52 protein-coding genes and 1 pseudogene are annotated in these 51,163 nt (G+C 39.0%); 48 read left to right on the top strand and 5 right to left on the bottom strand.

Features of this window, described 5'->3' with window-relative positions; genetic code table 11:
• Positions 1-62: 62 nt before the first annotated feature.
• Positions 63-383, bottom strand: a pseudogene (locus CD33_RS02600) (IS30 family transposase); the annotation flags it as partial.
• Positions 384-766: 383 nt separating this feature from the next.
• Here CD33_RS02600 and CD33_RS02595 point away from each other — a divergent pair.
• From CD33_RS02595 to rsmI, 10 genes are all read left to right on the top strand, one after another.
• Positions 767-2,188 carry an aminotransferase class I/II-fold pyridoxal phosphate-dependent enzyme gene (locus CD33_RS02595; RefSeq protein ID WP_036197898.1) on the top strand — a complete coding sequence of 474 codons (1,422 nt, stop codon included), beginning with the start codon at positions 767-769 and terminating at the stop codon, positions 2,186-2,188.
• A gap of 19 nt (positions 2,189-2,207) precedes the next feature.
• A complete protein-coding gene (tmk, locus tag CD33_RS02590) occupies positions 2,208-2,843 on the top strand; it encodes a dTMP kinase (protein ID WP_036197897.1) in 636 nt (211 codons plus the stop codon).
• Positions 2,844-2,907: 64 nt separating this feature from the next.
• Positions 2,908-3,237 carry a cyclic di-AMP receptor DarA gene (gene darA / locus CD33_RS02585; protein ID WP_036197895.1) on the top strand — a complete coding sequence of 110 codons (330 nt, stop codon included), beginning with the start codon at positions 2,908-2,910 and terminating at the stop codon, positions 3,235-3,237.
• 167 nt (positions 3,238-3,404) lie between these two features.
• Entirely contained in the window at positions 3,405-3,845 is a 441-nt protein-coding gene (locus CD33_RS02580) for a YaaR family protein (protein WP_036197892.1), read from the top strand.
• Between the two features lie 115 nt (positions 3,846-3,960).
• Positions 3,961-4,965: a DNA polymerase III subunit delta' gene (gene holB, locus CD33_RS02575; protein ID WP_036197904.1), complete on the top strand. Its 1,005-nt coding sequence runs from the start codon at positions 3,961-3,963 to the stop codon at positions 4,963-4,965.
• Positions 4,958-5,773 (top strand): PSP1 domain-containing protein, encoded by an 816-nt coding sequence (locus CD33_RS02570; RefSeq protein WP_036197890.1) that lies wholly within the window; start codon positions 4,958-4,960, stop codon positions 5,771-5,773. The genes holB and CD33_RS02570 overlap by 8 nt, the downstream gene beginning before the upstream one ends.
• A 23-nt stretch (positions 5,774-5,796) precedes the next feature.
• On the top strand, positions 5,797-6,153 hold the full coding sequence (gene yabA / locus CD33_RS02565; protein WP_036197889.1) for a DNA replication initiation control protein YabA: 357 nt from the start codon (positions 5,797-5,799) through the stop codon (positions 6,151-6,153).
• A gap of 225 nt (positions 6,154-6,378) precedes the next feature.
• Positions 6,379-7,128: a tRNA1(Val) (adenine(37)-N6)-methyltransferase gene (locus CD33_RS02560; RefSeq protein WP_036197887.1), complete on the top strand. Its 750-nt coding sequence runs from the start codon at positions 6,379-6,381 to the stop codon at positions 7,126-7,128.
• Entirely contained in the window at positions 7,112-7,390 is a 279-nt protein-coding gene (locus CD33_RS02555) for a GIY-YIG nuclease family protein (protein WP_036197885.1), read from the top strand. Before CD33_RS02560 ends, CD33_RS02555 begins: the two co-directional genes overlap by 17 nt.
• On the top strand, positions 7,371-8,243 hold the full coding sequence (gene rsmI / locus CD33_RS02550; RefSeq protein WP_036197883.1) for a 16S rRNA (cytidine(1402)-2'-O)-methyltransferase: 873 nt from the start codon (positions 7,371-7,373) through the stop codon (positions 8,241-8,243). Before CD33_RS02555 ends, rsmI begins: the two co-directional genes overlap by 20 nt.
• A gap of 174 nt (positions 8,244-8,417) precedes the next feature.
• Here rsmI and abrB read toward each other — a convergent pair whose 3' ends face one another.
• A complete protein-coding gene (gene abrB / locus CD33_RS02545; protein ID WP_036197882.1) occupies positions 8,418-8,696 on the bottom strand; it encodes a transition state genes transcriptional regulator AbrB in 279 nt (92 codons plus the stop codon).
• A 368-nt stretch (positions 8,697-9,064) separates the two neighbouring features.
• On the opposite strand from abrB, the gene metG reads away from it, so the two are divergent.
• The 25 genes from metG to CD33_RS02420 all read left to right on the top strand — a co-directional run bounded on the left by metG (position 9,065) and on the right by CD33_RS02420 (position 33,284).
• On the top strand, positions 9,065-11,029 hold the full coding sequence (gene metG / locus CD33_RS02540; RefSeq protein WP_036197880.1) for a methionine--tRNA ligase: 1,965 nt from the start codon (positions 9,065-9,067) through the stop codon (positions 11,027-11,029).
• 250 nt (positions 11,030-11,279) lie between these two features.
• The gene (locus tag CD33_RS02535) at positions 11,280-12,050 is read left to right on the top strand and encodes a TatD family hydrolase (RefSeq protein ID WP_036197878.1); all 771 of its coding nucleotides are present in this window, start codon (positions 11,280-11,282) and stop codon (positions 12,048-12,050) included.
• Between the two features lie 135 nt (positions 12,051-12,185).
• Positions 12,186-13,388 (top strand): G5 and 3D domain-containing protein, encoded by a 1,203-nt coding sequence (locus tag CD33_RS02530; protein WP_036197876.1) that lies wholly within the window; start codon positions 12,186-12,188, stop codon positions 13,386-13,388.
• Positions 13,389-13,598: 210 nt separating this feature from the next.
• Positions 13,599-14,165, top strand: a complete 567-nt coding sequence (gene rnmV / locus CD33_RS02525; RefSeq protein WP_036197875.1) for a ribonuclease M5 — start codon at positions 13,599-13,601, stop codon at positions 14,163-14,165.
• Positions 14,158-15,045, top strand: coding sequence for a 16S rRNA (adenine(1518)-N(6)/adenine(1519)-N(6))-dimethyltransferase RsmA (gene rsmA, locus CD33_RS02520; RefSeq protein ID WP_036197873.1), 888 nt, complete (start codon positions 14,158-14,160; stop codon positions 15,043-15,045). The genes rnmV and rsmA overlap by 8 nt, the downstream gene beginning before the upstream one ends.
• Positions 15,046-15,193: 148 nt before the next feature.
• On the top strand, positions 15,194-15,454 hold the full coding sequence (gene veg / locus CD33_RS02515) for a biofilm formation stimulator Veg (protein WP_036197871.1): 261 nt from the start codon (positions 15,194-15,196) through the stop codon (positions 15,452-15,454).
• Positions 15,455-15,557: 103 nt separating this feature from the next.
• The gene (locus tag CD33_RS02510; RefSeq protein ID WP_036197869.1) at positions 15,558-15,752 is read left to right on the top strand and encodes a small, acid-soluble spore protein, alpha/beta type; all 195 of its coding nucleotides are present in this window, start codon (positions 15,558-15,560) and stop codon (positions 15,750-15,752) included.
• A 200-nt stretch (positions 15,753-15,952) separates the two neighbouring features.
• Complete coding sequence (gene ispE, locus CD33_RS02505) at positions 15,953-16,819, top strand: 4-(cytidine 5'-diphospho)-2-C-methyl-D-erythritol kinase (protein WP_036197867.1); 867 nt, start codon at positions 15,953-15,955, stop codon at positions 16,817-16,819.
• A gap of 136 nt (positions 16,820-16,955) precedes the next feature.
• A complete protein-coding gene (gene purR / locus CD33_RS02500) occupies positions 16,956-17,783 on the top strand; it encodes a pur operon repressor (protein WP_036197866.1) in 828 nt (275 codons plus the stop codon).
• Position 17,784: 1 nt separating this feature from the next.
• On the top strand, positions 17,785-18,159 hold the full coding sequence (locus CD33_RS02495; RefSeq protein WP_036197865.1) for a RidA family protein: 375 nt from the start codon (positions 17,785-17,787) through the stop codon (positions 18,157-18,159).
• Between the two features lie 155 nt (positions 18,160-18,314).
• Positions 18,315-18,605 (top strand): septation regulator SpoVG, encoded by a 291-nt coding sequence (gene spoVG, locus CD33_RS02490; RefSeq protein WP_036197863.1) that lies wholly within the window; start codon positions 18,315-18,317, stop codon positions 18,603-18,605.
• 166 nt (positions 18,606-18,771) lie between these two features.
• Positions 18,772-20,136, top strand: a complete 1,365-nt coding sequence (glmU, locus tag CD33_RS02485; protein WP_036197860.1) for a bifunctional UDP-N-acetylglucosamine diphosphorylase/glucosamine-1-phosphate N-acetyltransferase GlmU — start codon at positions 18,772-18,774, stop codon at positions 20,134-20,136.
• Positions 20,137-20,162: 26 nt separating this feature from the next.
• Positions 20,163-21,122, top strand: coding sequence for a ribose-phosphate diphosphokinase (locus CD33_RS02480; protein ID WP_036197858.1), 960 nt, complete (start codon positions 20,163-20,165; stop codon positions 21,120-21,122).
• Between the two features lie 238 nt (positions 21,123-21,360).
• The gene (locus CD33_RS02475) at positions 21,361-21,990 is read left to right on the top strand and encodes a 50S ribosomal protein L25/general stress protein Ctc (RefSeq protein ID WP_036197856.1); all 630 of its coding nucleotides are present in this window, start codon (positions 21,361-21,363) and stop codon (positions 21,988-21,990) included.
• Between the two features lie 253 nt (positions 21,991-22,243).
• Positions 22,244-22,816 (top strand): aminoacyl-tRNA hydrolase, encoded by a 573-nt coding sequence (gene pth / locus CD33_RS02470; RefSeq protein WP_036197854.1) that lies wholly within the window; start codon positions 22,244-22,246, stop codon positions 22,814-22,816.
• Positions 22,817-22,980: 164 nt separating this feature from the next.
• The gene (locus CD33_RS02465; RefSeq protein ID WP_036197852.1) at positions 22,981-23,208 is read left to right on the top strand and encodes an anti-sigma-F factor Fin; all 228 of its coding nucleotides are present in this window, start codon (positions 22,981-22,983) and stop codon (positions 23,206-23,208) included.
• Between the two features lie 206 nt (positions 23,209-23,414).
• A complete protein-coding gene (mfd, locus tag CD33_RS02460) occupies positions 23,415-26,927 on the top strand; it encodes a transcription-repair coupling factor (protein WP_036197851.1) in 3,513 nt (1,170 codons plus the stop codon).
• Between the two features lie 175 nt (positions 26,928-27,102).
• Entirely contained in the window at positions 27,103-27,639 is a 537-nt protein-coding gene (gene spoVT, locus CD33_RS02455; protein WP_036197849.1) for a stage V sporulation protein T, read from the top strand.
• Between the two features lie 232 nt (positions 27,640-27,871).
• A complete protein-coding gene (locus CD33_RS02450) occupies positions 27,872-29,476 on the top strand; it encodes a putative polysaccharide biosynthesis protein (RefSeq protein ID WP_036197848.1) in 1,605 nt (534 codons plus the stop codon).
• Between the two features lie 8 nt (positions 29,477-29,484).
• Positions 29,485-30,954: a bifunctional methyltransferase/pyrophosphohydrolase YabN gene (gene yabN, locus CD33_RS02445; protein WP_036197845.1), complete on the top strand. Its 1,470-nt coding sequence runs from the start codon at positions 29,485-29,487 to the stop codon at positions 30,952-30,954.
• Positions 30,955-31,245, top strand: a complete 291-nt coding sequence (locus tag CD33_RS02440) for an RNA-binding S4 domain-containing protein (RefSeq protein ID WP_036197843.1) — start codon at positions 30,955-30,957, stop codon at positions 31,243-31,245. It begins immediately after the preceding gene.
• A 141-nt stretch (positions 31,246-31,386) separates the two neighbouring features.
• Positions 31,387-31,686 (top strand): sporulation protein YabP, encoded by a 300-nt coding sequence (gene yabP, locus CD33_RS02435; protein ID WP_036197841.1) that lies wholly within the window; start codon positions 31,387-31,389, stop codon positions 31,684-31,686.
• Positions 31,683-32,180, top strand: a complete 498-nt coding sequence (gene yabQ / locus CD33_RS02430) for a spore cortex biosynthesis protein YabQ (RefSeq protein ID WP_140422982.1) — start codon at positions 31,683-31,685, stop codon at positions 32,178-32,180. The genes yabP and yabQ overlap by 4 nt, the downstream gene beginning before the upstream one ends.
• 44 nt (positions 32,181-32,224) lie before the next feature.
• Positions 32,225-32,641 (top strand): FtsB family cell division protein, encoded by a 417-nt coding sequence (locus CD33_RS02425; RefSeq protein ID WP_036197840.1) that lies wholly within the window; start codon positions 32,225-32,227, stop codon positions 32,639-32,641.
• 199 nt (positions 32,642-32,840) lie between these two features.
• A complete protein-coding gene (locus tag CD33_RS02420; RefSeq protein WP_036197838.1) occupies positions 32,841-33,284 on the top strand; it encodes a S1 domain-containing RNA-binding protein in 444 nt (147 codons plus the stop codon).
• Positions 33,285-33,464: 180 nt separating this feature from the next.
• On the opposite strand, the gene CD33_RS02415 is transcribed toward CD33_RS02420, so the two are convergent.
• On the bottom strand, positions 33,465-33,647 hold the full coding sequence (locus CD33_RS02415; RefSeq protein ID WP_036197835.1) for a hypothetical protein: 183 nt from the start codon (positions 33,645-33,647) through the stop codon (positions 33,465-33,467).
• Positions 33,648-33,884: 237 nt separating this feature from the next.
• Between CD33_RS02415 and CD33_RS02410 the strand changes: the two genes are divergently transcribed.
• The 8 genes from CD33_RS02410 (at position 33,885) to cysK (ending at position 44,669) form a co-directional block, all read left to right on the top strand.
• Positions 33,885-36,278 carry a SpoIIE family protein phosphatase gene (locus CD33_RS02410; RefSeq protein ID WP_036197834.1) on the top strand — a complete coding sequence of 798 codons (2,394 nt, stop codon included), beginning with the start codon at positions 33,885-33,887 and terminating at the stop codon, positions 36,276-36,278.
• A 39-nt stretch (positions 36,279-36,317) separates the two neighbouring features.
• Positions 36,318-37,745: a tRNA lysidine(34) synthetase TilS gene (gene tilS / locus CD33_RS02405; protein ID WP_235863410.1), complete on the top strand. Its 1,428-nt coding sequence runs from the start codon at positions 36,318-36,320 to the stop codon at positions 37,743-37,745.
• 187 nt (positions 37,746-37,932) lie between these two features.
• The gene (gene hpt / locus CD33_RS02400; RefSeq protein ID WP_036197832.1) at positions 37,933-38,475 is read left to right on the top strand and encodes a hypoxanthine phosphoribosyltransferase; all 543 of its coding nucleotides are present in this window, start codon (positions 37,933-37,935) and stop codon (positions 38,473-38,475) included.
• A gap of 136 nt (positions 38,476-38,611) precedes the next feature.
• Entirely contained in the window at positions 38,612-40,666 is a 2,055-nt protein-coding gene (gene ftsH / locus CD33_RS02395; protein WP_036197830.1) for an ATP-dependent zinc metalloprotease FtsH, read from the top strand.
• A gap of 339 nt (positions 40,667-41,005) precedes the next feature.
• Entirely contained in the window at positions 41,006-41,776 is a 771-nt protein-coding gene (locus tag CD33_RS02390; protein WP_036197828.1) for a type III pantothenate kinase, read from the top strand.
• A gap of 18 nt (positions 41,777-41,794) precedes the next feature.
• A complete protein-coding gene (gene hslO / locus CD33_RS02385; RefSeq protein ID WP_036197826.1) occupies positions 41,795-42,679 on the top strand; it encodes an Hsp33 family molecular chaperone HslO in 885 nt (294 codons plus the stop codon).
• The gene (locus CD33_RS02380; protein WP_036197824.1) at positions 42,660-43,613 is read left to right on the top strand and encodes a peptidyl-prolyl cis-trans isomerase; all 954 of its coding nucleotides are present in this window, start codon (positions 42,660-42,662) and stop codon (positions 43,611-43,613) included. The genes hslO and CD33_RS02380 overlap by 20 nt, the downstream gene beginning before the upstream one ends.
• A gap of 126 nt (positions 43,614-43,739) precedes the next feature.
• Positions 43,740-44,669, top strand: coding sequence for a cysteine synthase A (cysK, locus tag CD33_RS02375; protein ID WP_036197822.1), 930 nt, complete (start codon positions 43,740-43,742; stop codon positions 44,667-44,669).
• Between the two features lie 149 nt (positions 44,670-44,818).
• Here cysK and CD33_RS02370 read toward each other — a convergent pair whose 3' ends face one another.
• Positions 44,819-45,094: a hypothetical protein gene (locus CD33_RS02370; RefSeq protein WP_036197819.1), complete on the bottom strand. Its 276-nt coding sequence runs from the start codon at positions 45,092-45,094 to the stop codon at positions 44,819-44,821.
• 243 nt (positions 45,095-45,337) lie between these two features.
• Here CD33_RS02370 and folP point away from each other — a divergent pair, with 243 nt between their 5' ends.
• The 4 genes from folP to dusB all read left to right on the top strand — a co-directional run bounded on the left by folP (position 45,338) and on the right by dusB (position 48,188).
• Positions 45,338-46,201, top strand: a complete 864-nt coding sequence (gene folP, locus CD33_RS02365) for a dihydropteroate synthase (RefSeq protein ID WP_036197817.1) — start codon at positions 45,338-45,340, stop codon at positions 46,199-46,201.
• Between the two features lie 22 nt (positions 46,202-46,223).
• A complete protein-coding gene (gene folB / locus CD33_RS02360; protein WP_036197815.1) occupies positions 46,224-46,595 on the top strand; it encodes a dihydroneopterin aldolase in 372 nt (123 codons plus the stop codon).
• Entirely contained in the window at positions 46,588-47,100 is a 513-nt protein-coding gene (gene folK / locus CD33_RS02355) for a 2-amino-4-hydroxy-6-hydroxymethyldihydropteridine diphosphokinase (protein WP_036197813.1), read from the top strand. The genes folB and folK overlap by 8 nt, the downstream gene beginning before the upstream one ends.
• Before the next feature lie 77 nt (positions 47,101-47,177).
• Positions 47,178-48,188: a tRNA dihydrouridine synthase DusB gene (gene dusB / locus CD33_RS02350; protein ID WP_235863408.1), complete on the top strand. Its 1,011-nt coding sequence runs from the start codon at positions 47,178-47,180 to the stop codon at positions 48,186-48,188.
• Between the two features lie 49 nt (positions 48,189-48,237).
• Here the strand turns inward: dusB and CD33_RS02345 are convergent, their stop codons facing one another.
• A complete protein-coding gene (locus CD33_RS02345; RefSeq protein WP_036197809.1) occupies positions 48,238-48,717 on the bottom strand; it encodes a DinB family protein in 480 nt (159 codons plus the stop codon).
• 337 nt (positions 48,718-49,054) lie between these two features.
• On the opposite strand from CD33_RS02345, the gene lysS reads away from it, so the two are divergent.
• Positions 49,055-50,554: a lysine--tRNA ligase gene (gene lysS, locus CD33_RS02340; RefSeq protein WP_176400138.1), complete on the top strand. Its 1,500-nt coding sequence runs from the start codon at positions 49,055-49,057 to the stop codon at positions 50,552-50,554.
• Positions 50,555-51,163 lie beyond the last annotated feature (609 nt).

Here is a 51,163-nt window from a genome sequence, read left to right as displayed (position 1 = left end):
GGACGTCGCTAGGCATATAGAAACCACTGAGTAGTCAGTGGTTTTTTATTGTTGTTAATTTGTCAAATTAAGTGCAACAGTTCTTCCTGAAACGTCTCGTGTGCAGTTTTCCATCGAAGGCATTTCCTTGGGCGATGGTTGATTAAGTTTAGTGCTTGTTCCAATTCATCAGTTGTTACATGATCAAAATTAGTTTTCTTAGGAAAGAACTCCCGTAATAAACCATTTCCATTTTCGTTACTACCACGTTGCCAAGAAGAATATGCATCTGCGAAATATACTTGGATATTTAAATCCTTTTCAAGATCCTTGTAACAACTGAATTCTTTTCCTCGATCTGTTGTAGCGGATTGGATGGCACCTTTCGGCAACTCTTCGTATAACGCGATTTTTCTAATTGAATATCCTAATTGAAGTGGAGTTTCTATTTTCGCACGTTCCAATATGGTAAGATGTTTATAGCTCATAACGATTTCCTCCGTTTAAATGTTTGTGTGGTAACTACATTTTACACGAGGTCGTTATGGGCTTCTTTTTATTTATCTTAGGTGTTGCACTTAATATTACAATTCGTCATTGTAAAAAAGCCGAAAACTAAATAGGAATCGATGGGCAGCTCCTGTCGCTTAATAAAGGAAGATCAAAAATCCCAGTGTCTTTAATTGGAAAAGGATGAAATAGATATTGAATCATTTCTGAAAGGGTCCTTACCCCATTCACTAATGTTTTCGCTATAATAGAGATAATAAATGAACGGAGTGAGAAGATGAAAAGGGAAAGACCGATTGTTTCAGCTCTGCAAAAGTTTACTGGGCAAAAACCTATGAGTTGGCATGTTCCGGGACATAAAAGTGGTCTATTATCAAACTTACCAAGTACAATCAAGGAAGCACTTACATATGATTTAACAGAATTAACGGGGTTGGATGATTATCATCACCCTGAGGAGGCTATTGCGCAGGCTGAAACACTTTTAGCTGGGACATACCAAACGAGCAGGAGTTTTTTCTTAGTAAATGGCTCTACGGTGGGAAACCTGGCAATGATTTATGCAACTTGTAAACGAAATGAAAAGGTTATTGTGCAAAGAAATGCACATAAATCTATTTTCCATGCCTTGGAATTGGTTGGTGCAAAGGCAATATATGTTTCACCGCTCTGGGATGAGGCGACAAAAACTGCAGGTGCTGTTCCAACTACTACATTGGAGGAAGCATTACTGCTACATCCTGATGCGAAAGCAGTTGTTATAACTTATCCAACATACTATGGGGTAGCAAGCAAAGAACTGGAGCATCAAATTCAATTGTGTCATGAACTGAAGATACCTGTGCTTGTTGACGAGGCGCATGGAGCCCACTTTATTGCAAGTAATGCTTTTCCACCATCGGCCGTACAATTAGGAGCAGATGTCGTTGTTCAATCTGCACATAAAACACTTCCTGCCATGACCATGTCCTCGTTTCTCCATGTCAACTCAGAATTGATTCATGAAGAAAATATCAATCATTATTTAAGAATGCTACAATCAAGCAGTCCATCATACTTGCTTCTTGCTTCTTTAGATGATGCACGGGACTATATAGATAGTTATTTGGAAAGTGATGCAAACTATTTCAAAGAAAAACGATACCAGTGGGTTGAAGCATTGCGTTCAATAGAACCTTTACAAGTCATAGAAGTAGAGGACCCATTGAAGCTATTATTGCGCTTCCCAGGTTATACAGGGTTTCAGCTGAAGGAAGCGCTTGAACAACAAGGGCTATTTGTTGAACTTGCTGATTCATACCAAGTACTCTTTGTTTTGCCCCTATTAAAACATGGACAAACTTATCCATTTGCGGAAGCGCGCATAAGAATAAAAGAGGCCATTATTAACTTAAGGAAAAAAGGGGTAACTACTATACATACGGTTGCATCGCCAAATGAATATACAACCGTTTCAATACCAGAGTACTCTTATGATGAGTTGGACCAACTTGAAAAGGAATGGATACCGTATATGCGGGCAATTGGCCGGGTAGCTGCAAATATGCTTATTCCATACCCACCTGGAATACCTTTATTCTTGCCAGGTGAAAAAATTACAGTGGCAAAATTAAGCCAACTAGAGGAGTTGCTTGCACTAGGTGCTGCTTTTCAGGGGCAACATCGCCTGGATGAAAAGCTCATTCGTGTCATAAAGTAACAATCGGAGGAATATAGAAATGAAAAGCAACTTATTTATTACATTTGAAGGACCAGAAGGAGCCGGAAAAACGACAGTTTTAAACCGGGTCGCTGAACGGCTACGTGAGCAAGAGATTGATGTTTTAGCAACCCGCGAACCAGGTGGAATTGAAATTGCGGAGAAAATTCGAGAAGTGATTTTAAACCCCGCAAATACAGCGATGGATGAGCGAACAGAAGCATTATTGTATGCAGCTGCCAGAAGCCAGCATTTTTTTGAAAAAGTGGAGCCCGCTATGAAACAAGGCAAGCTGGTATTGTGTGATCGTTTTATTGACTCATCATTAGCCTATCAAGGTTATGCTCGTGGAATTGGTATGGACGAGGTATTATCCATAAATGAATTCGCTATTGGGAAACATATGCCGAATTTAACGATATTATTTGATTTAAACCCGGCAGTTGGACTAGCCCGCATTCATGCACACAATGAGCGGGAGTTGAATAGACTTGATGTTGAGAGCTTATCATTTCATGAAAAGGTAAGGGAAGGTTATCATGAAGTAGTAAAACGTTATCCCGATAGAATTAAAGTAGTAAATGCCGATCAGTCTGTGGAGAGAGTAGTAGAAGATGTTTGGCAACTTGTAAGTAAGTCACTAGAAGAAAAGTAAATGAAGTAGGTTATTATGTATGCTATAATATAAACACCAATTCAATATATGGGAGTGAGTGCGGATGAAGTTAGTAGTTGCAGTCGTTCAGGACCAAGATAGTAATAGGTTGTCTAGCGCGTTAACTAAAAATAATTTTCGTGCAACAAAATTAGCAAGTACGGGTGGTTTTTTACGTTCAGGAAATACAACATTTATCGTTGGGACAGAGGATGCATTAATTCCTCAATTGCTTGATATAATTCGAGATAATTGCCGTTCCCGCGAACAAATGGTGTCGCCTGTTTCTCCTTTAGGCGGCAATGCAGACTCTTATATCCCGTACCCCATTGAAGTTGAAGTTGGGGGAGCAACAGTATTTGTATTACCAATCGAACAATTCCACCATTTCTAACCTTAATAAGCAATAATTACTTTATAGTTCAGCCATTAAAGTATTGTAGAATTTATATAGTATGATTTTTAACAGGTAAAAAAGTTTTGCCATAGCGCTTGTGCTAAATGATATAAACTTTAGGCACTTACGCTACTAGGTTTTGCGATAGGTGGAGGCGAAAGGTATTGAAGATAAATCAAGATTTGCGTGTAGGTTTAAAAACGAATCATCATGATGTCAAACAGCCGAACCAATCCGGAAATCGCTTTAGTGAAGTGCTTGTCAAACAAGGATCAAAGCTGCAAACTGAGCAGTTAACCAGGTTAATGGGCGATATCTCAGCAGCGGGAGACCGCGTAGCAAGATCTCGTAACTTGAGGGAATTGACTCGATTTAAAATGCTGATTAAACGTTTTCTGCAGGAAGCTGTTGAATATGGCCTTGATATGAAGCAAACCCATACATGGAATCGCTTCGGGGAAGGACGTCGCCTAAAGATTGTTGAAACGATTGATGAGCGATTGGTAGAACTTGCACAAGATATTTTAAGTGAAGAGAAAAGCTCCATCGATTTGCTTGATAAAATTGGTGAAATTAAAGGATTGTTAGTTAATTTATATATGTAAAACCCGTGTCTACTTACTTTCCTGTGTGGGACACGGGGTTTTTTCTAAGAAAAAGTTATATTGGGGAAACTTGATTTCATTCATAAATGTACTGTAAGAGAAAAAGGTGAAAAAAGTGGTAGAAAATGTGGAAGAGCTAAAGGTTTTACAGCCAGTAGTAATGAAGCAATTACAAACGATTTTTGAAAAGAATAGAACCGGACATGCGTACATATTTGATGGTGAAAAAGGGACGGGTAAAAAGGAAATCGCACTGTTCTTCATAAAACTACTTTTATGTCTGAACCCGTCGAAAAATGTTCCATGTGAAACATGTCGAAACTGCAAACGGATTGAAACCGGGAATCACCCAAATGTAAAACAAATAGAGCCTGACGGGCAATTTATCAAAATCGACCAAATTCGAGACCTTATCTCTGGAATGACAAAGACAAGCATGGAAGCGGGACGTAAAATTTATGTTCTCCATCATGCAGATCGTATGAATACTTCTTCCGCCAATACATTGCTTAAATTTTTAGAAGAGCCTGAGGGAAGTGTGACAGCCATTTTGCTGACGGAAAGCTATCAGTCAATCTTGCCGACGATACAGTCGCGTTGCCAGCATATAAAATTTGCCGCAATTCCGCGAGAGTTTTTATTAAAGCAACTTCAAGAACAAGGTATTACTTTTTCGATGGCATCTACGGTGAGTATGTTGACAAATAATTTGGAAACAGCAATTTCATTGGCACATGATGAGCAGTTTGCACATGCAAGAAAAACAGTGTTAAAATTAGTAGAGACAGTCAGGAAAAATGTCCATGAGGCATTATTGGTTGTCTATGAAGATTGGCTGCTTTCCTTTAAAGAAAAAGAGGAGATAGAACGAGCCTTAGACTTACTACTTTTCGCATATCGTGATATTGTAGCTATAAAGGCGAATCCTCAAAGCTCTTGTACATATCCAGACATGGTACAAAGTTGGAAGGAGATTGCGTTACACACAACGTATGATCGTTTGTCGGACCAATTGCAAGCAATTTTGCAAGCAAGACAAAATTTGCAACGCAATATGAATCGGTCGCTTTTGATGGAGCAGCTAATGCTGAATCTGCAGGAGGGGTATACATTTGTATAATGTAGTAGGAGTCCGTTTTAAAAAAGCGGGTAAAATATATTATTTTGACCCCGGTGAATTTCTACTGGAAATTGGACAGTATGTCATAGTAGAAACAGCAAGAGGGGTCGAATATGGAAAGATAGTCGTTCCAATGAAGCAGGTTGGGGAAAATGATGTTGTTTTGCCGCTAAAACAAGTATTACGTCCAGCAGATGAACGAGATCAAATCCAAGTTGATGAAAATAGGCAAGAATCACAGCGAGCTTTTGAACTAGCCAACACTAAAATTAGTGAACATAAGTTGGAGATGAAGCTAGTTGATGTCGAATATACATTTGATCGCAATAAAATTATCTTTTACTTCACGGCAGAAGGAAGAGTGGACTTTAGGGAATTGGTAAAAGACCTTGCTTCCATTTTCCGCACACGTATCGAACTGCGTCAAATTGGCGTGCGGGATGAAGCGAAACTGCTTGGCGGTATTGGTCCTTGTGGTAGAATGCTTTGCTGTTCAACTTTTTTAGGTGATTTTGATCCAGTCTCCATTAAAATGGCGAAGGATCAAAACTTATCATTAAACCCGACGAAAATTTCTGGACTTTGTGGTCGTCTCATGTGTTGTCTTAAGTATGAAAATGACGATTATGAAAATGCAAAGGAAGGGATGCCTGACATCGGGGATTCGACAATGACACCAGATGGACCGGGTAAAGTTGTAGGCATTAATGTATTGGAGCGATTGATTCAAGTCTTCTTAGAAGAGCAGGTACGCACTGTTGAATATACATTGGAAGAAATTATTGAATGTGAGAAGAATTTGATTTAGATAAACAATGGGGTGGCTTTCTAGTGAAGGACCGTAATTTCTTAGATACTGTTATGGAATTCGAACAACAGCTCGAATTGCTACAGCAACAATACAACGATTTAAAAAAATATGTTGCACATATGGTGGAAGATCATCAAGCAATCCAAACGGAAAACCTTCACCTACGTAGACGTCTAGAAGAGCTTTTATCTACAGATTCTACTGAAGAGAGTAGCAACGAAGAGAAAGTAAGCTTACTAGATATTGGCGAGGGCTATGATAATTTAGCGCGTCTATACCAGGAAGGTTTCCATGTTTGCCATGTACATTTTGGCGGTTCTCGAAAAGGTGAAGATTGTTTATTTTGCCTATCGTTTCTAAATAAACAAAATGCATAAATTCTCTCTTTAAGTAGGCTGATACCATTTAATGTGGTGTCAGCCTTTTCTTTTGTTTAATTTTTATTAATTCCTTTTTGATAGTACAATAATAATAAAAGCAAAAAATTCAGGTAAAAAACATTGTTACTGACAAAGTATCAAAATACATGTGGATAGACGAATACATAGCACTTTTAAAGTGGGCATCATCAAGCTATAAGATGATTAATGAGGAGGTTTTTTATGGAGCATTGGTTAAAAGAAGATGAACGATTGGACTATTTATTGGCAGAGGATCTTCGGATCATTCAAAGCCCTTCTGTATTTTCATTTTCATTGGATGCGGTGTTACTATCGAGGTTTGTCAATGTACCATTAAACAAAGGGAAGATTGTCGACCTTTGTTCGGGGAATGGTGTTATTCCACTGTTTCTGAGTGCCAGAACAAAAGCTGAGATTATTGGTGTTGAATTGCAAGAACGTCTATTTGATATGGCAGAACGCAGTATAAAATACAATGGGTTAGAAAAGCAGATTCAAATGGTTCATGGAGATGTAAAAGTCGTACCATCCCAGCTGGGAATAGAGAAATACGACGTTGTGACATGCAATCCCCCGTATTTTTTATCTCATGAACTGAGTGAGAAGAATGTCAGTGAACATTATGCCATCGCACGCCATGAACTATATCTTACATTAGAAGAAGCGGTGGAGTCGGCAAGCAAATTACTGAAACAGGGGGGAAAGGCTGCATTTGTTCACCGACCAGGTAGACTTCTTGATATCGTAACAGCGATGCGGGCACATCGTCTCGAACCGAAACGCATCCGTTTTGTCTATCCGAAGTTCGGTAAGGAAGCGAACACATTGTTGATAGAAGGTATTAAAGATGGGAAACCAGATTTGAAGATATTACCACCACTATATGTATATAATGATAACAATGAGTATACGGATGAAGTGAGTGAGATACTTTATGGAGACAAAAAATAACCATTACTTTTATGTTCTAGAATGTGCAAATCAATCGCTCTATGCAGGGTATACAAATAATCTAGAAAAACGGGTTGCCACCCATAATGCCGGCAAGGGAGCAAAATATACAAAAGCACATTTACCTGTGAAATGCGTTTATTTTGAAACCTATGAAACAAAGCATGAGGCAATGCGTGCGGAATATGCATTTAAACAATTAAAACGCAGTGAGAAATTGAAGTACATTGGAGGGCACCAACATGAAATCACAAAAAAGTAGTCAACATGAACAAGGAAGCTGTTTATATTTAGTGGCAACGCCGATAGGAAATTTGGAAGATATGACAGTACGTGCGCTGAGAATATTAAAAGAAGTGGACGTGATTGCAGCAGAAGATACTAGAAATACGAAGAAACTATGTAATTATTTCGAAATTCAAACGCCACTTGTGAGCTATCACGAACATAATCTTGAACAAGGTGGAGAGAAGCTTCTAAGTTATTTAAGGGATGGGAAATCTGTTGCCTTGGTTAGTGATGCCGGACTGCCTTGTATCTCGGATCCGGGTGCAGATATTGTAGTGAAGGCGATTGAGGAAGATTTTGCGGTTGTACCAGTGCCTGGGGCCAATGCAGCTTTAACCGCGTTAATTGCATCAGGCCTTGCCCCTCAGCCTTTCTATTTCTTTGGGTTTTTAAATCGCCAAAAGAAAGAACGCAGATTACAGTTAGAGAAGTTAGCAAAACGCGAAGAAACGATGATTTTCTATGAAGCGCCCCATCGACTAAAAGAAACATTAAAAGATTTGGAACTTGTTTTAGGGGATCGGAAGATTGTATTGGCACGGGAACTGACAAAGAAATTTGAAGAATTTCTCCGGGGAACTATTTCCGAGGCACTCAGTTGGGTAACGGAAAATGAAATTCGTGGCGAGTTTTGTGTGATATTGGAGGGGAACGTAAACGGAGAGGTGGAGGAAGAAGAAACCGCCTATTGGACAGACCTTTCCATTGTCGAACACGTTGATCATTTAATAGAAGAAAATCAAATGAACTCAAAAGATGCCGTAAAAGAGGTAGCAAGATTAAGAGGCGTAGCCAAGCGGGATGTATATCAGCAGTATCACGTATAATATCAAGAATTTATAATAAACAGGTGGCTTTGCTGTGAGGCATTAGTATTGAGCATATGTAAGACAAAAAGGAGGATCTCATCCACTATGAGACCTCCTTTTTGAAATAAGGTTATAATGACAAAGAAAACGGCTCCCGCAATTTTCTGGCGAAAGTCGTATTTTTCTCATCTATTATTTTGCAAAGTGTTGTTGGATTTCTTTTACTAAAATTTCCGCACCTTCTGGACTTAAGATTAATTTTCCACCAGCAAGACGGAAATTCTCGTCTGAAACTTCCCCAGTCACAGCACAAGTCATGTTAGGCATGTATTTTTTTAGAATGATTTTATCGTCATCAACGTAAATTTCCAATGCATCTTTTTCTGCAATTCCTAGTGTACGACGGAGTTCAATAGGAATAACTACACGTCCTAATTCATCTACTTTACGAACGATACCTGTTGATTTCATGACAATATTTCCTCCTATATTTTGTATAATATATTTTACATTCGTCAAAATTCGACATATTTTGTCTTTCTGAATAGAATCATACCAAGTAATACCATATACGTCAATTATTTAGTATTAATGCCTGAAACTTGATGTGAACAGGTTGTGAACATTATTATAGATAAATGAGCTTTATCATCTATAAATAGGTTTAATTGGAGATTATTAATATAAAATATAATTTGTAGTGGGAAAGTTTTAGTAATTTTACACCTTTTTCTAATTATATTTTTCGACAAAACCCAGTAATAATATTCTTTCATTGAAACAATTTTCTTACTTCGATAAAATAAACTTTATACAGTTGACAATGGAGGCCAATTTACGTGAACGAAAAGAACACATTTTATATAACAACCCCAATTTATTATCCAAGTGGTAAATTTCATATCGGTACCGCTTACACAACAGTCGCATCGGATACAATTTCACGCTACAAACGTTTAAGAGGATATGATGTTCGCTTTTTAACAGGGATGGACGAGCACGGACAGAAAATTCAGGAAAAGGCTGAAGAAGCGGGCAAACATCCTCAAGACTATGTTAATGAAATTGCGGATAGTGCCAAAAAGCTCTGGGCTTTAATGGATATCTCGTATGATGATTTTATTCAAACTACACAAGATCGGCATAAAAAGAGTGTAGAAAAAATTTTCCAGAAGTTTTTGGATAATGGCGATATTTATAAAGGTGAGTATGAGGGATGGTATTGCACGCCTTGTGAATCCTTCTATACGGATACACAATTGGAGGATGGAAACTGCCCGGACTGCGGAAGACCGGTTCACAAAGTTAAAGAGGAATCCTACTTCTTCAATATGAAGAAATATTCAGAACGCCTACTACAATATTATGAAGAGAATGTTGAATTCATCGAACCGGAATCACGTAAAAACGAAATGATCAACAACTTTATTAAACCGGGATTAGAAGATCTTTCTGTTTCGCGAACTTCTTTTGACTGGGGTATTAAAGTTCCAGGCGATCCGAGACATGTGATTTATGTTTGGGTGGATGCACTGACAAACTATATTACCGCATTAGGTTATGGTTCCGATAATGAAGAACTATTCAACAAATATTGGCCGGCAGATGTGCATGTAGTAGGAAAAGATATTGTGCGATTCCACACGATTTACTGGCCAATTTTCTTAATGGCTTTGGACTTGCCATTACCGAAAAAGGTATTTGCTCATGGCTTTATTATGATGAAAGACGGGAAAATGTCGAAATCAAAAGGAAATGTTGTATACCCAGAAATGCTAATCGAACGGTATGGATTGGATGCAACTCGTTATTTCCTTCTTCGTGAACTGCCATTCGGTGCAGATGGTGTATTTTCTCCTGAGTCCTTCGTTGAGCGGACGAACTTCGATTTAGCAAATGATTTAGGAAATTTATTGAACCGAACAGTATCCATGATGAATAAGTATTTTGATGGGGTTATTCCGACTGAAAACCTGGTTGAAACAGAATTTGATACCGCTTTAAAGGTGCATGCAAAAGAAACACGCTTAATTTATGAAAAAAATATCGAAAAAATGCAATTTAGCGTTGTATTATCCGATGTTTGGTCACTTATTTCCCGTACAAACAAGTATATTGATGAAACTCAGCCTTGGGTTTTGGCAAGAGATGCGGAAAATAAAGGGAAATTGGCTTCTGTTATGTATAACTTAGCTGAAAGTCTACGACATATTGCTGTTATGCTGCAGCCATTTATGACTTCGACACCTAAGCAAATTGTCGAACAATTAGGCTTAAACGCGACTCATCTGAATTGGGAAACAATTGAAACATTCGGAAATACTATTTCAGCAAATATTAAAGTGGCAGAAAAAGGAACTCCCATTTTCCCGCGTCTAGATGTGGAAGTAGAAGTTGCTTATATTAGAGAACAAATGAGAGCATCCGTAAAAACATCTCAAACGGAAGAGAAAAAAGAAGAAGTAAGCGTACCGGAAGTACCCGAAATCACTATCGATGATTTCATGAGAGTGGACTTGCGGGTGGCTACGGTTACATCTTGCGAACCGGTCCCTAAAGCAGATAAATTGTTAAAACTTCAAGTTGATCTTGGTTATGAGCAACGCCAGGTTGTATCTGGAATTGCACAGTACTATAAACCTGAAGAGTTGGTGGGGCAAAAAGTGATTGTTGTGGCTAATTTAAAGCCGGTAAAACTTCGTGGTGAACTATCGCAGGGCATGATTCTGGCGGGGTCACAGGATGGTGTTTTAACACTCGCAACAGTTGATCCAAAACTTCAAAATGGCGCAAAAGTAAAATAACTTTTAATAATTAGGTAGCCTGTTGGACAAACTTCGTTCAACAGGCTTTTGATACGAAATCATTCTACCTAAAAAACTATATTATGATAACGAATTCATCAAAAACAACTGTCGAAATAGGGATTATTTACTAATATGAGTTAAAAACTGTATGATTTATGACATAAATCATACACCTTGTAATATTTCTGTAATTTTGTTGTCAACTAAGAAATGTTTAAATCCAATACAATAGGTTAGGAGAATCAAGATGTTTATAGATACACATGTCCATTTAAATGCAGATCAATATGATGATGATTTACAGCAAGTAATCGAGAGAGCAATTGAAGCGAAAGTTGAAAAAATGGTGGTAGTTGGGTTTGATCGAAAAACAATCGAAAGAGCCATGAAGCTTGCAGATGACTATGAATTTATCTACGCGGTAATTGGTTGGCACCCTGTTGATGCAATCGATTGCACACCTGAAGATTTAGAGTGGATAGAAGAACTTTCTGCTCATCCAAAAGTTGTCGGTATTGGCGAAACTGGTTTGGATTATTATTGGGATAAATCTCCAAAAGATTTACAACAGGAATTATTCCGAAAACAAATAGACCTAGCAAAAAGGGTGAAACTACCAATCATTATTCATAATCGCGAAGCAACTGGCGATGTTGTAAGGATATTACGTGAAGAAGATGCAGCATCCGTTGGGGGTGTCATGCATTGTTTCAGTGGAAGTGTTGAGACTGCTCGTGAATGTATTGATATGAATTTCATGATTAGTTTGGGTGGCCCGGTCACATTCAAAAATGCTCGACTACCCAAAGAGGTGGCGAAGGAGATTCCGCTTGAGCATTTGATGATTGAAACCGACGCACCATATCTAGCGCCACATCCATACCGAGGCAAGCGTAATGAACCGTCATTTGTGCCATTGGTTGCAGAAGAAATTGCTCGACAAAAAGAGCTTTCGGTTGATGAAGTTGCAAAAGCAACAACCTCAAATGCTATTAAATTTTTTAATCTCGATGAATAGATTTCCTAAATGCCTCCAATACTGCGTTTAGGAAGGCTTCGTTTAAATGGGCTAATTTCTTTAAAAAGTTAATTTGGTTGACAGCTAGAAAAGTAGTCCGTATAATCCAACGAGTGCTAAGGAGGCGTTTTTTTCATGTCAAAAATAATTTCCATGAAAAACTTGTTCCGAGGATCATTGAGGCGTAAGCAAACAGTTGTCGGTGCATTGTCACTGATTCTGTTTGTTTCGGTAGTATCATTCGTAGTATTTCAAGTCACCAAGGACTCGGTGGTAGTAAATGCAAACGGAAAAGAAGAAGAAATATTAACACACGCAAATACAGTAGGCGACCTTCTGGACTCGGAAGGTATCGTAATCACTCAATATGATAAAGTATCACCCTCACTGAATACAAAAATCGTTGATGGAATGACGATTGATTGGGAACAAGCAAGAGAAGTCACAATTTCAGTTGACGGAAGTCAGTCAAAGGTATGGACAACTGAAAGTAAAGTGAAGAACATTTTGGAAGAGGCAAATATCGAAGTAACAGAGCATGATAAAGTATCACTGGCTCTGGACGCAGAAGTAGGCGAGACTAACCAAATTGATATTCAAAAGGCGTTTCAGTTAACGCTTGTCGATGGTTTAGAAGAAAGACAAGTTTGGTCCACTTCGACTACGGTCGCTAACTTTTTGAAACAACAGGGAATTCAGCTTAATGAGTTTGATCGTGTTGAAAATGGTCTGGAGAAAGTTATTGCCCCAGAAGATAGAATCACAGTTGTTCGCGTAGAAAAGGTTACCGATGTAGTGGAAGAATCTATTGATTTCGCGGTGGAAACGAAATCAGACTCTTCATTGCTAAAAGGAAAAGAGAAAGTAATCACACAAGGCGAGGCAGGAAAAGTTGCACGTACTTATGAAATTACAAAGAAAAATGGTAAGGTAGTAGAAAAAGTAATAAAATCCGAAGAAGTGATTCAAAAACCGACTACGAAAGTAGTGGCAGTTGGAACTAAGGTTGTAACAGCATCTGTTTCGCGTAGTAAAAGTTCCGCTTCTAGCAGCAGTAAAGAGTTTTATGTAACCGCAACAGCTTACACAGCTAATTGCTCTGGCTGTTCAGGAGTGACCGCAACAGGTTTAGCCTTATCCGATGGCATGAAAGTGATCGCTGTAGACCCAAGTGTAATTCCATTAGGGACAAAAGTATGGGTTGAAGGGTACGGAAATGCAATTGCAGCAGATAAAGGCAGCGCCATTAAGGGGAATAAAATCGACGTATTTGTTGGTTCGGATGCCCAGGCGAATAGTTGGGGCCGCAAAAAAGTGCGCATTAAAATCTTAAATTAAACTATTAATATAAGAATAGTTTAGCATAATTCAATCGAAATGATGAAAGCCTTCCTGTGGACTTGCAGGGAGGCTTTTCTTTTTGAAAAACGCCTATAAGCGAATTCTTGTTAGTATAACTAACATCACCCCCATTAACGTATGAGAACGACGTCTAGTCACTTTTCATGTTATTATAGTCAGAGATTGCTTTAGAAGAGGGGTATATTTTTGAATATACGAGAAATCATTGTTGTAGAAGGAAAAGACGATACAACGGCGATTAAAAGAGCAGTAAATGCAGATACAATAGAAACGAATGGTTCTGCTATTTCCGAGGAAACAATCCGTCGCATTGCCCATGCACATTCAAAACGAGGCGTCATCGTTTTTACAGATCCCGATTACCCGGGACGTCGCATACGTGCAATAATTGAAGAAAGAGTTCCAGGTGTGAAGCATGCATTTTTGGCTAAGGAAAAAACGATTGCGAAAAATGGAAAAGGACTCGGTATTGAACATGCTCGCGATGAAGATATCCGTGATGCTTTAAGTCACGTATATACACCCAACGTCAATTTTAAGACGGATATAGATATTACTTTGGAAGATTTAATACTAGCCCGATTGATTGGACATCCCCAATCAAAACAACGTCGAAATCGTTTAGGAGAAATTCTGAATATAGGGATGACGAATGGTAAACAATTGCATAAACGACTTGCAATGTTTCAAATTACTGCAGAGCAATTCGGCCAGGCAGTAATCCAAATAGATCAGGAGGATCAAAATGAATAAAGATATCGCAACACCAATACGAACAAAAGAAATTTTAAATAAATACGGCTTTTCATTTAAAAAGAGCCTGGGACAAAACTTCCTAATCGATCCAAATATTTTGCGCAATATTGTTAGCCATGCAAACTTAACCGAAGCTAGTGGAGCAATTGAAATCGGACCAGGAATCGGCGCATTGACAGAGCATCTTGCACGAGCGGCGAAAAAGGTTGTTTCCTTTGAGATTGACCAACGACTATTACCGGTACTAGAAGATACACTAAGCCCATACAATAATGTTAAAATTGTGCATTCCGATATTTTAAAAGCGGACGTAGAAAAAGTTATAAAAGAAGAAATGTCAGGTATAGAAGATATCATGGTTGTGGCAAACTTACCTTATTACGTCACAACGCCAATTTTATTGAAATTGTTAAATGATCGTCTTCCAATACGAGGGTTTGTTGTAATGATGCAAAAAGAAGTAGCCGATCGTATTACGGCAAAACCAGGCACTAAAGAATATGGTTCACTTTCAATCGCCATTCAGTATTACGTAACTGCAGAAGTAGCGATGGTTGTGCCGAAAACTGTATTTATGCCGCAACCTAACGTTGATTCGGCGGTTATTCGTCTAATTAAGCATGATGAACCACCTGTAAAAGTAATAAATGAGGATTTTTTGTTCGAAGTGACAAGAGCTTCTTTTGCACAGCGCAGAAAAACAATCTTGAATAATTTGCAATCCGGGCTCCCTTCTGGAAAGGAAAAGAAAGGGCTTATACTGGATGCTCTTGAAAAGGCAGGTGTTGAACCAACGAGAAGAGGGGAAACTTTGTCCATCCAAGAATTCGGAAAACTGGCAGATGCACTCCATCCTTACTTTTGCAATGTACAATAATTTGAACTCGAATCTATAATCTATAATATTTATGTGATTTTTATATAAAAAAAGTTGACAAGGATATTTGTCTGCTGATAAAATATTATAATTTGTTGACAAATATCCATAACTGGGCTATAATATGGTGTAGTGAGGTGTATGCGAAATGCCAAAAACGTTAGCTGACATTAAGAAGTCTCTAGATTGTAATTTGGGTAAACGTTTGCGATTAAAAGCAAACGGAGGTCGCAAGAAAACGGTTGAGTGTGATGGAGTACTAAGTGACACATATCATGCAGTCTTTGTCGTAGAACTCGATCAAGAAGACAACGCATGTAAACGCGTTTCTTATAGCTACACAGATATTTTAACAGAAGCAGTAGAAATTACTTTTTTAGATGATGTACAGGTTGCCATTGCCAAATAGTTTTTATTTGTCTTATTAAAACACTCAGATTATGAGTGTTTTTTATTTTTATCCGTACATACTATTATTGTCAACCTACTTATTCTTAAGGAGGCAAAACTGCATGGCCAGAAGAAAAGGTATCATGTCGAGTCGTCTAAAAGAAGAGATAGCCAAGGAACTCGGATTTTATGATGTAGTCGAACGTGAAGGCTGGGGTGGAATTAAGTCACGTGATGCAGGTAATATGGTAAAGCGAGCAATTGAAATGGCCGAACAAGGTCTAGCACAGCAAAACCAAAACAATATGAATAAGTAGTGTTGACATTGTGCCAATAGCTCCTAAACGGGGTCTATTGGCTTTTGTTTTATTTTAAAAATGTAACCAATAGCCAAAACGGGGTCGTGAAGTATGAGCTAGCGACACTTCCATGTTCAATATGGTAAAATATATGAAAGTATTAAAGCTCATTAAAAGGTTAAGAAAAGGATTTGGATGGCAATCCGAGGAGGACATATATGCTTTACGTAAAAGCCCCTGCAAAAATAAATTTAACATTGGATGTTCTATATAAACGACCTGATAATTACCATGAAGTTGAAATGATTATGACCACGGTTGACTTAAGCGATCGAATTGGACTAGAAAGCAGAGCCGACGGGTTGATCAAAATTATTTCAACCAATGGCTTTATACCGGACGATAGTCGAAATCTCGCTTATCAAGCAGCCCAACTAATCAAGGATACATGTGGTGTTGCACATGGTGTGACGATTTCGATTGAAAAAGAGATACCGGTTGCCGCGGGTCTTGCCGGCGGTAGCAGCGATGCTGCAGCCACATTAAAAGGATTGAATGAATTATGGGAGTTAGGTCTATCCATTGATACTTTAGCTGAACTGGGTGCCAAGATTGGCTCCGATGTATCATTTTGTATTTATGGAGGGACAGCGCTAGCAACCGGACGCGGAGAAGTAATTCAAAAATTGCCGGCTCCCCCCACGTGTTGGGTAGTTTTGGCTAAACCTAAAATCGGTGTATCAACTGCCCAAGTATATGGCGGGTTAAACATTGAAGAAATCGAACACCCTAATACCAAAATGATGATTCAGGCGATCGAAACCAATGATTATGATTTAATGTGCAACTCAGTTGGGAATGTCCTAGAGTCTGTTACATTTAAATTGCACCCGGAAGTCGTCATGATCAAGGAGCAAATGAAACGCTTTGGAGCCGATGCCGTATTAATGAGCGGAAGTGGTCCTACCGTATTTGCTCTAGTGGATAATGAATCAAGACTAGGGAGAATTTATAATGGCTTAAGAGGATTTTGTGATGAGGTTTTTGCAGTAAGATTGTTGGGTGAAAGGAATTCACTTGCGTAAATGCGTATGTTTGTGTTACTTTTTCTATAAAATATTCGTGTTTATTATTGAAACAAAATGCAATAAATCGGGTGAACTGTCTGCTGTTAACTCAGTAGGCAGTTAATTTTACATGTGTAGGAGTGGAGTGGATCTCGTGAAATGGAAGCGAAGCGAACGTCTTGTTGATATGACGTATTATTTACTTGAGCATCCACATCAGCTAATCCCGCTTACCTTTTTTTCTGAAACATATCAATCTGCCAAATCATCTATAAGTGAGGATTTATCGATTGTTAAAGAGACTTTTGAAGAAAAAGGAATCGGGTTGTTGATGACAGTACCTGGAGCAGCAGGCGGGGTGAAATATATCCCGAAGATGTCGGATAACGAAGTACGTGAAATTATTCAAATCTTAATAAATGAGTTAAGTCAGTCGGATCGTTTATTGCCAGGTGGATATTTGTTCATGACAGATTTACTTGGAAATCCGGAACTAATGAATAGAGTCGGAAAAGTATTCGCGAGCATCTATGCGGACCAACAAATCGATGTCATAATGACTGTGGCAACGAAGGGAATATCGATTGCGCACTCAATCGCCAGACATTTGAATGTCCCTGTTGTGGTGGTGCGCCGTGACAGTAAAGTAACGGAAGGTTCAACCGTAAGCATAAATTATGTGTCTGGATCATCCCGTCGCATTCAGACAATGGTGCTTTCCAAACGCAGTATGAAAGTCGGCCAACGTGTTCTGATTACAGATGATTTCATGAAAGTTGGCGGGACAATGAATGGAATGAAAAATCTACTTGAGGAATTTGATTGCCAGTTAGCCGGGATGGCCGTTCTAGTGGAAGCGGAACATGCTGATGAAACCTTGGTGGATGATTATTATTCTTTAGTAAAACTTCATGCCGTAAATGAAAAGGATCGCACAATCGCTTTGAGCGAGGGAAATTACTTTTTAAAGGGGAGAAAATAAAATGAAAACAATATCTACAACAAATGCACCAGCCGCAATTGGCCCATATGCACAAGGCATCGTCGTAAATGGAATGTTTTATAGTTCTGGTCAAATCCCTTTGACAGCTTCTGGAGAATTGGTTGAAGGTGATATTGTAGCACAAACGAATCAAGTATTTGAAAATTTAAAAGCCGTTTTGGAAGCAGCAGGCAGCTCGTTGGATAGAGTTGTAAAAACAACTGTATTCCTGGGGGATATGAATGACTTTGCGGCTATGAATGAAACATATGCCAATCATTTCGGCGATCATAAACCAGCTCGTTCGGCAGTAGAGGTTGCGAGATTGCCAAAGGATGTAAAAGTAGAAATTGAAGTAATCGCAGTAGTAGAATAGAAACTTATACTTGGTGATGGAGGCAAATTGGCTCCATCATTTTTTTGGAAAAAATATTTATAATTTTTAAAATTTTTGTGTAATAAAAGAAGGAATATTAAAATTTTTGTAGAATCATATCTTTTAAAGGCATCATAGAAGAGAGGAGTGAAAGAATGGAAGTAACTGACGTAAGATTAAGACGTGTCCAAACTGATGGCCGTATGCGAGCGATTGCTTCAATTACATTGGATGATGAATTTGTCGTACATGATATCCGTGTGATTGATGGCAACAATGGATTATTTGTTGCTATGCCAAGTAAGCGTACACCAGACGGAGAATTCCGTGATATCGCACACCCTATTAACTCTGATACACGAAATAAACTTCAAGAAGTTGTATTGGCTGCTTATCATGCTTCTAGCGAAGAAGAAGTCCTGCAGCTTGAAGAAGCAAATGCATAATATTAAAAACAATATGAGTCTACTCAAATATGAGTGGACTTTTTTTTTAGAATAAAAATCCATTGTATATGTCAACGTTTTGTCAAGTCTGGAAACCTTGAAAAAGCAGTGAATTTACTATATAGTCATAAGAGAATATGAATAAAAATTGGAGGACTCAAAGATCATGACGAACATTTTCGCGGTCATTTTGGCTGCTGGTCAAGGAACTCGCATGAAGTCCAAATTATATAAGGTGCTCCATCCTGTATGTGGGAAGCCAATGGTTGAACATGTTGTGGAGAACATCCAAACGCTGGATGTAGATCGCATCGTCACTGTTGTTGGTCATGGGGCTGAAAATGTGAAAGAACAACTTGGTGCTAAAAGCGAGTATGTACTACAGGAAGAACAACTTGGGACTGCACATGCAGTCATCCAAGCAGAAAGTATATTAAGCTCACTAGAAGGTACAACGCTAGTTGTTTGTGGCGACACGCCATTAATTCAACCAGAAACAATGAAAGCGCTATTTGAACATCACAATAATGAAAAAGCCAAGGCAACAATTTTAACAGCTGTAGCTGGCAATCCATCTGGATACGGCCGTGTTATCCGTGATGCAAATGGTCAGGTGGCACAAATTGTAGAACAAAAAGATGCTACACCTGAACAGCAACTAGTTACAGAGATTAATACAGGTACGTATTGCTTTGACAACAAGGCTCTATTCGATGCCTTAAAACTAGTTAACAATGAAAATGCACAAGGTGAATATTACTTGCCTGACGTTATTGAAATTTTGCAAAACCAAGGCGAAATCGTTTCAGCTTATACATGCCCTGATTTTGATGAAACATTAGGTGTTAATGATCGCGTGGCATTAGCTCAAGCCGAGGAAATAATGCGAAATCGCATTAATGAAAAACATATGCGAAATGGTGTCACAATCATCAATCCAATGACTACGCACATTAGTGCTGATGCACAAATCGGCCGTGATACGGTAATTAAGCCTGGCACGATTATCGAGGGACATACTATCATTGGCGAGGATTGTATTATAGGGCCTAATTCTAATATTGCAAATAGTAAAATCGATGACCGTACTACTGTACAAAATTCCGTCGTGACTGATAGTTATATAGGAGAAGATACTGCAGTTGGTCCATTTGCTCACTTGCGTCCTGATACTCATTTAGGCAACCATGTAAAAATCGGTAATTTCGTTGAAGTGAAGAAAAGCACTCTAGGCAACGATACAAAAGTTTCCCATCTAAGTTACATTGGTGATGCTGAGGTTGGAAATAACGTTAATATTGGTTGTGGATCGATTACAGTAAATTATGATGGTAAAAATAAATTTAAAACAATCATCGAAGATAATGTTTTTGTTGGATGCAACTCCAACTTAGTAGCGCCAGTTAAATTGGGGGCTGGATCATTTATAGCAGCTGGTTCAACCATTACTAAAGAAGTGCCGGCAGATGCATTGGGAATTGCACGTTCAAGACAAGAGAATAAACTAGATTACGCGAAGAAGTTAAAATAAATTTGTAAAACTATTAGGAGGCCATCATGCCGTATCAATATGCTGACACAAAATTAAAAATCTTTTCTTTAAATTCGAACTACCCATTAGCACAAGAAATCGCTGAACAAATGGGAGTAGAACTTGGTAAATCATCTGTCAAACACTTCAGTGATGGAGAAGTTCAAATTAGCATCGAAGAAAGTATCCGTGGTTGCGACGTATTTATCGTTCAATCTACTTCGGCTCCTGTTAATGAACATTTAATGGAATTATTAATTATGATTGATGCTGTTAAACGTGCTTCCGCTCGTACAATCAACGTTGTAATGCCTTACTATGGTTATGCCCGACAAGATCGCAAAGCGAAAGCGCGTGAGCCGATCACAGCAAAATTAGTGGCAAATTTATTAGAAACTGCTGGTGCAAACCGAGTAATCGTACTAGATTTGCATGCCCCACAAATCCAAGGTTTCTTTGATATCCTAATTGACCATTTACAAGCTGTACCAATTCTATCCACTTACTTCAAGTCTAAAAACTTCAATCCCGATGAAGTGGTAATTGTTTCTCCTGATCACGGTGGGGTTACACGTGCACGTAAAATGGCTGAGCGCCTAAAAGCTCCGATCGCCATTATCGACAAACGCCGTCCAAAACCAAATGTGGCTGAAGTTATGAATATTGTTGGGAATATTGAAGGTAAAATCTGTATTTTAATCGACGATATTATTGATACTGCCGGTACGATTACGATAGGTGCAAATGCTTTGATTGAAGCAGGTGCGAAGGAAGTTTATGCATGCTGTTCACATCCAGTACTATCGGGTCCAGCAATTGAGCGTATTGAAAATTCAGTTATTAAAGAACTGGTAGTAACGAATACTATTCAATTAACTGAAGAAAAAATGTCTCCGAAAGTTAAACAACTTTCAGTAGCTACTTTAATGGCAGAAGCTATTTCTCGCGTATATGAAAACAAATCAGTAAGTACATTATTCGACTAAGATAATCTAGTGTAAAGACAAGGCGATCCATGCCTTGTCTTTTTTATGTATTGGTAAATTTCCTAGGAAAGAAGTGTAAGTAAGAGTTTCGGTTTGTATTGTACAAGTCAGATAATAAAAATGGTGCAACCTGTTTCCAAAATAATCCTAATAGCCAATTTTTTGTCCGTGGAAAGTTTAGTATTCCATAAATTAAGGAATACTATTAGTGGTGAAAACTTTTGAAAGGGGTTTTTTTATGGATATCATTTTGGAAGCCAAGAATAGAGAAACAGGAGCTCGATCTACTTTAACGAAACTTCGAAATAAAGGGCAGCTACCTGCAGTCATCTACGGGTATAACGTAGACAATAAACCGGTAACACTTGATTATAAAGAAATGTCAAAAGCTGTTCAAAAGTATGGACGTACGAGTGTATTCAAAATCAATTTGGAAGGAAAACAAATCAATGCGGTTGTAACGGATGTGCAAAGATGTGCACTAAAAGGAACAGTGAAACATATAGATTTACTTTCAATCAATATGGCTGAGGAATTGGAGGTAGATGTGCCTGTTACAGTAACTGGTGAGTCTGTGGGCGTAAAAGAAGGCGGAGTACTAATGCAGCCTGTGCGTGAATTGAAAATTAAAGTAAAACCGTCAGAGATACCAGAGTCAATTGAAGTCGATGCATCAAATGTAGGAATGAACGAATCCATCTCTGTTGCGGAAATAAGAAATACTGTTCCATTTGAGATAGTAAACGCAGATGAGGACACACTGGTTTCAGTTACTCCACCTGTTGTTGTAAATGATGATACTGCTGGACAAGGAGACACGGAAGTCCAAGACATCAAAGCGACGGGAGCACCTGAATCGCAAAGCTGATTGTGCAAAATGTATGAGTTTACTGCTCATACATTTTTTATTTTAATAATGAACCTAATCAAAGGGTAATAAAATATATGATGGGGTTTAAAATAAACACAATCCATATAATCTCGTTCAGAATAAATTTTAAGTGAAATTAAAGGTAATTTCCATTTCATGAAGTAATAAATACATAGATGAATTAGTTTTTTCTCTTTCAATCCAGCCTATGTTAAAATATTTACGATTAGTAAAAAAAGGATGGGTATTCATGAAGTTAATTATTGGATTAGGAAATCCCGGGAAACAATATGACTATACACGTCATAATATAGGCTTTGAGTGTATTGATGCACTATCTAAAAAATGGGATGCCCCATTAAATCAAATGAAGTTTAATGGAATGTATGCTACAGTTCATAGACCCGAAGGAAAAGTAATTTTGTTAAAACCGCTAACATATATGAATTTATCCGGTGAATCTGTCCGTCCATTGATGGACTACTTCGATATTGACATCGAAGATATTATCGTCATCTATGATGATCTGGATCTGGAAACTGGGAAACTACGATTGCGCCAAAAGGGCAGTGCCGGTGGCCACAACGGAATAAAATCATTGATTCATCATTTAGGGACACAGGAATTCAATCGTATCCGAGTTGGCATCAGCAGGCCTCCTGCTGGAATGAAGGTAGTAGATTATGTGTTGGCCAAATTCTCTAAAGAAGATGAATTGGCCATCGAACAAGCTATTGAAAAAACTGTTTCCGCGGTTGAAGCATCTTTATCAAAAAAGTTTCTCGATGTAATGTCCGAATATAACGGTCTTCAGCAAAAGTAACTCCTCTAATATGATGAAGGCGAATAATTATGTGAAAATATTAACAATGAATCCCCTATAGAAGAAAAGGTCTTATTTCATTATGCATAAATAGGCAAAATTAGGTCAATACTTTGAGTATTACAAAGCTATTGCTTACATACTCGAGGGGGAGGACGATTATAATGCCTGTTAAATATCGTTGCCGACATTGTGAGACGGAAATTGGCACATTGCCTTTTGACGCTGATGACACGATTCGTAAATTGCATCTATTTGAAGTTGGAGAAGTAGACGACTATATCGAGAAGAATGAACGCGGTGATACAACCGTACATTGTATTTGTGAACATTGTGAAGATTCATTGAGACAATTTCCTGACTATTATGCACTCAAAAAATGGCTGCAGTAAGGTACGGGTGCATCATGGATATAAAAATGAGAAATCTGCAGGATTAAAACAAATAAATCCACACCATTAACCATGTGCGAAAGAGTGGGCGACTTAAGCAAACAGTCTCCCGCTTTTTCCACTTGGTTTCTATGAATAAATAAAGGAAGTATTTAATACGAATATGTTTAATTACATAAAAAGGAATGAAGGAAGGGGGTTTATGAATGAACGTTATTCATCAACTATTCTCTCAAGATAAACATATAAATACATTCATCCAACAAATCGGTGAAAAAAATTATGATTCACAACTCATCACAGGTTTGACAGGAGGTGCGCGACCGGCATTTATCCAATCTATATTCGAGAGCGTCAAAAAACCTCTTTATATATTATCGCCCAATCTTTTACAGGCGCAAAAGTTAGTAGATGATTTATCATCCCTAGTAGGAGAAGATATGGTTCATTATTACCCGGCGGATGAGTTTATTGCTGCGGACATGACAATTGCATCGCCAGAACTTAAGGCGGCACGTATTGCAACGTTGGACCATTTGGCTAAAAAGGAAAAGGCCATTTATGTCATCCCGGTTGCCGGAATGCGTAAAATGATGACACCTCCTGAACAGTGGAAAGGCTACTTTTTAAAAGCGTCAATTGGGAATGATATTGATATCGATAAATGGTTGCTTCACTTAGTGACGATGGGATATTCAAGAAGTCAGATGGTCACGACACCTGGTGAGTTTGCATTGCGTGGGGGAATACTTGATATTTACCCACCCTATGCGGAGTCACCTATTCGTATTGAGCTTTTTGATACTGAAATCGATTCCATTCGCACATTTTCAGCCGATGACCAACGTTCCATCGAAAAACTGGAATCTGTCGAAATTCTGCCTGCTACGGAAGTATTATTGACGAAAGAACAGCGATTACAACTAGCAGAAAGACTAGAGGCGGCACTAAGTAAGAGCTTGAAGAAAATTAAGAAGCAGGAAACGCAAGAGATACTGTATCAAAATATAAAACACGATATCGAGTTATTGAATCAAGGGAGTATACCTGACCATGTAACAAAGTATGGTTCCCTTTTATATGAGAACTTGTCCTATTTAGGTGATTATTTTGATGAGGATGGACTTGTCCTATTCGATGAGCTGGGAAGAATTCAGGAAGTGATGGATGCCTGGGAGCGCGAGGAAGAAGACTGGTTTATCTCATTGATTGAAGAAGGGAAGATTGTACATGATGTAAAACCTTCCTTCTCCTTCAAAGAAATAAATTCAATGTTAGAACATCAAAAGCTCTATTTTGCTCTATTTGCACGTACTTTCTCGGGAGTTCAATTTAAAAAGACAACGAATTTCTCATGTAAGCCAATGCAGCAATTCCACGGCCAAATCGCCCTTTTACAAAATGAAGTGGAGAGATGGATGCAAGAGAACTTTACGGTTCTCTTTATGGCCGAAGGGAAGGAAAGAGTGAAAAAGCTCCAAAGCATGCTGGAGGAGTATGGTATTCATAGTTTAATAGGAGATCCGCACGATCCGGGAATTTATATCGTGGAGGGCCAACTGGCTTCTGGTTTTGAGTTGTCACTACAGCGTATAGCAGTTGTGACAGACGACGAATTATTTAAGCAACAGCAAAAAAGAAAGCCGCGCCGGCCTCAAAAAATGTCCAATGCTGAACGCATTAAAAGTTATACAGAAATTAACCCTGGTGACTATGTAGTACATACTCATCATGGGATAGGGAAATATATCGGAATCGAAACACTGGAAGTAAACGGTAACCACAAAGACTATCTTCATATAAAGTACCGAGCAGATGATAAGTTATTTGTTCCTGTTGAGCAAATTGATTTGATTCAAAAATACGTAGCTTCCGAAGGAAAAGAGCCAAAGCTTCATAAGCTTGGTGGTGCGGAGTGGAAAAAGGCAAAAGCCAAAGTTTCATCTGCTATCAATGATATAGCAGATGATTTAATTAAATTGTATGCAAAACGTGAGGCGGAAAAAGGATACGCCTTTTCCCCTGATACAGATGAACAGCGTTCATTTGAAAGTGCTTTTCCTTATGAAGAAACAGAGGATCAGCTACGTTCTATTATAGAAGTGAAAAATGATATGGAGCGGGAACGCCCAATGGATCGCCTAGTTTGTGGAGATGTTGGCTATGGAAAAACAGAAGTAGCGATCCGGGCGGCTTTTAAAGCAATCATGGATGGGAAACAAGTTGCCTTTCTTGTACCAACGACGATATTAGCCCAGCAACATTATGAAACAATCATAGAGCGGTTTGAAGGTCATGCTATTAATGTTGGTTTGTTAAGCCGTTTCCGAACAAAAAAACAACAAGCAGAAACGATTAAAGGATTAAAAGAAGGAACGGTCGATATAGTGGTCGGGACCCATCGAATTTTATCAAAGGATCTTGTTTTCCGAGATTTGGGTTTATTGATTGTCGATGAAGAGCAACGATTTGGTGTGACTCACAAAGAAAAAATTAAGCAATTGAAAACAAATGTGGACGTTTTAACATTAACCGCTACTCCGATCCCCCGTACATTGCATATGTCGATGGTAGGTGTAAGGGATTTATCGGTTATTGAAACGCCCCCACAAAATCGATTCCCTGTGCAAACTTATGTCATGGAGTACAGTGGGGCACTTGTACGTGAAGCTATTGAAAGAGAAATGGCTAGAGGTGGTCAAACATTTTACCTCTATAATCGCGTTGAGGACATGACAAGAAAAGTGGAAGAAATTCAGATGCTTGTCCCAGACGCTCGTGTTGGCTATGCCCATGGCAAGATGACAGAATCTCAATTGGAATCCATTATTTTAAACTTCTTGGACGGCGAATATGATGTTCTTGTCACAACGACTATCATTGAAACTGGTGTCGATATTCCAAATGTGAATACATTGATCGTGCATGATGCAGACCGCATGGGGTTATCACAGCTTTATCAACTGCGCGGTCGGGTTGGCCGTTCAAATCGTGTTGCCTATGCATACTTCATGTACCAAAAAGATAAAGTGCTTACGGATGTAGCGGAACAACGACTTCAAACGATTAAAGAGTTTACAGAGCTCGGTTCCGGATTCAAAATCGCGATGCGCGATTTGTCGATTCGTGGGGCTGGAAACCTTTTAGGTGCACAACAGCATGGCTTTATCGACTCTGTTGGATTTGACTTGTACTCACAAATGCTTGAAGAAGCGATTGAAGAGCGCAGGACGGGTGTTGTCAAAGAGGAAAAACCTGAAGTTGAAATTATTCTGCAAACAGATGCCTATATTCCAGATGCCTATATACCGGATGGCTATCAAAAAATACAAATGTATAAGCGCATAAAATCAATGGAGCGCGTGGAAGACTTTAATGAAATTTGGGATGAATTAGTGGACCGCTTTGGTGATTTGCCGGTAGAAACAGAAAAACTGTTACGTATTGCTCGCGTAAAAGTATGGGCATTGGAAGCTGGCATTACGGCTATCAAAGAAAAACAGAAGGTCATCTCCATCTACTTATCAGAAGAAGGAACGGCAAAAGTCGATGGCAGCGTCGTTGTAACAGAATCCATGAAATTTGATCGAGCGGTTGGATTTGTAATGGAAGGGGCAAAATTAACTCTGACGATAGAAGAAAAAAAATGCGGCAAGATACCTCCTTTTGAAGTATTGGAACAGTTAGTCGAGATTGTTGCCAAAGCCAAGAAATCGTAGAAATCACATACTGCAATTATGTTGAAAAACAGATGGATATTAATATAATAATTTTACTTTTGTTGCCCGACTTTAGAATTTAAACCTCTTCATACACTTTCTGCATACATTGACCAATTCTTAACCATACTATCAATGTGAATGAAAAATTGATTCTGAAAGAGAGGCAGCAAAGATGAAAGCAACAGGAATTGTCCGTCGTATCGATGATTTAGGTCGCGTTGTTATTCCTAAGGAAATTCGAAGAACGATGCGTATCCGTGAGGGAGATCCATTAGAGATTTATACGGACCGTGAAGGTGAAGTTATCTTAAAAAAATATTCTCCAATAAATGACTTAAGTGAATTTGCAAAAGAGTATGTGGAATCCCTTTATGAAACTGTCGGCACCCCAGCCCTAATTAGCGATAGAGATGAAATGATAGCTATAGCCGGTTTAGCGAAGAAAGAGTATGCAAATCGCCGTTTATCCGTATTTGCCGAGGATTTCATGAAACAGCGCTCTATTGTACTGGAGAAAAATGAATCGACAATCGAACTTGTTCCGGGCCAATTTGAGCAAGTGAAATCATACTGTGTTGCGCCAATTGTGACAAATGGCGATGCAATCGGGGCGGTATATTTATTATCAAAACTTCACGTTATTAGTGAAGTGGAATCGAAAGCGGCTGAAACAGCGGCTAATTTCCTGGCAAAGCAAATGGAAAACTAAAAATGAGAAAAAACGTCTCTATTCGAAGGAGACGTTTTTTGTTATGGGCAACTCTTTATGAATATGCCATTTAAGTATTCAGTAGTGAAAAGGAGAGGAAATTGTTAAATCTATTTATGTGGAAAATGACTTCCTCCTATATAAATGATATGAAAGGGGATCTATCACAGAGGTCGAGTGCTTATGGTATTCCGTGGTATAATATGGGCATTGTTGTGAGGGATAGGTGAAAATGGCAAAAAATTTCGGAATGAAAGAATATATGAAAGGTGCACTGCTGTTAACGGTTGCTGCTTTAATTGTAAAGATATTAAGTGCGGTTTATCGAGTACCTTTTCAAAATTTGGTAGGAGATCGAGGATTTTATATCTATCAGCAGGTTTATCCATTCATTTCATTCTTTATTGTGTGGACATCGGGAGGGTTTGCTGTTGCCATTTCCAAAATGTTGGCTGATGCACAGAGCATGCCGGATGTTGAGCAAAGAAAAAATTTGATTAAACGTACAGTTTTTCAGTATCTAACATTATTATCTATTATCTTCTATTTTATATTATTTTTCGGATCGGATATGCTTGCACAATTAATGGGTGATGCACAGCTGGCCACACTTTTAAGGACCGGTTCTTATGTAGCGTTATTCATGCCGATAATCGCCCTGATGAAAGGCCACTTCCAGGCAAATTCCGACATGACGCCCGTTGCATCTGCGCAAGTGATTGAACAGTTTGTTCGGGTGGTTATTATATTACTGGGTGCAAGTTTTATTATGACAACGTCGCAATCATTATATGCAGCAGGAAATGCGGCAGTCATTGGTACAGTAATCGGGGAAATAGCGGGAGTCATAATATTGCTGTACTTTTCAAGGGGAATAAAAATGATACCGGGGAAAGTGAACAGTAAAGGGCAAAAGTGGCCAATAATAAAAGAAGTTACAATACTAAGTTTAAGTGTGAGCATGAGTAGCTTATTGCTTTTATGCTTCCAGTTAGCCGATTCATTTACTGTTTTTTCACTATTGCTCGAAAGCGGGATAGAGGAAATGCAGGCAATGAAGATGAAAGGAATCTATGATCGAGGCCAACCTTTGGTGCAGTTGGGGATTATAATTGCTTCCTCACTTTCGTTGGCGATCGTGCCTTTAGTTGCTTATCAATCAAAGAAAATGGATGGGCGCGGAGCTGCACCATTTATTCAATTGACTTACCGAGTTTCATTGCTTTTAGGTGTGGCGGCATCAATTGGACTGATGGCTGTCATGCCGTACGTAAATGTGATGCTTTTTGAATCAGATAGCTTATCATCAATATTGATGGTTTATGTATTACAAATTATCCCACTATCGGTTATATTAACATTTACGGCGATACTCCAAGGCATGAATAAGCTGAAATTCCCGGCATTCATTTTAATCATCGCAATTGTTTTTAAATTTATTGGAAATCATCTGTTTATCCCTAAATCAGGTGTATTGGGCGCCGCAATTGCAAGTAATGTTGGATTGTTTTTCTGTGGTTGCTGCCTGCTGATCTATTTGAAAAAACTGTTAAAGGTGAAACTAGCTAATCGAGAATTCTACATAAAACTGGGTCTTTCGTGCGGAAGTATGATTTTGACGATAATTCTTCTGGATATGATTTCACGGATGGTGTTTAGTTCGCTATCAGGAAGAATCGGTGCTGTTATAATAGGAGGCAGTTTAATAGTTGCCGGGGCATTTGTTTATTTAACATTTGTTGCGAAGGCGAGAGTGCTGAAAGAGAAAGAATGGTTTTTAGTGCCATTCGGTCGAAGAATGGCAGCTTATCAGTTGTTCTTAAATAAAAAGAAGTAGGTGGACATATGCACAAGTTAACAGTTATCGGCCTAGGTGCGGCGGAGCTTAGTCAACTGCAAATGGGCGTATATAAAGAATTGAAATCAGCCAAAAAAATCTATGTTCGAACAATGGATCACCCTGTTATTAGCGAATTGCAGGAGGAAGGTATTGTATTTGAAAGTTTTGATGCTGTTTACGAAAAACATGGTACATTTCAACCAGTCTATGAAGAAATCACGGCGCAACTAATAGCGGCTGTACAACTGGAACCTGTAATGTATGCAGTTCCGGGACATCCGTTGGTTGCGGAACAAACGATACAGCTATTGATCGAGGCGGAAAAGGAAGGGGAAATCGACTTGAGTATCGAAGGGGGCCAGAGCTTTTTAGATCCCATTTTCGGTGCCCTTAAAATCGATCCAATTGAAGGCTTTCAATTACTGGATGGTACGAGTTTCTCCATCCATGATGTCAACATGCGCGGGCATGTACTAATAGCCCAAGTGTATGATGCGTTTAGTGCATCGGAAGTCAAGCTCTCACTGATGGAGAAATATCGCGATGATTACCCGGTTACGGTTGTAACTGCAGCAGGTTCTACCTTGGAGCGTTTAACGACCGTACCTTTGTTCGAGCTGGATCAATCGGTGGATATAAATAATCTAACGACAATCTATGTGCCGCCTGTAGAAAGTGACATGGATGCCTTGCGTGATTGGACTACCTTTAGGAGGATTATCGCAACTCTAAGAGGACCGAATGGCTGTCCTTGGGATCAAAAGCAAACCCATGAAAGCCTGAAAAAGTATTTATTGGAAGAAGCACATGAATTTTTGGCTGCGATAGATGCGGAAGATGACTTCGGGATGGTAGAAGAACTGGGGGATGTACTGCTGCAAATCTTCCTGCATGCTCAAATCGGCGAAGATAATGGGTACTTTAACTTAGAAGAAGTGTTGGCTTCTGTTAGCGAGAAAATGATCAGAAGACACCCTCATGTTTTTGGCGATGTCTCTGTCCAGGACGCGGACGAAGTGGTGGAAAATTGGGATGCCATCAAGCAACAGGAAAAAGGGCATCAAACGGAAATCCTGCTTAAAGGAGAGTATAGAGCATCTTCTTCCCTTTTGACTTCCTTTAATTATCAAAAAAAAGCAGCTTCCGTAGGCTTTGATTGGCCAAACGAAGAAGGGGCTTGGGAGAAGTTTTTGGAGGAATGGACCGAGTTTAAAGAAGAAGTAACAAAGGGGAATTCCGCAACCCGTTTGGATGAGTTCGGAGATGTTTTATTTACTCTGGTCAACATAGCACGATTCTATAAAATATCCCCGGAAGAAGCGATGGTTCATGCGAATGAAAAGTTTGCCCGCAGGTTTCATCATGTGGAGCAAAAGGTGAAGGAAAGCGGGCTTGCCTTTAGTGATTTCACTTTGGAGCAATTAGATGCATTTTGGAATGAAGCAAAAGAACTGGAAAAAAGGGAGAATGAATAAATGAGGATTGATAAATTTCTAAAGGTGTCGAGATTGATTAAAAGACGTACGTTAGCAAAAGAAGTAGCAGATCAAGGCAGAATTACGATCAACGGGAAAGTGGCAAAGGCCGGATCCGCCGTGAAGATAGGGGATGAGCTTGCAATACGTTTCGGACAGAAGGTTGTCACAGCTCGGGTAGAAGATCTACGAGAAAATGTGCGCAAAGAAGATGCAATGAATATGTTTACAATTCTTAAAGAGGAAAAGCTTGATAAAATAGAACCTCAATTTATTGATGATGAAGAATAGAGTGAAACATCTTAATGAAATTTAATTATGAGAATTAAAATATTAAATTTCTAGAGCATGGCAACAAAATAGTTGTCATGCTTTTTTTAGTTTCAGCATAAAGTGAACAGAACAAACACAAACAAGCGAAGGAGGAACGATATGACGCTACATCAAGAAAGTAATCGTTACACTATGACATCTGGTGACCATCTTGTGACAGTGCGCAATCGAAAAAGAATGGACATGACTTCTGTAAAGGAAATTGAGCGTTTTGACCAAGAAGAGTTCTATATCCGAACAGCTCAGGGTCATTTACTAATCCGTGGTGAGGAATTACGTATTGTCCATTTAGACGTCGATAAAGGGTTGTTAACATTAGAAGGAAATGTAAAACTAGTACAATATGACGATGAAGATTCAGGGTTATCAAAAGGCTTCCTCCATAAATTATTTGGATGACCATAAATGAACAGGTTGTAAGTATATTGATCATGGCGCTTAGTGGGTTACTGGTTGGTGCAATTGTTGATTGTACACGCTATTCACTAGGCGCTTTAAGTCAAAAATCAATCTTAAGAAGAATGGGATATGGAGTAGAGCTGATTGTTTGGGCACTTCTGGGTGCCCTAACATTTTATATTTTATTTACTATTAAGGGTGGAGAATGGCGTTTAGTCGACCCATTGGCCCAAATTTTGGGTATCTTCTTGTATGAATCGGTGTTTCAGCCGTATTTCCGTTTTATTGGACGAGTCTTTATTTTCCTTATAATTAAGCCTATTATCGCTATCATCAAATTGATAAAAAGTATTGTCATTGGTACAATCAAACTGGTTTTACGCATTATTTTGATAATCTTGCTGCCATTTCGCAAAATATATAATAAATTCCTCAAAACCCGTTTTAAAAAAATTTATACAAAAGTTAGAAGGACTATCTTTAAAAAAAGTTGAAATAGAAGTATAATAGAATGTACAGACTTTTGGAGGTGACGGATATGGCAAAGCGTCAAACACGACAATTTAATAATGTTCGAACGCTTAAAAATGACTATGTCCGGTCAACTGAAACACATGCACAATATTCAAAGAGGCAAAAAGTGAGAACTCGAAGAAGGTTACTCGTATTCGGTTTGCTTGCTTCAGTGATTCTCGTTTTTTTAATAAGCACATCCTTGGCACAAAACAAACGTCTGGCTGAAAAGCAACTGCTTAAAGAAGAAGTTGTGGCAAGATTAGATGAAGTTAAAGAACAGCAAGAGATGTTAAACCTACAAATAACGAAACTGGAAGATGATGAATATATCGCAAAATTAGCTCGTAAAGAGTACTTTTTATCTGATAATGGTGAGATTATTTTTACTATCCCAGATGACGAACATAAGGATATGAAATCTGGTAATGATTCCAATTAACTCCAGATGGAGCGGTAAATAATCGGTAATGTTCAAACCGAAAAGTGGGTTTCGAGTGATAGAAAAAGAGTTGTCTTGTTGACACTCTTTTTTTGTTGGCTATAATAAAAGATAAACGTGAATCAATTATTGCACGTTACACTAAATTTGATTACTGGCTTTTATAGCCGCTTAAATTTTAAGGAGGAGCATTTTTTTTATGTCAATTGAAGTAGGCAGCAAAGTACAAGGTAAAGTAACAGGAATCACAAATTTTGGAGCATTCGTTGAGCTGCCAGATGGCAAAACGGGCCTAGTTCACATAAGTGAAGTTGCAGACAACTATGTCAAAGATATCAACGAACATCTTAAAGTAGGGGATGTTGTTGAAGTAAAAGTGATGAATGTTGAAGCGGATGGTAAAATTGGCTTATCAATCCGTAAAGCAAAGCCTCAACCAGAAAGACCCGAACGTCCTGAGCGTCCTGAACGTCCTCATCGTCCACGTCGTGATAACAATCGTTCAAATGATCGAAATGGTCCAACAAAAGAGAACTTTGAGCAAAAAATGGCACGATTCCTAAAAGATAGTGACGAACGTCTTGCAACTTTAAAACGTGCAACTGAGTCGAAACGCGGTGGCCGTGGAGCTAGAAGAGGGTAGTTTGCTGTCTGTTTTTAAAGCGTAGAAAAAGTGTTGAATAGATAAAGGCTGTCTGTGGGAGAAACTCCCCCAGCAGCTTTTTTTGTTGTGGAAGAGGAAAGTGCCGGCTTATCGTAATATCAGTACAGACAAAGTCCCTCCATTCTTCTAGCGACGAGTTTGGTACAGGGTGTTTTCCTTTTACTTTCCCTTTTCGCTCAACAGGATTTTCGAAATGCAGAAGATGCCGATGCCGCAAAGAATAAGGCCGACAATAAGCATAAGAAGCTGCCAGATAGCAGGGATTGTTAAAATGATACCTAAAACGACTAAAATCGAGCCAGTGGAACATAAAAGAGCAAGAAAACTAAAGCTATTAAACATGATAAAATTCCCCCGAAATTGTACTACATAATCTATATTGTCAGTTTATCCTTCAAATGCATTGAAATAAAGTAGTACCCCTCCCCTTTTTCCAATGAGATGACACCTATCTCGTATTGTTGTCTTATCAGTAATTACGTCGAACGATTTTCTTCTATTATTTCACTACTAGACAAATTTTATGGAAACTCTTTTATATAATAGGCGCTAACACTATTAAATAAGGGGCTGTAAATAATGGCAAATATTGAGATGATCAGTGAAAAGACATCGGGGCTAACTTTATTTAGAAGTTTCGCTCTTAAGAAATCTAGTTTCTTGATACACATTTTCTTTTTGTTTTTGGCATTGTTTCTATCAAGGGCAGTAATGTTTGAAGCGGCCGTTCCGTTTTTATTGCCTCTCTGGGCAATTGTCAAACAAAGATATGAAAATGAGAAGTGGGCAGTACTAGTTGGAGGCTTAATAGGAGCGCTGAGCTTAAGTTTGGGGCAGGTATTTATTTTAGGTTTGCAGCTTGTGCTATATGAAGCGTTTACCCGCTTTAAGTATTGGAAACTGCCGATCGGTATTTCAGTCAGTTTGGCCATCTTTTTGGGGCAATTTATGTGGCAGGGAATATCCCATATGGGGATACCGCCGTTAATTGTTCAGTTGTATATTTATTATGAAGTTATACTGGCATTTTTAATGACAATTTTTATGAATCTATTTTTAGTGCAGCCTCACCGGTTTTGGGCTGCGGGATGGAGCTATGAACGGGTGGGGGCAGGGCTGGTTATTTTGGCCATGGTGCTGACGGGAGTACAATCCGTGGTTGTTTCTTATTTTGGTTTGTATCCGTTTCTGCTGCATCTAGCAATCTGTATTGCTGCTATTACTGGTGGTGTTCCTATTGCAGCGATGGTGGCAACCATAGTCGGAGCATTGGTAGGCATTGCAAAATTATCTTTCACTGGCATGATTTCCGTATATGCAATGACGGGAGTTGTGGCTGGACTATTTAGCAAGATAGGCCGATTTGGGGTTGTGATCGGAAGCTTGATTCCAAGTGTATTCTTTTTCTTTTACGATGCAACCCTGCCTTTGGATAATGTGTATTTTGTTTCTATTGCTATTGCGGGAATCGTGTTCTTTGCATTACCCAAAAGTATGGTCGCATTCCTCTATGATGCAATTCACCCAAAACGGGATGAAGTGCTGCTTCAACGGCAGCAGTGGTTGACGGAACATACGACAGAGAAGCTGGAATCCTTTCAAAACTTTGTTTTATTTATGAAGGAGTTAGTATTCGACCGTTTTACATCGACAGAAACGATAAATGAGTCCAGCAAAGTTGAACCTAGCGCAACGTGCCTAAGTTGCTTCCGATATGATAGTTGCTGGGGGACAAAAAATACGATGGAACCCATTATCCAAGATTGGTTTGTAGCAAGGGCGGGTGTCAAGGAATCGGAGCAGATCCGCGCTGAAAAACGTATAAAAGCGCAGTGTGTGAAATCAACAAGGTTGTTGGAGGAGTTGGATCATCAACTTTATACGGATAAGATGAATGGCCAATTCTATCACGGCAAAAAAATGATTGCCCTCCAACTTCGCGATCTAAGCAATCACTTAAATAAATTAATGGAGGATATGAGGGACGAAACGCTTTCGTTTAAAACGATAGAGGAGGAATTGGAGCAGCAATTTAAACGTGCCCAGGTACAATGCTTCCAGATTGATGTCTTAAACAATACCGTCGGGGAACGAGTTGTGATTTGTTCTTTTGCACAAAAGAATCGGACTCACGAAGACCAGTATATGCTTTGTGAACGAATCGTTTTACCGATTCTATATGATGTTTTTGCAGAGCCATTTCAAGTGGAGAAAATCTCGGATCAGAAAAATCCATTTGCTCACGTGCAAATACGTTTTCGCTCAGCCGTTCGTTATGAAATAGAGTATGATATATATAGTAGAGCAAAAAATTCAGCCTGGGTTTCTGGGGATACCCATGCAATTTTCCATATACATCCAGGTCTTGTTGCGGTCATGTTATCGGACGGTATGGGACAAAGCAGGGAAGCGCAGCGTGAAAGTCGCCGTTTAGTGCGTTTGATGAGAGAATGCTTAAGCTATAATATGAATCCGGAAACAGCGATGCATACTTTACACTATGTTATGTCTCTAAACCGGGAAGTAGACATGTATGCAACGATAGATTTTGCATTAGTTGATCTGCAAAAGGGCTCGCTTTGGTCATGGAAAGCTGGAAGCATGTCGACTTATATATTGCGTGGCGAGAAGCTATTGAAAGTAGATGGAGCAGCAGCACCTGTAGGGTTTATGCCAGTATTTTCAATTGAGACGGAAAAAGTGAATTTGCTCGCAGATGACTTTGTCGTCATGGTTTCAGATGGTGTATTCTCGGGTGAGTTTGATTGGGAAGAACAAGAAAAGTATTTGGTGAAGTTATTAAAGATGCGCATCCAAAATGATATGCCCATTGAAGTGATTTTGTATGATGTCATGGAGCAATTTGGAGAGGTTTATCCGGTTGATGATGATTGCACTGTTATTATGTTTACAGTCAACCATGTCGTCCCGAAATGGGCAGGGTTTAGCCCTTTAAGCAAGGAGATATCATAATCGGTAAGTGAATAATGATTTAATAAGAGGTGAGAAGATGTGTCATTAGAGTTAAAGGTCCAAAAGTTTATGATTGAACAGCAGCTAATCGAAAAAGGCGACCGTCTTCTCATTGCCTGTTCAGGCGGCATTGACTCCATGGGCTTAGTACATTTTTTTATGAAGTTTCAACATATTTTCGGAATTAGATTATTTGTTGCCCATGTAGACCATATGTTAAGAGGAGAGACATCTTTTGAAGATCGGAAATTTGTAGAACAATTTTGTCATCAAAATAATATCCCTGTTTTCAGTACCTCAATTCCCATCCCTCAGATACTCCAAGAAGAAGGAGGAAACTCCCAAGCGATATGCCGTAGGGAGCGCTACACATACTTTGAAGAGTTGATGAAAGTAAATGACATTCAGAAGCTGGTGACTGCTCATCATGCGGACGATCAATTGGAATCGATCCTTATGGCCTTAACTAAGGCAGGGACAATTGGTGGCATGAAAGGTATATATGCTAAGAGGAAGTTTTCCGTTGGTGAAATTATTCGGCCATTTTTGGCGGTTACAAAAAGAGAAATTAGGGAATATTTACAAGAGAGGGGAGGCTCGTATCGGGAAGATGCGAGTAATGCAAAAGATAATTACACACGTAATCGTTTTCGTCATCACATCGTACCCCTATTGCAAAATGAAAATAGGAATGTTTCTTCCCATGCAGTACAGTTTGCTGAGAATTTACAGCAAGATGATGATGCATTACGAGTAATTGCCCTGGAGCGTTTTCCCCACATTGTCAAAGAAAATGGAAAACAGTCATATACACTCAACATTCCTCTATTTCAAAAAGAACCAGTTGCTTTACAAAGGAGGATCATTTTAATACTATTAAACTATCTTTACAATAGTTTTCATTTCAACCATAGTTATACACTTATCTCCTCAATCCTTGGTTTGTGTGGTTCTTCCCATGGGAGTGCCAGTCTTCATTTGCCAGAACAATTCATAGCTAGGCGAAATTATGAAGAAGTACTATTTGAGAATTCAACAAACTTTGGTCATGATAACCTTCCCCATCAACCGATATCGTTGGAGGAATGGACACAACTGCGAAATGGCATTCGATTATACATAGGAGAAGCCTCAAATGTTGTACGTGAAAAGGGTCGGAATGTAAGCAAGTATTTCTTTAATTCAGATTTGGTTACTATCCCGCTTCTAGTAAGGACTCGGACAGATGGCGATCGCATTTCTTTAAAAGGGATGAAAGACCCAAAACGATTGTCCAGGCTATTTATCGACGAAAAAATCCCATTAGAAGAACGAGCGCAATGGCCAATACTTGTGGATGCACAAAATCAAGTACTAGCGGCCTTAGGGTTGAGGGTGAGTCAAACGCTTTCAAGCATCAGACGGGAAAGTGATGATATGGTTCTGATCATTGAAAGTGCAAATAGTAACGATTTTTCGTCAAAATAAGTTATTATAAATAGTAATGAAATGAATATTCTTTAAGCAGCGTATAGCGCGTTATGCTAAAGTGTTTATACTTTTCATATATAGTAAGATAAAAACGATTAAAGTTTCAGGCAATTGAACACATTTTTAAAGGGTATATACAGAATGATTGTTTTAAGGGTGTTTGAAAATTCAAGGAGGAACTACCATGATTCAAAATGATATCGAAAAAATTCTAATAACGGAAGAACAAATCCAAGAAAGAATAGCAGAACTAGGAGCTCAATTAACTGAAGAGTATAAAGAACAGTTCCCGCTAGCGATTGGTGTTTTGAAAGGTGCTGTCCCTTTTATGACAGATTTAATGAAGCGTTTTGAATCATATATTGAAGTTGACTTTATGGATGTATCGAGCTATGGCAACGCAACGGTATCTTCAGGGGAAGTAAAGATTCTAAAAGACTTGAATACAAGTGTAGAAGGTCGTGATGTAATCATCATTGAAGACATTATTGATAGCGGCCTAACACTAAGCTACCTAGTAGATTTATTTAAGTATCGCAAAGCAAAAACAATTAAAATCGTCACACTTTTGGATAAGCCTTCGGGGCGCAAAGTGGATTTAAAAGCCGATATTGTCGGTTTCGAAGTACCAGATGGTTTTGTAGTTGGATATGGATTAGATTACGCAGAAAAATATCGTAACTTACCGTACATCGGCATCCTAAAAAAAGAAGTGTATTCCTTCTAATAATTTACACTTTTGAATAATTTTCAACAAAATTTGTAAATTGTGAATTTTACCGGTGCTTTTCGTTGTATGAAAAAATAATGGTATGATAAGATTTTACTTATAGTTTTTCTGTTATGTTGTGAGGAGGCTGGGGATGAATCGAATATTTCGATACACCATATTTTACTTATTAATTTTTCTCGTGATTATCGGTATTTTTGGAACTTTTAATGGAGGAAATACCAATTCTGAAGAGTTAACGTATCATGAGTTTTTAGAGGCTTTAGATGCAGGGAAGGTTGAAAATGCAAATATTCAACCCGATGCGGGAGTACTTGTAGTAGAAGGGAAATTAACAGGTTATGAAGAAGGGAAAACCTTCGTTGTTAATCTTCCGCAGGATAACCAAGCTTTAATGACTAAGATTAATGAAACAACGGCAAATAATCCGAATATTAATTGGCTAAAGGCCCCTGAAACTAGCGGGTGGGTTCAATTCTTTACAGGTATTATCCCGTTCATCATTATTATCATTTTATTCTTCTTCCTATTGAGTCAATCTCAAGGTGGCGGCAATAAAGTGATGAACTTCGGAAAAAGTAAAGCGAAGTTATACGATACTGAAAAGAAAAAAGTAAGATTCAACGATGTCGCTGGTGCGGATGAAGAAAAAGCTGAACTAGTAGAGGTAGTAGACTTCTTAAAAGACCATCGTAAATTTACCGACATGGGTGCACGTATTCCAAAAGGAATCTTGCTCGTTGGTCCTCCAGGGACAGGTAAGACATTACTTGCTCGTGCAGTTGCTGGTGAGGCTGGCGTACCATTCTTCTCGATCTCGGGTTCTGACTTCGTTGAAATGTTCGTCGGTGTCGGTGCGAGCCGTGTCCGTGACTTATTTGAAAATGCGAAGAAAAATGCACCATGTATTATCTTTATAGATGAAATTGATGCAGTCGGTCGTCAACGTGGAGCAGGTCTTGGCGGCGGTCACGATGAACGTGAACAAACGCTAAATCAGTTGCTTGTTGAAATGGATGGTTTCGGTGTAAATGAGGGAATCATCATTATCGCTGCTACAAACCGACCAGATATTTTAGACCCAGCATTACTTCGTCCAGGACGTTTTGACCGTCAAATTACGGTTGGCCGACCGGATGTTAAAGGTCGTGAGCAAATCTTGAAAGTACACGCGCGTAATAAACCATTGCGTGATGATGTGGACCTAAAAGCAATTGCTCAACGTACACCGGGCTTCTCGGGTGCGGATTTAGAAAACTTATTGAACGAAGCAGCCCTCGTTGCCACTCGTCGAAATAAGAAAAAGATTGATATGTTGGATATTGATGAAGCAACAGACCGTGTTATTGCTGGTCCTGCCAAATCAAGCCGTGTAATATCGGAAAAAGAACGCAAAATTGTTGCCTTCCATGAAGCTGGTCACGTAGTTGTCGGGTTAACACTCGACCAAGCAGAGAAGGTGCACAAAGTAACTATTGTTCCGCGAGGTCAAGCGGGTGGTTATGCTGTAATGCTTCCTAAGGAAGATCGTTACTTTATGACAAAACCTGAATTATTGGATAAAATCGCTGGATTACTTGGAGGTCGTGTTGCCGAGGACATTACATTCGGTGAAGTGTCAACAGGTGCACATAATGACTTCCAACGTGCTACCGGCATTGCTCGTTCAATGGTTACAGAATACGGGATGAGCGATAAACTAGGACCAATGCAATTTGGTTCAAGCCAAGGCGGTAACGTATTCCTAGGTCGTGACTTTAATTCGGAACAAAATTATTCCGACTCTATTGCTTACGAGATAGATAAAGAAATGCAATCAATTATCGTGGATCAATATAACCGCACAAAAGAAATTCTAACGGAAAAACGTGATTTATTAACGCTTATTGCTGAAACATTGCTAGAGGTTGAAACTTTGGATGCCGGCCAAATTGAGCATTTAAGAGACCATGGGAAACTCCCGGAACGCGTTGATTATTCTAAAGTTGAAGAAGATTCTGCAATTGAATTATCAAAGGCAAACTCTGAAAGCCCCGATTCAAAAGAATTAGCAATAGAAACTACAGGCAATACATCGTTAGAAAAGGAAATTGTCGGTCAAAAACAAGATCCTGCAATAACAGATCTACCTAAAGAAAAAGATTCCACTCAATTAACAGACGGAATCAAGGAAGATCGGGAAAAGTAAAAATTCCTTAAGTAATTAAAATCAAATAAATGTTTTTGGACTGAATGAGTATGCTATGGCTATACTCATTCAGTTTTTTTGTATTTTATAGACACAGCATTTCGCGGAAGAATTGTACTAAATCCCAAATCTCAATTGTGCAAATTCCCGGGTGCTTAGCTCGTCAGCTCACAATGTATACTTCAAATTAAATAACCTTGCCAAATTAAATTGTTACCTGTCATAACCAAAACAAAGGAAGTAGTTCCACATTGTTGGTATAATTGTTATGACTATATAAGTTTGCCCGTAATGTGGTATTATTTTTAAAAATTAGACTAAATAAATAGGCGTGATTAAATGATTCTTGTGCTAAATGCAGGCAATTCCCATATTGCCTTGGGAATATTTGAGCAAGATAAATTAAAGCATCATTGGCGAATGGAAACAAATCGTCACAAAACGGAAGATGAATATGCGATGCAGGTGAAAATGTTCTTTTCACATGTCCAAATTGGCTTTGAGCAGATTAAAGGAGTGATTATATCTTCCGTTGTTCCACCAATCATCTATGTTTTAGAAGAGATGTGCCGGAAATATTTGCAAATCAAACCGTTAATAGTAGGTCCGGGAGTGAAAAATGGGTTAAATATTAAATATGAAAATCCGCGGGAAGTAGGTGCGGATCGAATCGTGAATGCTGTTGCCGCCATTGAGGAATATGGCGGAAAAAGTCCATTGATTGTAATCGATTTTGGCACTGCCATAACTTATTGCTATATAAATGAAAAGGGTGATTACTTGGGAGGAGCGATTGCACCAGGTATCGCTATATCGACAGAAGCACTATATTCACGAGCTTCCAAATTGCCGCGCGTGGAAATCACCCGCCCACCAAGTGTAATTGCGAAAAATACAATTTCCGCCATGCAATCAGGGATTATTTTCGGTTTTGTAGGTCAGGTAGAAGGAATTGTCAGTCGTATGACGGAAAATAGTAAGAATCAACCTCTCGTCGTGGCTACGGGAAGCTTGGCAAAGTTAATAGCCAGTGAAACAACGGCTATTGATATTGTAGATGATTTATTAACCTTAAAAGGCCTTCATGTTATTTATAATAAAAACCAATAAGAAATGAGGAATAACTTCATGAATGATTACCTAATTAGGGCGCTGGGATTTAATGGGAACGTCCGTGCCTTTGCAGCAAGAACAACGGAGACGGTAGGTGAAGCTCAGAAGAGACATAATACATGGCCAACTGCAACAGCCGCATTAGGCCGTTCTATGACAGCTACTGTTATGATGGGCGCAATGCTAAAAGGTGAGGAAAAACTAACTGTAAAAATTGAAGGAAATGGTCCAATTGGTCCGATGATCATTGATGCAAATGCTAAAGGGGAAGTGCGTGGTTTTGTTACGAATCCTCAAGTCCATTTTGACTTAAATAGTGTTGGAAAGCTGGATGTTCGTCGTGCAGTAGGAACGGAAGGCTCGCTGACAGTCGTAAAAGACTTAGGATTACGTGATATGTTCTCCGGTCAAACACCTATCGTTTCAGGAGAGATTGCAGAGGACTTCACCTACTACTTTGCAGTTTCTGAGCAAGTTCCTTCATCCGTTGGATTAGGAGTACTTGTTAATCCGGATAATAGCGTCCTGGCAGCGGGTGGTTTTATTATTCAATTAATGCCAGGATGTGATGAGGAAACCATTTCTAAAATCGAACAACAATTGCAAAACATAGAGCCTGTTTCAAAGATGATTGAAAGAGGTTTATCCCCAGAGCAAATATTGGAAGTAGTCTTAGGTAATAATAATGTCCAAGTACTTAGTAAATCTCCGGTACAGTTTAAATGTCAATGTTCAAAAGAGCGTTTTGGTGTAGCAGTCATCAGCCTGGGTGTTCAGGAAATTCAGGAAATGATTGATGAAGATGGTGGAGCGGAAGCAGAATGTCACTTCTGTTTGGAAAAATATCATTTCGATCAACAAGAGCTTGAAGGTTTCATCAATGAAATCCAAGCACAATAATTATTCCAACCAAACAGCGAACCAAACGCCCCTTACACAGCGAAGACTAAAAACTAAACCAACCTTGACACTACTAGCACTCCTTTTTGCAGGCAATATCCTTTGGTTCATCCTATGGATATGGCCGGATGGGAAAGAACAGAATGGTGGCGACGAAATTGTCGCTACCGTTGACGAAAAAAAGATAACACGCCAGGACTGGATGGCGGCGATGGAAAGCAGATATGGTAAAGAGACGCTGCAAACCCTAGTGAATGAAGCGGTTATGGAAAATGCCGCTAAAGAGTATGATATTAAGGTGAGCGAAGATGAGATAGACTTGGAAATTGCCCTGATGAGGTCTGCGCAAGATAAAACAGACTCAACAATCCAAGAACTAACTGACGAAGAACTGCGACAGAAGGTACGTGCCCAGTTAATCCTTGAAAAAGTCCTAACAAAAGATGTTATAACAGATGCAGAGGAAATAGCAAACTACTATGAGGATAATCAATCGCTTTATAACATTCCGACTACTTATAGAACAAGCATCATTATCGTAGAGTCAGAGAAAGAAGCGAAAAGCGTCAAAAATGAACTGGAAGAAGGTTCAGACTTCTCTGTTTTAGCACGAGAACGTTCCCTTGATACAACCTCGGCAAGTTTGGGAGGGGATATTGGATTTATCACAGTATCACAAAATAACATAGACACTAGCATACCGCAAGCCGTCCAAGAGGTTAGCACCGGTGATGTAAGTGAACCATTTGTAATGAATGATGGTCGTTATGGCATCATCTATGTTAAAGAAATTAATGATGGCAAGTCGTTTACATATGAAGAAGTAAAAGGGCATATTAAAAGGGTACTATCCCTGGAGCAATTGCCGACTTCGATTACGCCTGAGGCTTTCTGGAAAGAATTTAATGCTACGTGGTTCTATGGGGAGTCCTAGTTGTATTTTCTGAAATATTCTAAATATTTAATTCGATTTTGTTGACATAAACTATCTTAAATTGTTAATATACTAAATAGGTAAAACCTATAAACATAGTAGGTATTTAGGGGAGGACGAAAAGATATGAGTAAATTAGTCAATTCAGTTGCGGAGTTAGTAGGGCAAACACCAATCGTAAAGTTAAACCATGCAACAGGGGAAAACGAAGGGAATGTCTATGTAAAATTAGAATTTTTCAACCCCGGTAGTTCTGTAAAAGACCGTATTGCTCTGGCTATGATCGAAGCAGCAGAAAAAGACGGCACTTTAAAACCGGGTGGTACAATTATCGAACCTACATCTGGTAACACGGGAATAGGTTTGGCAATGGTTGCAGCTGCCAAAGGTTACCGTGCCATTTTAGTAATGCCTGAAACAATGAGCATTGAACGTCGTAAATTATTACGTGCTTACGGTGCTGAATTAGTATTGACACCTGGTCCAGAAGGAATGAAAGGTGCGATTGCAAAAGCGGAAAGTCTTGCGCAAGAAAATGGCTATTTCCTGCCACAGCAATTTGAAAATCAAGCAAATGCGGAGGTCCACCGATTAACAACAGGACCAGAAATCGTAGAGGCATTTGATGGTCTTAAATTGGATGCTTTTGTAGCGGGTATCGGAACGGGTGGTACGATTACTGGTGCGGGCGAAGTTTTAAAAGAAAAATATCCTGAAATTGAAATTATTGCTGTCGAACCAAAAGACTCCCAAGTGCTTGCAGGAGGTAATCCGGGTCCACACAAAATTCAAGGAATCGGTGCTGGCTTTGTACCGAAAGTTTTAAATACGGAAATTTATACTTCCATTTTCCCTGTAGATAACGAAACAGCTTTTGAAGTGGCCCGTAAAACAGGTCGTGAAGAGGGAATTCTTGTAGGTATCTCTTCAGGTGCTGCAATTTACGCAGCAATTGAAACTGCTAAGCGCCTTGGCAAAGGTTCAAATGTATTGGCAATCGTTCCATCTAACGGAGAACGCTACCTATCCACGGCTCTTTACAATTTTGAAGACTAATTAATTTAACTAATATGGGTATTACCTTAACGGGTAATGCCCTTTTGTTTTGATGCAATTCCTTTTTTGAATATGAAGCGTAGTGTCGATCTACAAATCGGCTAAGTTACCATTTAGAATAAACAACATTAACAAGCGCTCCACGTGAATCAAGATCGTTTGCTAAGAAGTATTTTTTTAATCTGGATTATTTCTCTCTCCAAGTTATCAATCTTTTTTTCTATGTTTTTCAGATCAATATTAACCTTTTTATAATCTCGTTCTTGATTGTTTTGTTGGACTTCTTGCAATGCGAGGGCAGTGGAGATTGTTGCAATTCCTTCTCCCAAAGTTGAAAATAAACCGGCAATTACCGCAAGTGCAGCAGCTTGATTTTCTATATTGGGGCTTTGCGTTTTGTTATCACTGTTATTATTATTTTTCATCTTTTAGCCTCCTAAAAAATAACTCTATGCATCATATGCCGCAATAAATTTCTTGTGTAAGAAGGAAGACTATGAACAAATCAAGATTTTACTCTAAACTTATGCAGTTACGAATTATCTTTCGCAAATTGATGGTAAAATGACTCTGAGCCTAAGCATTTATCTAAATTCCTCGGGAAATATTTTCTTCAAAAAGTATTTCCTAAAAGTATAATTAAAAACACTATGAAGAGAGGGTAAGCGATGCTTTCAAAATATCAAAAACCATTAAAACTAAATAATATAGAACTCGATTATAAAAAAGAAACAATAGTCATGGGGATATTGAATGTGACCCCTGATTCATTTTCAGACGGCGGAAAGTTTAATTCGGTTAATAGGGCTGTGCAACATGCTAAAGAGATGGTTGCAAATGGTGCCAAGATTATCGATATCGGCGGGGAGTCAACGCGCCCAGGGTATACACGGATTTCGGATGAGGAAGAAATTGCGAGGGTCGTGCCTGTCATAGAAGCTTTGTTGAAGGAGGTGCCGGCCATACTATCGATTGATACATATAAATCATCGGTTGCAAGAGCGGCAGTAGAAGCTGGTGCTCATATGATTAATGATATATGGGGGGCGAAAGGCGACCCGGAGATAGCGAACGTAGCAGCTGAATTCAATGTGCCCATTATATTAATGCATAATCGGGAGGAAGCGTCCTACAATAATTACTTTGAGGATTATATGGAGGATCTCCAAAAAAGTATAGATATTGTGAAGGAAGCCGGTGTGCCAGAAGCCCATATTATTTTAGATCCAGGGATTGGTTTTGTAAAGAACCTCCAGCAAAGCATTGAGACGATGCAGCGATTAGAAGAACTTGTCGCGATGGGCTACCCTGTATTACTCGCGACTTCCAGAAAAAGGTTGATAGGCACCGTTCTCAATCTGCCACTGGATGAACGTGTTGAAGGAACAGCTGCAACTTGTGCTTTTGGCGTAATGAAAGGGTGCCATATTGTTCGCGTCCATGATGTGAAGGAAGTGGCGCGCACCGTTAAGATGATTGATGCATTAATGGGGAAATTCAAGGTGAATGATGAATTGCCTTCCAGACACTGATACTTAAGGAGAAGAATGAAATATGGATTATATACATTTAAAAGATATGCAATTTTATGGCTATCACGGCGTTCTACCGGAAGAAAATGCACTTGGGCAAAGGTTCAGAGCTACTGTATCTTTGGCTGTTGATATCCAAAAAGCAGGGCAAAGTGATGACCTTCAGGATACGGTGAGTTATGTGGGTGTCTATGATATTTGTAAAGAGGTGGTAGAAGGGAAACCATACAAGTTAATAGAGGCCGTCGCCGAAAACATTGCTGCGAAGATACTGGAGAATTACGAAGGACAAGTTTACGGCTGCAAGGTTGAAGTGATTAAACCTGACCCTCCCATCCCGGGACATTATAAAGAAGTGGCCATTGAAATTGTGCGGGGGCGTTTTTATGAATAATGTTTATTTGTCTTTGGGTACCAACATAGGCGATCGGGAACAAAATTTAAAGCTTGCTGTACGGCTTCTTCAAGATACAGAGAATGTAAGTGTAACTGCAGTTTCTTCCATCTATGAAACTGCTCCTGTTGGCTATGTTGACCAGCCTTCATTTTTAAATATCGCTCTATCTATCGAAACAACGTATTCGGCCATGGATATGCTGAGAATCTGCCAATCAGTTGAAAATGAGCTGGGTCGAGTGCGTGAGGTAAGATGGGGGCCCCGGATTATAGACCTTGACATTCTACTTTATAATAACGACAATATTGAAGTTAAGCACTTAATTGTTCCGCATCCTAGAATGTTTGAACGAGCTTTTGTATTGGTTCCCCTATTGGAAATTACAAAAAACATTCGGACACCACATCTTGAAATGGCCAAATCCTGCCTGGAACGCATGGATCTTATGGCGGAAGGTATTACTAAATGGAAATCCATAAATAGTATGGATGAGTTCTTATAGCTATACACTAAATTTCTGTGATATTTAGAAAAAATTTTTAAAGGGAAGCTTGAACTTCCGATGAGGAGGAGAACATCTTGACTACACCAAATAAGCCGTTTCAGATCGGTGATATCGTGTTGGATAACCGTGTTGTATTAGCGCCAATGGCTGGAGTATGCAACTCGGCTTTCCGTTTAACAGTAAAAGAATTCGGCGCCGGTTTAGTATATGCAGAAATGATCAGTGATAAAGGGGTGGTTCAACGCAATAAAAAAACGTTGGATATGCTTTATATTGATGAGCGTGAGAATCCGCTTTCTCTGCAAATCTTTGGTGGTGATAAAGAGACGCTTGTGGAGGCAGCACGCTACGTTGATAAAAATACGAATGCCGATATAATTGATATCAACATGGGCTGTCCCGTAAATAAAATCATTAAATGCGAAGCCGGAGCGAAATGGCTTCTAGATCCCAATAAAATCTATGAAATGGTATCTGCTGTTGTGAGTGCAGTTGATAAACCGGTAAGTGTGAAAATGCGTATTGGTTGGGATGACGATCATATTTTCGCAGTCGAAAATGCTCAAGCGGCAGAACGTGCTGGAGCAGCAGCAATCGCCATGCATGGACGTACACGTGTGCAAATGTATGAAGGAAAAGCAAACTGGGAAATTATCAAAGAAGTGAAGAAAAATATCAGTATCCCACTCATCGGAAATGGCGATGTTGAGACACCACAAGATGCAAAACGTATGTTGGATGAGACTGGTGTGGATGGGGTAATGATCGGACGCGCTGCACTGGGTAATCCATGGATGATTTACCGTACTGTGCAATACCTGGAAACTGGGGAATTAAAACCAGAACCATCAGTAAGTGAAAAAATGGATGTATGTTTACTTCATTTTGAACGTTTAATGCAGCTTAAAGGAGAAGTGGTAGCTGTCCGTGAAATGCGTAAGCATGCTTCATGGTATTTAAAAGGGATTCGCGGAAACGGCAAAATCCGGAATATGATTAACCAAATGGAAACAGCGGCTGAATTGCGATCTGTACTTCAAAGCGTCGTGATGGAATTAGCAGAACAAAAAGCACAAGCGATATAAAAAAGGCATCCTTGTATCACATTTTGATAGGAGGATGCCCTTTATTGATTTATTTAGCCAAATCTTCCTTTGTCGGTCCCATAACACCGGGAACAGGTAGCCCTGCTTGGCGAAGCAACACCTGCATTTGAGCACGGTGATGTGTTTGATGATCTACCATCACCCTAAGGAGAGCCCCAATAGGCGTTGGTCGCCCATGACTATTCACCTCTGTTAAAAGCTTCACATCAGATAGATTTTCTTTTGCCACTTTAACAACATTGTCGCTAGTAGATTTATAGATACTCACAATCTCACTGATTGTGGCTGGGGTACTTTTAGGATTTAACTCAACCTCAAGAGAAAGTCCCACCTGTCCCATGAAATAGGCAGGCGATGTTGTTAAATGCCAGCTTAAAGATTCCAATGAGCTGTGCCCTTCAACGATCGCCACATGTTTTTTCTCATCTGTAATCGATTCGAAAATCGCTAATGTCCCTCTGCAGTTTTTTTCCCATTCTGAAACAAAATCATTTAAAGTTCGATACATAATCAATCTCCTTTCTCGCTAATGTGGAAATTTTAGCATATTTATACTTCAATATAGGAATAAATAAACTTGGAAAAGAAAAAAAAGCCGCCTCCCCTTAAAATTCAGAAAAATAAAACATTCGAAAAACGGAACAAAATGAATCGAAAGAGGTGATTAGAGTGCGGAAATTGTGTACAATAGGTACATTATGGATAAATGAACGCTATTGGTGGAATGCAAGCAATTACAGTTAAGTAATGGCTGCAGTGGGATCTGGACGCTTTCCATTGGAAATTAGTTTCCCTCATAAACCGACGATAAGGTTTGTCTCTACTAAAAAAGCACAAAACAAGGAGTGAAATACGTGTCAAACATTGAGGAATTAAACGACCAGCTTTTGGTGAGACGCCAAAAGATGACGAATATACGTGAAAACGGAATGGACCCTTTTGGCAGCCGTTTCGAACGTACACATTTATCAAGTGACGTTGTTGAGCAGTTTGATCAATTTTCAAAAGAAGAATTAGAAGAAAACTTACGTGAAGTGGTCATTGCCGGACGAATCATGACTAAACGAGGAAAAGGGAAAGCGGGCTTTGCCCATATTCAGGACCTAGCCGGACAAATCCAGATCTACGTTCGTAAAGACCATGTCGGGGACGATCAATATGATTTATTTAATCAAGCGGACTTAGGTGATATTGTAGGGATTAAAGGGAATGTATTCCGTACTCAAGTGGGTGAGCTATCCGTGAAGGCGGAGGAGTTTACATTCTTAACGAAGTCATTACGCCCGATGCCTGAGAAATTCCACGGGCTGCAGGACGTAGAACAGCGCTACCGTCAACGTTATTTAGATTTAATGACAAATGCAGATAGTAAAAAAACATTCATAACACGTTCTAAGATTATTCGTGCCATCCGCAGTTATTTGGATAGCCATGGGTATTTAGAAGTTGAAACACCAATGTTGCATACGATTGCCGGTGGTGCAGCGGCGCGTCCGTTCATTACACATCACAATGCGCTGGATATGGAATTATACATGCGTATTGCAATCGAATTACATCTTAAACGTTTAATCGTCGGGGGACTTGAAAAAGTTTACGAAATTGGACGTGTATTCCGAAACGAAGGTATCTCAACTCGTCATAACCCTGAGTTTACAATGATTGAATTGTACGAAGCATACGCAGATTACCGCGATATTATGGAGCTTACGGAAAACTTGATTGCTCATGTAGCACAAGAAGTATTAGGTACTACTGATATTCAATATGGTGATGATCTAATCCATCTTGCTCCAGGTTGGAAACGACTGCACATGGTGGATGCCGTTAAAGAAGCAACGGGTGTAGACTTCTGGAAGCAGATGACGAAAGAAGAAGCACAAGCTCTGGCGAAAGAGCATGGTGTAGAAATTAAAGAAGTACACGAGGTTGGGCATATCATTAATGAATTCTTTGAACAAAAAGTTGAAGAATCATTGGTTCAACCTACATTCATTTATGGCCACCCAGTGGAAATCTCGCCATTAGCGAAGAAAAACCCTGAAGACGAACGCTTCACTGACCGTTTCGAGTTATTTATCGTGCGCCGTGAACACGCCAACGCTTTTACTGAATTAAATGACCCAATCGATCAAAGAGAACGCTTTGAAGCTCAATTAGCTGAAAAAGAAGCTGGTAATGATGAAGCGCATGATATGGACAACGACTTCATAGAAGCATTGGAATATGGTATGCCGCCAACAGGTGGATTAGGTATCGGTATAGATCGTCTAATCATGCTGCTGACAAATGCCCAATCCATCCGTGATGTATTACTATTCCCAACAATGCGTCACCGTGACTAATCAAAGGTAATACAGCAATAAGCGACAAAGAACAAAGCACCCCGTTAATGGGGGGTATTGATAAGTGAGGGTCGGAGTGCAGGGTGCACTTCGACTCTTTTTTACATGTAAACTAGCGGGAAGGCAAAATGGTTAGCTAAAATGGGTGACTAATAAGCCTCTATTTGTTATAGGGTATGAAAAAAATATATAACCAATAGAATAAAGATTATATTAGTATTATAGATAGGAGCATTTTACTTTTTCGATATTGTTATAATAAGTATTAATAGTGGATATAATACTGTTTGTAAAATAATAAAATTTTGTGAAAGAAAAAGAATTAAAGGTTTTTCAGAAAAACACTTGCATGTAATAATAAAAGATGATAAATTATTAAAGTCGCTAAAACGCGACAAGAAGTAAAAGCCTTTCGTAAATAACTTATTGACAGTGATATACGGAAGTGGTAAGATATGAAAGTTGCTGTTTGACAACGATAAGTAATTGTCTTAAAAAGTATTGACAACTGAGTTGTTGATGTGTATAATATAAGAGTTGCTATCTAAGTGATAGTTACAGTATGAACCTTGAAAACTGAACAACAAAACGTTAATGAAATCGTTTCTT

It is taken from the genome of Ureibacillus sinduriensis BLB-1 = JCM 15800 (genome assembly GCF_000772955.1).
Lineage (GTDB): Bacteria > Bacillota > Bacilli > Bacillales_A > Planococcaceae > Ureibacillus > Ureibacillus sinduriensis.
Note: the sequence above shows the minus strand (reverse complement) of the source record. Positions and strands in the feature narration are given on the sequence as shown.

Bases quoted from the DNA above. Each gene is read 5' to 3' on its own strand.
- CD33_RS02425 (WP_036197840.1), top strand. From the start codon at position 32,225: ATGGCAAAGCGTCAAACACGACAATTTAATAATGTTCGAACGCTTAAA.
- yabP (WP_036197841.1), top strand. From the start codon at position 31,387: ATGACGCTACATCAAGAAAGTAATCGTTACACTATGACATCTGGTGAC.
- spoVG (WP_036197863.1), top strand. From the start codon at position 18,315: ATGGAAGTAACTGACGTAAGATTAAGACGTGTCCAAACTGATGGCCGT.
- darA (WP_036197895.1), top strand. From the start codon at position 2,908: ATGAAGTTAGTAGTTGCAGTCGTTCAGGACCAAGATAGTAATAGGTTG.
- CD33_RS02555 (WP_036197885.1), top strand. From the start codon at position 7,112: ATGGAGACAAAAAATAACCATTACTTTTATGTTCTAGAATGTGCAAAT.
- CD33_RS02380 (WP_036197824.1), top strand. From the start codon at position 42,660: ATGAAATCCAAGCACAATAATTATTCCAACCAAACAGCGAACCAAACG.
- CD33_RS02535 (WP_036197878.1), top strand. From the start codon at position 11,280: ATGTTTATAGATACACATGTCCATTTAAATGCAGATCAATATGATGAT.
- CD33_RS02510 (WP_036197869.1), top strand. From the start codon at position 15,558: ATGGCCAGAAGAAAAGGTATCATGTCGAGTCGTCTAAAAGAAGAGATA.
- tmk (WP_036197897.1), top strand. From the start codon at position 2,208: ATGAAAAGCAACTTATTTATTACATTTGAAGGACCAGAAGGAGCCGGA.
- CD33_RS02475 (WP_036197856.1), top strand. From the start codon at position 21,361: ATGGATATCATTTTGGAAGCCAAGAATAGAGAAACAGGAGCTCGATCT.
- CD33_RS02415 (WP_036197835.1), bottom strand. From the start codon at position 33,647: ATGTTTAATAGCTTTAGTTTTCTTGCTCTTTTATGTTCCACTGGCTCG.
- folK (WP_036197813.1), top strand. From the start codon at position 46,588: ATGAATAATGTTTATTTGTCTTTGGGTACCAACATAGGCGATCGGGAA.
- yabN (WP_036197845.1), top strand. From the start codon at position 29,485: ATGCACAAGTTAACAGTTATCGGCCTAGGTGCGGCGGAGCTTAGTCAA.
- CD33_RS02465 (WP_036197852.1), top strand. From the start codon at position 22,981: ATGCCTGTTAAATATCGTTGCCGACATTGTGAGACGGAAATTGGCACA.
- CD33_RS02495 (WP_036197865.1), top strand. From the start codon at position 17,785: ATGAAAACAATATCTACAACAAATGCACCAGCCGCAATTGGCCCATAT.
- CD33_RS02345 (WP_036197809.1), bottom strand. From the start codon at position 48,717: ATGTATCGAACTTTAAATGATTTTGTTTCAGAATGGGAAAAAAACTGC.
- veg (WP_036197871.1), top strand. From the start codon at position 15,194: ATGCCAAAAACGTTAGCTGACATTAAGAAGTCTCTAGATTGTAATTTG.
- glmU (WP_036197860.1), top strand. From the start codon at position 18,772: ATGACGAACATTTTCGCGGTCATTTTGGCTGCTGGTCAAGGAACTCGC.
- CD33_RS02370 (WP_036197819.1), bottom strand. From the start codon at position 45,094: ATGAAAAATAATAATAACAGTGATAACAAAACGCAAAGCCCCAATATA.
- rsmI (WP_036197883.1), top strand. From the start codon at position 7,371: ATGAAATCACAAAAAAGTAGTCAACATGAACAAGGAAGCTGTTTATAT.
- hpt (WP_036197832.1), top strand. From the start codon at position 37,933: ATGATTCAAAATGATATCGAAAAAATTCTAATAACGGAAGAACAAATC.
- hslO (WP_036197826.1), top strand. From the start codon at position 41,795: ATGAATGATTACCTAATTAGGGCGCTGGGATTTAATGGGAACGTCCGT.
- CD33_RS02410 (WP_036197834.1), top strand. From the start codon at position 33,885: ATGGCAAATATTGAGATGATCAGTGAAAAGACATCGGGGCTAACTTTA.
- CD33_RS02390 (WP_036197828.1), top strand. From the start codon at position 41,006: ATGATTCTTGTGCTAAATGCAGGCAATTCCCATATTGCCTTGGGAATA.
- CD33_RS02440 (WP_036197843.1), top strand. From the start codon at position 30,955: ATGAGGATTGATAAATTTCTAAAGGTGTCGAGATTGATTAAAAGACGT.
- CD33_RS02480 (WP_036197858.1), top strand. From the start codon at position 20,163: ATGCCGTATCAATATGCTGACACAAAATTAAAAATCTTTTCTTTAAAT.
- CD33_RS02420 (WP_036197838.1), top strand. From the start codon at position 32,841: ATGTCAATTGAAGTAGGCAGCAAAGTACAAGGTAAAGTAACAGGAATC.
- spoVT (WP_036197849.1), top strand. From the start codon at position 27,103: ATGAAAGCAACAGGAATTGTCCGTCGTATCGATGATTTAGGTCGCGTT.
- rsmA (WP_036197873.1), top strand. From the start codon at position 14,158: ATGAATAAAGATATCGCAACACCAATACGAACAAAAGAAATTTTAAAT.
- cysK (WP_036197822.1), top strand. From the start codon at position 43,740: ATGAGTAAATTAGTCAATTCAGTTGCGGAGTTAGTAGGGCAAACACCA.
- abrB (WP_036197882.1), bottom strand. From the start codon at position 8,696: ATGAAATCAACAGGTATCGTTCGTAAAGTAGATGAATTAGGACGTGTA.
- ispE (WP_036197867.1), top strand. From the start codon at position 15,953: ATGCTTTACGTAAAAGCCCCTGCAAAAATAAATTTAACATTGGATGTT.
- CD33_RS02530 (WP_036197876.1), top strand. From the start codon at position 12,186: ATGTCAAAAATAATTTCCATGAAAAACTTGTTCCGAGGATCATTGAGG.
- CD33_RS02560 (WP_036197887.1), top strand. From the start codon at position 6,379: ATGGAGCATTGGTTAAAAGAAGATGAACGATTGGACTATTTATTGGCA.
- CD33_RS02595 (WP_036197898.1), top strand. From the start codon at position 767: ATGAAAAGGGAAAGACCGATTGTTTCAGCTCTGCAAAAGTTTACTGGG.
- mfd (WP_036197851.1), top strand. From the start codon at position 23,415: ATGAACGTTATTCATCAACTATTCTCTCAAGATAAACATATAAATACA.
- ftsH (WP_036197830.1), top strand. From the start codon at position 38,612: ATGAATCGAATATTTCGATACACCATATTTTACTTATTAATTTTTCTC.
- yabQ (WP_140422982.1), top strand. From the start codon at position 31,683: ATGACCATAAATGAACAGGTTGTAAGTATATTGATCATGGCGCTTAGT.
- folB (WP_036197815.1), top strand. From the start codon at position 46,224: ATGGATTATATACATTTAAAAGATATGCAATTTTATGGCTATCACGGC.
- CD33_RS02450 (WP_036197848.1), top strand. From the start codon at position 27,872: ATGGCAAAAAATTTCGGAATGAAAGAATATATGAAAGGTGCACTGCTG.
- folP (WP_036197817.1), top strand. From the start codon at position 45,338: ATGCTTTCAAAATATCAAAAACCATTAAAACTAAATAATATAGAACTC.
- pth (WP_036197854.1), top strand. From the start codon at position 22,244: ATGAAGTTAATTATTGGATTAGGAAATCCCGGGAAACAATATGACTAT.